The sequence below is a fragment of the Polaribacter litorisediminis genome (assembly GCF_019968605.1).
Classification (GTDB): Bacteria; Bacteroidota; Bacteroidia; order Flavobacteriales; family Flavobacteriaceae; genus Polaribacter; species Polaribacter litorisediminis.
On record NZ_CP082966.1, the window covers coordinates 4,137,648 to 4,195,318 of the forward strand.

Sequence of the window (57,671 nt, forward strand, 5' to 3'; positions counted from 1 at the left end):
TGGTAGATATTAACAATAAAGGGAAAAGCATTTTACAATTACGACCAGAAAGCATAAAACAGATGAATGATGCCTATGCTATAAATTCAATCCCAAGATTTGTGTTATTGGATCAAGAAGGCAAAATAATTAACTCAGACTTTGTAAGGCCTTCAAGCAAAGTTTTTGATGAATTATTAAATACGTATTTACCATAATTTATACTTTTTATTCAAAAGAATACTATTTTTTCAAAAGAGCTTAACCCACAAATTGTACCTACTGCAATGGTACACTAAATTCAAATAATTGATTATTAGTTACATCCTAAGTTTGCATCTTTAAAGAAGTGTTTTTCTAAGACGTTTTGGAAGCTATCTGTTTTTTATGAACGTAATACAAGTAACAAAGAGTTATTCTTATAATTTGTAAGAATAAAATAGCGTTAATTAACAAAATATTAAGGTTTCAGTAAATTTAAATAGTAAGTTTGAATAAAAAATATGATATTTGATTAAAATAATCAAATTCTAAAATTATGAAACAAAAAGACTTAATGAAATTTTTAGTATTTTCCTTCTTGTTTATGGTACCACTAACATTAGCGGCACAAACAATAAAAGGAAAAGTTACAGATTCATCTGGCGAAGCTTTGCCGTATATGAATATAGTAGAAAAAGGAACTTCTAATGGGACGACCTCAAATGACGTGGGTGAATTTTCTCTCGATGTAAAAAGTTTGCCAACAAACATTGTAATTTCTTCTATGGGTTTTGCTACAAAAACCGTAAACGTAAAGGATACCTCTTTTTTAACGATTGTTGTACAGGAAGATAATGCTTTAGAGGAAGTTGTGGTTATTGGTTCTAGAAACCCTAATAGAACAGCGATAGATTCTCCTGTGCCGATAGATATTGTAGATATTAAAGAATTAACAGCAATGGCACCACAAGTAAATTTAAATCAGATTTTAAATTTTGTGGCACCTTCTTTTACTTCTAATACACAAACTATTTCAGACGGTACAGATCACGTAGATCCTGCTTCTTTAAGAGGTTTAGGACCAGACCAAGTGTTAGTATTAATCAACGGAAAAAGAAGACACACTTCTTCTTTAATCAACGTAAATGGTACTTTTGGACGTGGTTCTGTAGGTACAGATTTAAACTCAATTCCAGCTTCTGCTATTAAAAGAATAGAAGTTTTAAGAGATGGTGCAGCAGCACAATATGGCTCTGATGCCATTGCGGGTGTAATTAACATTGTTTTAAATGAAAGCGTAAATGAATTGTCTTTAGTAGTGACTACTGGAGCTCATTTTAGTTCTAATTCAAATGGTCAAACAGGTGGTTCAGATGGTCAAACAACCAACATTAGTGCTAGTTATGGATTGCCAATAGGTGATAAAGGTGGCTTAATAAATTTTTCTGGAGATTTTGATGTTCGTGAAGACTACAATAGAATGAAAGAATGGGAAGGAACTATTTTTAATGGATACAATGCAGTAGAACGTGTGGCAAGTGCCGCTAATTATGATACTTCTAGATTTTTGTCTCTAGCAAATGGTTTAGATCCTGCTTCTGCAGCCTATGCAACCATTTTAAATGATTTAAAAGGATTTGCAAATACTGCAGGTTATAGCTCAACTGCTACCGATGGTTTGTCTGAAATGCAATCAATTTTAGGAGCAGATGCTACTGCATCTGAGCTAGCAGCAAGAGGTCTTGATAGAACAGATGTAAACATGAGAGTGGGTCAATCTAGAGTACGTGGAGGTCGTTTCTTTGCCAACTTTAAATTGCCTTTAGATGATAATGGTACAGAATTGTACTCTTTTGCAGGTTTAAGTTCTAGAGCAGGTAATTCTGCAGGTTTTTATAGATTACCAAACCAAAGTAGAACGTTTACACCTGCTTACAGTAACGGTTTTTTACCAGAAATTAATTCAACAGTTTCCGATCAATCGTTAGCTGTGGGTATTAAAGGTAAAATAGGAGACTGGAATGTAGATTTCTCGAACGCTTATGGTAAGAATGCTTTTGATTATATGATCGGGAATACTTACAATGCATCGCAAGGTGTTGCATCACCAACTGTTTTTGATGCTGGTGGATTTTCTTTCACACAAAATACAACCAATTTAGACGTAAACCGTTTCTTTGAAGATACTTTTGACGGATTTGGAGTAGCATTTGGTGCAGAACACAGACTAGAAAATTACGAAATTATTGCGGGTGAAGAAGCTTCATATACGCAATATCAAGCTGATGGAACAGCGTTTACAGGTGTTAATGGAACCACTCCATTAAAAGACTTTTTTGGAAATTCTAGACCTGGAGGGTCTCAAGTATTTCCTGGGTTTGGTCCACAAAATGAATTGTCAAGGAGCAGAAGCAGTGTAGCTGCGTATGTAGATTTAGATGCAAAGTTTTCTGAAACCTTCTCAACAACTTTTGCTACACGTTACGAAGACTATTCAGATTTTGGTTCTACGTTAAACTTTAAGCTAGCCTCTATTTTAAAAGCTTCTGATAATTTTAGAATTAGAGCTTCATTTAATACTGGTTTTAGAGCACCGTCTTTACATCAATTAAATTTTAATTCTACTTCAACTATTTTCCAAGACGGAATTCCTGTGGAAGTAGGTACGTTTGCCAATGATAGTAAAGCAGCCAAGTTATTAGGAATTCCTGAGTTAAAAGAGGAAACTTCAAATAGTTTTAGTGCTGGTTTTACAGCGAAGTTGCCAGAATCTAATATTACGTTTACAGTAGATGGTTATATGGTCAATATAAATGATAGAGTTGTGTATACAGGTCAGTTTAGAGGGCCAGGAACAGGTACCGAGTTAGATCGTTTGTTAATTCAGGCAAATGCTAGTGCCGCTTCTTTCTTTGCAAATGCTATTGATACAGAATCTAAAGGTGTTGATGTTGTAATTACTCATAAAGCAGATCTTGGTTCAAAGACAAGATTAACAACAGATTTAGCGGGTACTTTTTCTCAAACTAGACAAGTAGGTGGTATCAATTCATCACAAGTTTTAAGGGATGCAGGTTTAGAAAGTACTTATTTTCCAGAAGACAGTAGAATATTTTTAGAAGAAGCTGTACCAAGAACTAAAGTAAACTTAACAAATAGTTTAACTACAGGCAAATTTAATGTTTTCTTAAGAAATGTATATTTTGGTGAAGTATCTGAAGCTACAAATACACTAGCAAATCAACAAGATTTTGCATCTAAAATAGTAACTGATTTATCTTTAGGTTATAAAGCTACGGAGAACTTAACGTTAACCGTTGGGGCTAATAACTTATTAGATGTATTTCCAGACAGAGCTATTGAAGCAAACAGAAGTGGAGGTCGTTTTGACTGGTCTAGAAGATCACAACAATTTGGTATTGGAGGTCGTTTCTTATTTGCAAGAGTAAGTTTTAACTTGAAATAAAATTAACTTTAAATAGATAAAAAAAAGCGGCAATTTGTCGCTTTTTTTTTATTGATTATATTTTAAAATTTTAAAGCTGTCTTCGAACTCACCATAGGTAAAATATTGAATCCAATCGCCAAGATTTAGATACATACTATTTTCTTCAAGTTGCACCTCTAAAGGCAAGTGTCTGTGACCAAACACAAAATAATCATAATGTGCTTGAGATAACTTTCTTCTACAATACTGTACTAGCCACTCTTTCTCTTCGCCTAAATATTTGGCATCGTCATCACCTGAAATCATTTTGTTTTTAACAGACAAATATTGCCCTAATCGAACACCTAAATCTGGATGTAACCATCTAAAAAGCCATTTAAACAAAGGAAAGGTAAACACTTTTTTCATACGTTTATAGCCATTATCTTTAGGACCTAAACCGTCTCCATGGCCAATAAAGAAAATTTTATTGTTAATCTTAAAAACTTGGGGTTTGTGAAAAACAGGAATGTTTAATTCTTTTTTAAAATAATCATGCATCCACATGTCATGATTCCCCACAAAAAAGTAAATAGGAATTCCTGAATCTTTAATTTCAGCTAACTTTCCTAAGGTTCTTACAAATCCTTTAGGAACAACTGTTTTATATTCGAACCAAAAATCAAACAAATCGCCTAATAAAAAAATAGCTTCTGCATCTTCTTTTATTTCATCTAACCAGGCAACAAACTTTTTTTCTCTAGGAAAACTTGCTTCATGAGTAGGCGCTCCTAAATGCTGGTCTGAAGCAAAATAGACTTTTTTATTTTTGGAAGTGGTTATTGAAATCATCGTTGCAAAGAAAAGCTATTCCTTTTTATTTTTACTTTCCAACTCCAATACTTTTTGCAACATTTTGTCATCTTGATGCATAATTCTATAAAAACCTACATCACCAAAAAGCGTGTTGGCAATCGAGGCTTTTAAATATTTTTTTATGCTTTGCTTGGTTTTATAAGATGGTTTCGCCTTGTCTTTTATTTCAGATAAATATGCGTTTAAAACAACTTCGTCAGTGTCAAAATCGGGCACAAAACTGTCTACAGTCCACTTTGATAGTGCTTTTCGGTTGTTATCTACATAATCAAAAGCAAAATTATTAACCGTATTAAAATAAAAATTAGACATATAAGAGGTGGTATCAATACCAACAAAAACATCAGGAATAATACCGCCACCACCATAGACTATTTTACCTTTTGGGGTTTTATATTGCAAAGAATCTATCACTGGAATACTGTCTTTACTTAATAATTCGCCACTCAATATTCTTTTTTGATAATCTTTGTAATAATCATTTTTTTCTCCTTTTGTATACGGTTTTTGAATGGATCTACCTGTTGGCGTGTAGTATTTTGCAGTTGTTAATCGAACAGCAGAACCATCACCTAAATCCATTTCTATTTGCACCAAGCCTTTACCAAAAGAGCGTCTTCCAATAATGGTTCCTTTATCATTATCTTGCAAAGCTCCTGCCACAATTTCTGATGCCGATGCTGAATTTTCATCAATTAAAACATACAAACCACCTTTTTCAAAAGACCCCAGTGAAGTTGCAAAATATTCTTCAATTTTATTCTTGTTATTTTTAGTAAAAACCATGAGTTTATCTTTTTCTAAAAACTCATCGATAATTCTATTGGCAATATCAATAAAACCACCACCATTTCCGCGTAGGTCTAAAACGAGGTCTGTCATGCCCTCATCGATTAAACTTTTCATAGAAGATTTAAATTCTCTGTAGGTATTTCTTGCAAAACGATCTAACTTTATATAGCCTATAGAGTCGTTGATCATGTAGGCTAAATCTACACTTTTAATATTTACATTTCCTCGTTTAATAGCAACTGTAAATAGAGAATCGTTACTTTTTCTGTAAATTTGAAGGGCAACTTCCGTGTTAGGTCTTCCTTTTAGATATTTGGGAATGGCGTTACTTCTAAATTTTTTACCATGCAAGGTGTCTAAACCAGCCATTAAAATTCTATCGCCCGCTTTAATTCCTGCTTTTATACTTGGGCCACCTTTTATAGGTTGAACAACCGTAATGGAGTCTTTTATCATTCTAAATTGAACCCCAATTCCAACAAAATTACCTTGCATATTTTCTATGTTGGCTTGTTGATTTTCTTTCGGAATATAAACAGAATGTGGGTCTAATTTACCGAGCATTTGTGTAATGGCACCGTCTAATAAACTGTCTGTATTTATATCATCTACATAATCTTGTTCAATAAAATTAATTAGTTTTTTTATCTTTTGTTCTTGAGAGGTACTTTTAGAAAAAGAAAGCACTTCATTTGAACTGCCACCAAAGAAAACACCAATTAAGATGCCTAATATAACAGCTAGTGAAAAATATATTGGTAAATTATTTTTATTCATAAGGTAAGTACTTAATTTCTACACCTGCTTTTTTTAAAAAATTTAATCCAGAAGAATCTCGGTAATCTTTTGCATATACAACCCGTTTTATACCTGCCTGATGTATTAGTTTACTGCATTGCGTGCAAGGAGATAGCGTTATATATAAAGTAGCATTTTTTGCTGATTGTGTTGAGGAAGCAACTTTTAAGATTGCATTGGCTTCGGCATGTAAAACTTCCCATTTTGTATTGCCTTCTTCGTCTTCGCAGCAATTATCAAAGTTAGTAGGTGTTCCGTTAAAACCATCAGAAATAATCATTCTATCTTTTACAATTAAGGCACCTACTTGTTTGCGCTTGCAATGAGACAATTTTCCCCATTCTAGCGCCATTGCTAAATAAGCTTTATCATATTTCAATTGCTTTTCTTCTGTCATAAAACGAAAGTAAAAAGATTTGTAGAATAAAGACGTTAATTAATAGACAAAATTTAGAAACCATGCTTCATTTAAACGGCATAAATATGCCAATTTAACAACAGTATGAATATATTTTTAAACAAATAAGAGGATAAAGATCTGTTACCAAAAAACTCTGTCTACCATCATTTGAATGGAAAACCCAATTACGATAGAAGAGCAAACTAAAACCCAATCTCTTCGATCTACCCTAAAAATGCTTTTAAGCAGCATGCCTATAATTAAGATGCCAATAACAACAATAACTTGTGCTAGCTCAATACCTAATGCAAATTCTATTAAAGGAAGTAGTTTGTCTTCTTCTTTGCCAATCATCATTTTAAAATAATTAGAAAAACCCAAACCATGAATTAACCCAAAAAATAGGGCGAAAATTAAATTGATATTCCCTTTTTTTGTGGCTCCTGTTTTAGCATTTGCAATGTTGATAACCCCTGTTATAAAAATAGTTAACGGAATTAAAAATTCAATGATATCAATTCTTATTTTTAGAATTCCGTAGGCAGATAAAGCTAAGGTTAAAGAATGCCCAAGTGTAAATAAAGTAACGAGCCAGATTACTTTTCTCCATTGAAAATGATCGAAAACAACCGCTAAAACAATTAAAAATAAAATATGATCATACGCAGAAAAATCTAACACATGATTTAAACCCATTTTAAAATACAAAAGAAAATCTTCCATTATTGACGATGAAATTTATAAAGTTTCAAAGGTATTAAAAAGTAGATTGAGTAAAAGACATTATCTTATGAATCCTATAGCTTTTTAGAAATATTTAAGAAAACAAAGTGCGTTTGGCTCTAGAATAAAGAGAATTGTATAATACTTATATAAAATCTTTAAAAATTATATTGATCTGTTTCATCTTTATGTTTTAGAAAACAGGTTTTTCAAACAAATCTTCTAATTCTTTTTTGCAAAGAGGCATCTAAATGATATGCATAAAAAACAAATTAACGTACAATTTTGAAACCTTTTTAAATTTATTTCGTTTTTAATAATAGAATCAACCAACAAGCATGTCTAAAGAAATTAATTTTCTCGTTTTAGAAAGTAAAAAAGGCAAACAAAAGGCTCAAATACAACTGTACGATTTGTATTGCAACGCCATGTTTACTATTTCTTGTCGATATTTAAAAAATGAAGAAGAAGCCAAAGATGCTATGCAAGACGGATTCTTAAAAGCTTTTTTAAACTTGAATAATTATGATATGACCACAAATTTTAGCGCTTGGTTAAAGACGATTATTATAAATACTTGTATAGATAAACTTAAAAAGAAAAAATTAGAAACGGTTTCTTTGGAAAAATATCCTCTAGAAATTTCTAATGATGAGGATTGGAATTTCGATCCAAAAATTAGCAAACAACAGATTATTGAGGCAATCGAGAAAATTGATTTAAAATACCAATTAGTGATAAAATTATATTTGATGGAAGGTTATGACCATCAAGAAATAGCATCAATTCTAAAAATTCCAATAAAAACATCAAGAACACATTTAAGAAGAGGAAAATTAGCCTTGAGAAACCTTTTAAAAGTTGAAAAATATGGAACGTGATATAAGAGATTTATTTTCTAAAGATGATTTTGTTCATACCGAAATCCCAAAAAATCATCGAGAAGATTTTATAGAAAAGTTAGGCAAACATCAACCTGAAAAAAATAAAAAAAGGAAGTATAAAACTTTAAAAATTGTTGCTTCTTTTTTGTTGATGATGACTTGTGCTTATTTTTATAAAAACACAATTCCTTCACCTGAAAAATCATCTTTAGAAATTAAAATGGAATCCATTGAAAAGGATTATTTAATTAGTATCGATAAAGAATGGAATCGTTTTATGGAAGTAGCGAAAGATTCTATTTTGATAAAAAAATATGAAGTAAAATTAAAAGAGTCAAATACTGATTATCAAAAAATTACAAAGCAATTCAAAGAGTTTCCAAACAATATAAATGTGCTACAATCTTTAATCGATAATTTGCAAAGACGTTTGCAATTAGTTAAAGATATACAGGAACATATTAACGAGTTAAACCAAAAAAATATAAGTAATGAAACCATATATATTTAGTATTTTATTTCTATTATCAGTCACTATTTCTTCTGCACAGACAGAAGAAGTTATTCTAAAAAAAAGTTTTAAGGTTGATGAAAACACTGTTTTAAATTTAGATTTAGACAATGTTGCGATCGTTTTTGAAGAATCTTTTGATGATAAAATTCATTTTGATTACAACATGACTTTTATAAGATATCCAAAAGAAAAGAAACAAAAAATATTAAAAGGTGTCAACGTAAAAACTTCAAAAAAAGGAAATATTGTTACTTTGGATGTAAAAAATTCCATGTATGTAGGAATGAGTAAAAGTCCACTTCTTTCCATGGATTCTCTTAAAGTGGCAATTACAAGTTATTGGAAATACGATAAAAAAAACAGAGGTGTTTATATAACAAAAGACTCTTTAATGAATGAAATAAAGTATAGTTTGGGGAGTGAATTAGACAGTTATATCTTTAATAATAAAAAGAAATATGCAAATGATGATTTTATTAAAAAGCAAAAAGATATTCATAAAAGTTTTGTTATCCGATTACCAAATTATATGCGAATTGAAATAAAGGCTTTACACGCTAATCTCACTTTTAATTATGATCTTAAAGAAACAATGATGGCGAATACTTTTAAAGGAAAATTAAAATTTAAAAAAATACTGTCTGCAAATAATAAATTTGAGTTGATTAGTGGTTTTTTTCAAGCTGAAGAAATTGCAGGTGGAAATTATAAATTAAAAAATGTGTACCCAGCAAAAATTGGTTTTATTTCTAATGCAAAAATTGATTTAGAAACTTGTAGATTAAAAATTGGCGAAATCGGCAAAAATGTATCAATTACAGATTTTGATAGTAAAATTTACTTGTATAACTTCCATAAAAATTTTACAAAATTTAATTTAAAAGGGGATTATACAGCGCTCAATCTTTATAAAGTTAAAGAAACTAATTTTTCTATGGATGTTTTTGGGTTGAATACAACTTTAAATATGAATGGAACTAAAACTTCATTCGGAGCATCAAAAGAAAAACAACTCACAAAAATTCTTCAGAAAAAAAGAAAAGAAAATAGTCCGTTTTTAGGAAATATTGAAGTGATATTGAAAAACGGAATTTTAAATATTAAATAATATGTAAATACCCAACTGAAAAAGTTGGGTTTTTACATATTATTTAAAGACTAAAAATCTCTTAAAGGTCAAACTTAATACCTTGTGCTAAAGGCAATTCATCAGAATAATTAATGGTATTGGTTTGTCTTCTCATGTACACTTTCCAAGCATCAGAGCCAGATTCACGGCCACCACCAGTTTCTTTTTCACCACCAAAAGCACCACCAATTTCTGCACCAGAAGTTCCGATGTTTACGTTGGCAATTCCACAATCTGAACCTGCATAAGACAAAAATTTCTCTGCCTCTTTCAATTCATTGGTCATAATTGCAGAGGATAATCCTTGTGCAACACCATTTTGTTTTGCAATTGCATTTTCTACATCTCCTGAGTATTTCATTAGATATAAAATAGGAGCAAACGTTTCATGCTGTACAATTTCAAAATGATTTTCAGCTTCAATAATTGCTGGTTTTACGTAGCAACCACTTTCATATCCTTCTCCTTCTAAAACACCACCTTCAACTAATACAGTTCCGCCTTCAGCTTTGGCCTTTTCAATGGCAGCTAAATAGGTATTTACCGAATCATGGTCAATTAATGGTCCCACATGTTTTGTTTCATCTAAAGGATTTCCAATTTTAATTTGACCATAAGCGCCAACAATGGCATCTCTTACTTTATCATAAACAGATTCGTGAATAATCAACCTTCTTGTTGAGGTACAACGTTGTCCACAAGTTCCTACAGCACCAAAAACAGCACCTGGAACCACTACTTTTAAATCTGCAGTTGGGGTAATAATAATAGCATTGTTTCCTCCTAATTCTAATAAAGATTTTCCGAAACGTTGCGCCACAGTTGCACCCACAATTCTTCCCATTCTTGTAGATCCTGTTGCAGAAATTAACGGAATTCTAGTATCATTGGTCATCATTTCACCAACTTTGTAATCTCCGTTAATAATAGAAGAAATACCTTCTGGTAAATTATTTTCTTTTAAAACACCTGCAATAATATTTTGACAAGCCACGGTACATAAAGGTGCTTTTTCAGAACCTTTCCAGACACATACATCTCCACAAATCCAAGCTAAAGCAGTGTTCCAAGCCCAAACAGCAACCGGAAAGTTAAATGCAGAAATAATACCAACAACACCAATTGGGTGCCATTGCTCTCTCATAACATGTCCAGGTCTTTCAGACGGAATTGTTTGGCCGTTTAATTGTCTTGATAAACCAACAGCAAAATCACAGATATCAATCATTTCTTGAACTTCACCATACCCTTCTTGTAAAGATTTACCCATTTCATAAGAAACTAATTTCCCTAAAGGTTCTTTTAAATCTCTTAATTTATTACCAAATTGACGAACAATTTCTCCTCGTTGCGGAGCTGGCATATTTCTAAATGATAAAAAAGCTTTTGTAGCTGATTCCATCACTTTTTCATAATCTTCTTTTGATGTTGCTACTACTTTACCAATCAGTTTTCCATCAACTGGCGAATAAGATTCAATAATTTTTCCGTTAGAAAAGTTATGAGAACCTGTAGAAGTTCCGTTATTTATATCTTTTAAACCTAAATCTAATAATGCTTCTTTAATTCCAAAGTCTGTCATTTTGTAGTTCCGTTTTTGTTGTTTAAATTACAAGACGAAATTACGAATAATTTAAGACATAATTAAATTTAACAGAAACAACTATTATTGTTTAAAATAAAACAAATTTTCATGAAAATTTTTTTACCCATTTTCTTTATTTTATCCATTGTATTTGGATGTAAACCAACTTCAGATAAAAGTAACGACACTGATATAGCTGTAGATATTACTGAAAATCAACAAAAAACAAATGATTTTGCAATTATTATTCACGGTGGAGCAGGAACTATTTTAAAGAAAAATATGTCTGATGAAAAGGAGTCAGAATACAAAGCAAAACTTGAGGAAGCGATTAGAACGGGACATGATATTCTTAAAAACGGCGGAACAAGTCAAGAAGCTGTGATGAAAACTATTCAAATCATGGAGAAATCGCCATTATTTAATGCAGGAAAAGGAGCTGTTTTTACCCATGAAGGTACAAATGAGTTAGATGCCTCTTTTATGGATGGTAAAACTTTAAACGCAGGCGCTGTTGCAGGAGTTACCAATGTAAAAAGTCCGATTGAGTTGGCTATAAAGATTATGACCGATTCAGAACACGTTATGCTTTCTGGAAAAGGAGCATCAATCTTTGCAAAAGAAAAAGGATTAGAAATTGTGGATCCTAGTTATTTTTATACCGAAAATAGGTTTAAATCTTTGCAAAGAATTAAAGATAGAGAAAAATCAGAATTAGACCATGATGCGAAAGCAGCGTTTTATGATCCCATTATAAAAAATAGTAAATACGGAACAGTGGGCTGCGTGGCTTTAGATATAAGTGGAAATATTGCTGCAGGAACATCTACAGGAGGAATGACAAACAAACGATGGGGACGAATTGGTGATGCTCCCATCATTGGTTCTGGTACCTATGCTAATAATAAAACTTGCGGAGTTTCCTCTACCGGCTGGGGAGAATATTTTATAAGAAATCAGGTTGCCTATGACATTTCTGCACAAATGGAATATAAAAATAGCACTTTAAAAGAAGCTACAAAAGATGTTATTCAGAATAAATTAACGGCACTTGGCGGCACTGGAGGCGTTGTTGCTTTAGACAAGAATGGAAATATGTCTTTCGAATTTAATACAGCTGGGATGTACAGAGCTTCTATGGGCCAAAAAGGAAATTTAGTGGTGAAAATCTATAAAGAATAATCTAACCATTCTTCTGGTAAAGGCTTTAATGCTATTACAATTTTTTTAGATTTTTTCTTTTTTTTAAATACTAATGTCGAGATTTTTGAAATTGATAAATTGATGTTGTTTCTTTTATTGATAGCTGCTAAAACAACTTTCATCGGTTTTTTAGCGCATAAAACTAAACTATTCATCATGGCATTAGATTCTATGGATAGATCAAATAAATCTACATAAAATTTAGGTTTTTTATCTTGCATTATAATAAATTGAGTAGGTTTTCTACTAGGAATTTCAATGCATTTCTTGGTGCCGCTGAGTGTTCTATAGGTGGTTTCAATGAGTTCCATCATGTTTTTATTTTCAATTTTAATAAGTTGTTCAATTCGAATAATACTTATATCATTTGAGGGAATAAAATTCATTTTTTACAATTACTTGCAAGCAAACAAATTAATTACTACTTAAAAATTTCACAATACCTATTTACAGGTATTTATCAGGGCATCGCAATTTAAATGTACAATTTTACGTACATACATTGAGCTATTTTTTGATTTATTGAAATTAAAAAGAATTCGTCGAATGCTCATTACTTTACCTGTATTCACTTTTTCACTTTGATTTTATTTTTTTGTTTTAAAGTTTTTTTTAGATCAATTGATGTTTTTATAGTAAAATAAGTTTTAAAAAAATTAGGCTAATCTTATTTAATCAATCTTTATTAGCTTTAATAGTTTCGCTGTTTTATTTTTTAAAGCAAAGGTAAATAAGGTATTAGTGGTGCGGAATGATCTATGTCATTCTAAAATTAAGGTGCATAAAATATTGAGCTATTATTGAGTTTGCAAAAAGCATTATTAGAAAAACCTTTGTGGCAATTAAGTTTTTAGAACTCTTTATCGGTAAAAATGTCTTTTTTTTTATTTTTCATGATATTTTATAAGCTAAATGGACGATACTTTGGAACTAAAATATTCGACAGGCTAGTTATAAAAGCATTACAGTAAATGAACAATAAGCGGTTATATAAAGAATTAGCACAGCCTTCGTTACGATATATTTTTTTTAATAAAAGGAAATGAAAAAGAAACAATTTAATACGGCGATATAGCGATAAAATGATTTATAATTAAATTCAAATTTAAAAACTAAAAGAGAAGTAGGTTCATCTATTTCGATAAGTGGTTAAAATTTATCTTTAAACTATTTTAAGAAGTTGATACCAATGATTATTTTAAATTACTATCATCAAATGCGCCTTTTCCCTTTCTATTTCAGCGAATACCATATAATACCTTCTACAACTTGAATTTATCGTAATAAAACGCCCTTTTTTCCTTTCTTCATCATTTAAAAAATAAACCGTAGCTATGCTTTAGTATTTACTTTTATATAAAAAAAAGCATCATTTTCTTATACAGTAATTTCAAATAATTAGGGGTTTTAGAAAGCATATTTTTAAAATTGATAGGTAAGGCCAGAGTAGATTCCTAGATAAAAAGGTGCAAAATTATTAGCATTTTCGTTAAAAGTATTGAATTGAACTTTTAACATCGGGTTTACATGTAGAGACCAATTTTTATTGAGAAGGTAATTAAAATCAAATCCTAAATTTCCACTAAAATTGAGCGTATTTAAGTTGGATGCTTTTCCTGATGTTGATAGGTTGTCGGCATTTAAACGAATACTATTTTTATTTAAAAGTAATGAACTGAATCCCGTTACGATTTGTGTTTTAAAAATTTCACTATTAGAAAGGTTATATTTTAATTCAATAGGTATTTCTACATACCCATAATTTTGAGTTATATTTCCGTTATAGCTTATTGCATTGGTGATGGAGTTTTCACTAATACCAGCATTTTCATAATTGTTTCTATGAAAAGAAAAAGAAGCTCCACTTATAAATTCAGTACTAGCGCTATTGGTTTGTGAAGAAGAAAAAACAGCGATTTGGTTGTTAGAAAAACTCATTTCTTGTAGATGAATTCCAGATTGAATCGTCCATTTTTTATTGATATTATAAGCAACTTGCACACCATAAGAAAAACTATTTTCTCCTTTTGTAGAGTTGGCTAAATTGGCATCAATAGGAGATGTGTTTGAAAAAGAGTTGGATTTTAGAACGGCGAAAACAGGAGCAATCGCCCAGTGATTTGAAGTTTTTTTATCAACTTTTAAAGAATCTTTTGGCTTTAGAAAAGTAGTAATATCTATTTTTTTCAAGGCTAATCCTGTATGTATATTTTTAGTGATTTCAATGATACTTTTTTCTTGAAGTGAAGCTATGTTCACCTGAATTTTCAAAGGTTTTGGCGCAAGATTTTTAATGAGCCTTTTAGGAATAGGAACTTCTTTTTCTTTTTTTGCGATAACAGCGTTTTCTTTATTTTTTTGATTTTTTAAACGCACATCTTTTTTAGTGATGAGAACTTCTTCTTTTATGTTTTTATTTATGATGATCGCATCAATTTTATCCTCTAAATTTTTTGTTTTTTTGGGAGTTATCGTAATTATTTCATCAGAATTACTTTTTGTATTTTGGTTTTCATCCTTTAAAAAAGGAAAAATAAAAAAAACTAAAACAACTATAGAAGCCACACCCGTTGAAAATAACCAAAAAGGAAACATACGGCGTTTCTTCTTTTTAAGTTTCGTTTCAATATGGCTCCAAACTCTTTTATTTGGTGCAGTTTCTAAATTTTGCAACTGTTTTTGAAACAGTTCATCTATTTTTTTTTGATCCATTAAGTAAACTTTTTTTGATGGATTTCTACTTTCTCTTTTAAAATTTTTTTTGCTCTAGATAAGTTTGATTTTGAAGTTCCTTCAGAAATTTTTAACAAGCTTGCAATTTCTTTATGAGAGTACTCATCAAGCACATATAAATTAAAAATTAATCGATATCTATCGGGTAACTGCTGCACAAAACCAAGTAAAACATCCATGCTAAAAAGGGTTTCTTCTAAATTGAACGCTTCATTTTCAGATTCATTAGCAACTTCTTTTACAATTTGTAAGGGTGTTTTTTCTCTATATTTTTTTAAAGCGGTATGAATGGTAATCCGTTTTAACCAACCTTCAAAAGATCCGTTGTGTTTGTATTGTTTAATTTTATCGAAAATTGTTAAAAAACTATCTTGTAGATTGTCTTCTGCATCTTGGTAATTTCTAGAATATTTTAAAGAAACACCAAAAAGCTTATCAGCATAAAGCTGATAAACTTTAGATTGAGCATCTAAATCTTGCTCACAACATTTTTGTATAAGTGCTTCGAGTTTGATGCTTCTAATTTACGGGAACTACAAATTCTTCGAAAATATTTTCTCCGTTACTATCTGTTCCTTTCCAAAATTTAAAAACATAATCTTCTTCTTGGCTTACATTTACCACAAATTTATATTCTTCTTGAACAATGACTTCTGCACAATAGACATCTAAAGAAACCAAGGCGCGCGCGGCAACAATTCTTGTGGTATCTTGATACTCATAATATAGGTTGTTAAAGGCATAACAACTGTTTGGTAAAGTGTATTTAATAGCAATTGTATCTTGTTCGCCAAACGTAAAACTTGCGGGTACATTAGCTTCGTCAATGGGTAAAAGCTCGTATTTAAAAATAGGTTCATTGTCATTTAAACAGGAGCCAAATAGCACAATGGCCAGACATAAAATGGTAAATTTTTTAAGCATAATTTTTGTTTTTTAATTAGTATATAAGTGTTGGGTAACTATTTACGCAGGCTACAGCTATTGGTTGTGCAGTAACACTACAATCAGAAATAATACCCCATTTGCGATTAAATTCTTTTTCTGATTGGGTATAAATTTCAATTTTCTTTAAAAATTCTTCCGTATTCATATTTTTAGAATACGCCATAAATCCTTGAGGACCGCCACAAGCTTTAGATCCGTAGGCCGTAAATGCCCAATTTGATGCATCAATACAAGAAGTAGCATATGCTAAATTCTGAATTTCATCAAACAAAGCCATTAAATTTCTATGCTCTTTTTCTTGCTCTGTAAATTCTCTTTTTAAGGTCAAAGAGTTTTCAGAGAGATCAATTACAAGATAGTTGTACCTCAAAATAGGTTGGACTCCTATAATTTCCATGTTATATTGATCATATATTTTTAGATAATTTTCAGATAAAACCCAAGTCCCTGATTGCTCAAAAAACGTTAATGGAGGTGTGCCACAAAAGCCAGAAGTTAGTTCTGTAAAAGAACCATCTTTTTTAAAAGTAAAACTTCTAGTATCATTTGACAAAGAATTTGCTCTTTTAAAGATTATTGTTTCTCCGTCATAAAAAGGTTCAATCCAGCTGCCAAGTAGTAAATTATCAGTATCAATGATTATTTCATCACTTTCACAAGAAAAGAATACCGTTGCAATCAATAGTAAAAATAGTGGTTTTAGTTTCATGATTTATCGTTTAAAAATATAGGCGATATCGTCAAAAGCGATACCAAAATCAATTGTTAATTCGTCGTTTATTAATGAAATAGTTCCTTTTCTTTCTCCGACTTCTAAGTATGTTATATTGTTTTCGGTGATTATATTAAAAGAATAAATACCCCCTTGATTATTTGTAAAACTAGGGATGTCTAAGTGATTAAAAATATCAACATTATTTACAATAGTTATTGTTTTTTCATCAAAATCAAAAAACCAAGTAAACTCGCCCTCATTATATTCTTTGGTGGGTGCTAAACCACCGACAATTTGCATAACATTCCAGTTTCCTTGAATAGGATTGTCGATTTCTGTGTTGTTTTCACATGAAAAAAAGCAGAAGATTGTGCAGCAAAAAAGTAGTATTTTTTTCATCTTAGTTATACTTTATTTGATGATGCCAACCTTCTAAATTGAAAATAACTTCAGCAAATTCCTCTTTTAGAATTGTGATATCAAATGTAAATTCTCTCCCAAAAACAGCCAAACAAGCTTCATTATTTTCTAAAGATAATTTTATGTTACGCTGAATAGGATCAGATTCTAAGATTTCATTAGCATCTACCAAAATAGCTTTCCAAGAATTTGCACTACAACCACTGCTGCTTATTTTTATGGTTAATAAATGCTCATCTAATTGAACATCTGTAATTGTATAATTGTTGGTTGCCGTTTCTTGGTACAGGTTGTTGTCAATAAAAACAGCTTCATTTTGTATATTATTCTTGTCATTTTTTTCATCACAAGAAATTAATACAAAAGAGAGGAATAAAAAATAGAGTGTCTTTTTCATAAAATAGAAGTTATAATTTTTTAATTTTTAGTACTATGTTATAGTTGCTACTTTCGGGTTCTTGTATGTCTGTTCTTTTAGGATGCACCGCTATGAACTGAATTAAATAGCCTTCATATTCAAATGAATCGGAATATAGGTTTTGAGAATTACTTTGTGAATTCTCCAGACTTATGGTATGTTTATCAATCGTATTCATACTTATTTCTACGAGCACTCTGCCTTGCCAAACACAATTGATACTTGAGTTTTCAGGACACCTAGAGTCTTCTAAAATTTTAGAAAAAGTGATTGAAATTTTTTCGGAACCAATTATTTTAGTCTCTTGAAACGGAATTATAATATCTTGCGATTGTATTTCTGTTTCACTATTGTTTTTGCTACAACTAGCATAGGTAAATACAAGTATAAAAAAATAGATTATTTTAAAATTTAGCTTCATTAATTGATTCTCTTTCTTATAAGATACAAAAATTGTAAAAAGGTTGCGTCGAATAATGTTATTTTTGTGAATCGATATGGAAGATAAAATATTTAACATACAAAGCCAGAAAGATTTTACAGAAGTAACGTTAGCGATTTTTAAACACCAATTTAAAAATAATAAAGTCTATCGTTCTTTTTGCGATTTGCTATATATACATCCTTCGGATATTTCTAAAATTGAAGAAATTCCGTTTTTACCCATACAGTTTTTTAAGAGCAGAAAAGTTCTTTCTTCTTTAAATGAAATTCAAGAAACTTTTACGAGTTCTGGCACTACAGGAAGCAGTACAAGCAAACATTTTGTAACAGATATTACCCTATATAAAGACAGTTATTTAAAAGGATTTGCGCATTTTTATGGAAACATAGAAGACTATGTTGTTTTAGCGTTGTTGCCAAATTATTTAGAACGAAAAGGCTCTTCTTTGGTTTTTATGGTAGCTGATTTAATAGCAAAATCTAAGAATTTAGAAAGTGGGTTTTACTTAAATAATGTGGATGAATTAATTAAAAAACTTATCAATCTTGATAAAAAAGGACAAAAAGTTTTATTAATAGGGGTTTCTTTTGCTCTGTTAGATTTGATAGAAAAATATCAATTTAACTTAAAAAATACCATCATTATGGAAACGGGTGGTATGAAAGGAAGAAGAAAAGAAATCATTCGCAACGAGTTGCATCACCTTTTACAAGAGGGATTTGGTGTTGATAAAATCCATTCAGAATATGGCATGACAGAGTTATTAAGCCAAGCATACTCAAAAGGTAATGGTATTTTTGAATCCCCTCTTTGGATGAAATTTTTAACGAGAGATACAGAAGATGCCTTAACTATTTTGCCAACAGGCAAAGTAGGCGGAATTAATGTAATTGATTTGGCAAACTATAATTCTTGTTCCTTTATTGCAACACAAGATTTAGGAAAAGTATATCAAAACGGAACTTTTGAAATTATTGGGCGTTTTGATAATTCTGATATTAGAGGTTGTAATTTAATGGTGTTATAAGAAAATAAAATTAAAAAACATGAAATTTAAGTTAATAGAAGAATTTAAAGAGTTTGCCGTAAAAGGAAACATGATTGATATTGCAGTTGGTGTTATTATTGGTGCTGCTTTTAATAAAGTGGTTAATACTTTAGTAAAAGAAATTTTGATGCCACCCTTATCTATGATGACCAATGGAACTATTTGGGAAAATAAAAAATTGGTTTTAAGAGATGCAGTGGACGTAGAGGGCGCGCCAAAAGTAGAAGAAGTAGCTATTGGTTATGGAAAATTAATAGAGGCAGGAGTCGATTTTTTAATTATCGCGTTAACTGTTTTTTTAATTGTTAAAGCAATGAATACAGTGAAGAAAAAAGCAGATGATCCTAAAAATGTAACCGTGGCAACGCCTAAAAACATCGAGTTAATGAACAAGACGAACGAGCTTTTAGAAAAACAAAATGAGTTTTTAAGGAAGGTATTAGAAGAGAGAGGTTAAGTTTATAAATTGAAAAAAAGGACTGAATTCATGCAGCCCTTTTTAAGATTTTTTTTAATGATTAATAATTTAGAAATAATTTTTATCTGGAATAGATTAGGCAACAACCAATAAATAATACGTCTTTTTACCTCTCTGCAATAAAACATATTTGTCGGCAATTAAATCATCGGCAGTAATTATAAAATCTTCTTTTGCTTTTTCTTTATTTACTGAAATTGCATTTTCTTTTAAAGCTCTTCTTGCATCACCATTAGATTTTAAAAAGTTGGTTTTCGCGGCTAAAGCTCCAATCATGTCTAATCCTTCAGAAAAATCAGCAACTGAAATTGTAGCTTGAGGAACGCCCGTAAACACGTCTAAAAAAGTTTGTTCATCTAAAGATTTTAAATCGGTCGCTGTAGATTTTCCGAATAAAATATTAGAAGCTGCAATTGCTTTTTCATAGGCTTCTATACCATGTACTAGAACGGTAACTTCTTCTCCCAAACGTTTTTGCAAAACACGTAAATGAGGCGTTTCTTTATGTTCTTCAATTAAAGAATTTATGGTTTCTTGGTCTAAAAATGTAAAGATTTTAATGTACTTTTCTGCATCATCATCTGAAGTATTAAGCCAATATTGGTAAAATTTATAGGCAGAAGTTCTTTTAGCATCTAACCAAACATTTCCGCCTTCAGACTTCCCGAATTTAGAACCATCGGATTTTGTGATTAAGGGACACGTAATTGCATATCCTTTTCCATTGCCAATTCTTCTAATTAATTCTGTTCCGGTTGTAATATTTCCCCATTGATCAGAACCACCCATCTGAATTGTAGTTGCATTTTCTCTATACAAATGTAAAAAATCATATCCTTGTACCAATTGATAGGTAAATTCTGTAAAAGACATTCCGTCTTTAGAATCAGAATTAATTCTGTTTTTTACAGAATCTTTAGCCATCATATAGTTTACAGTAATATGCTTACCAACATCTCTAATAAATTCGAGGAATGAAATATCTTTCATCCAATCGTAATTATTCACTAGAATTGCGGCATTTTTTGCATCTGAAGTAAAATCTAAAAAATGACTTAATTGTGCTTTTACACATTCTTGGTTATGGCGCAATGTTTTTTCATCTAATAAATTACGTTCGGCAGATTTTCCTGAAGGATCGCCAATCATACCTGTTGCGCCACCCACCAAAGCAATGGGTTTGTGTCCACAACGCTGATAATGTGCTAATAACATAATAGGAACCAAGTTACCAATATGTAAAGAATCTGCCGTAGGATCAAAACCTACATACGCACTTCTCATTTCTTCTAACAAATGTTCTTCTATTCCTGGCATGCTGTCTTGCAACATTCCTCTCCATTGTAATTCTGCAATAAAATTATTCATTATAAATGGTAAATTAATTCAGTTTAAAAATTAAGATGTTTCACTAAGCTTGTCGAAAGCGATGGTTTTTAATAGTTTAAACCATCGCTTTCGACAAGTTCAATTTCACGATGTTCAGCGCGTTTAAATAACTGCTTTTTAACGGGGCAAAGATAAACTTATCAATCAAAAAACCATAAATTAGCGGTATGATTTTAGTTACTGGAGGCACAGGTTTAGTCGGTTCGCATTTGTTGTATCATTTAAGTTTAGAAAATGATAACATTAGAGCCATTTATAGAACGGCATCTTCTTTAGAAAACGTAAAAAAAGTGTTTTCTTTTTATACAGATGATGAAAAATTATTTTCAAAAATTGAGTGGTTTCAAGCGGATATTACGGAAGTTCCTGCAATGATTCCTGCATTCGTAGCGGTAAAACAAGTATATCATTGTGCGGCATTTATTTCTTTTAATCTTAAAGATTATAGAGAAATGCGAAAGGTAAATATTTATGGAACTGCCATTATTGTAAATCTTGCTATCGATGCTAAAATTGATAAACTTTGTTTTGTAAGTTCTATTGCGGCAGTTGGAGATTCTTTAAAAGGAAATATCATTACCGAGAACAACGAATGGAATAAGGAGCTAGATAATAGTGGGTATTCTATAACAAAATTTGGCGCAGAAATGGAAGTTTGGCGGGCAAGTCAAGAAGGGGTGAAGGTAGTAATTGTAAATCCGGGTGTTATTTTAGGAAGTGGGTTTTGGAATGCCGGTTCTGGAAAAATATTTAGTCAAGTTTACAAGGGTTTAAAATATTATACAGAAGGCGTTACAGGTTTTGTATCTGTACAAGACGTAGTAAAACCAATGATTTTATTAATGAATTCGACCATTCATAACGAGCGATTTATTTTAGTTTCAGAAAATAAATCATTTAAAGAAATCTTCTTTCTAATTGCAGATTTTTTTAATAAAAAACGACCGTTTAAAAAAGTAAGACCTTGGCAGACAGCTATTTTTTGGAGACTTACTTGGGGTGTCTCAAAAATAACAGGAGTACCACCTTTACTAAGTAAATATTCAGCTAAATCTGCCCATTCTATATCCGAATATTCATCAGAAAAGATAGAAAAGGCAGTAAATTTTAAATTTGAAAAGCTTGAAAATTCAATCAAAAGAATTTGTGAAGCCTATCCTAAAGCTTAACTTTTAAATCCTTTACATTATTTGGCAACTCTCTTTCTTTCTTTTTATTCAAGGTATCGATAAGAATTGGTTTCTTATTGCTATTTCTAATAGAATCAGTTCTTAAAGAATCTTTTGTTTTTTTAAGATCGTCTAAAATGGCTTTTTTTCTTTCTAAATTGGCTTTTGCATCTTCAAAAATAGCTTGATAATCATCTATTTTAGACATGTAGTAGAGGTTACTCGTCTGAAAACGAATGCTATCAATTTTAAAAAGATCATAAACTAAAGGCATATAATTAATCTTTCTTTCTAGATTTTTATTTTTGATGAATTTAGACGATGAAGCAATCATCATTTCTTGTACCAAAAGACTCATGGTGTCTTTTGGAATAAGGTCTTTTGGTTTTTTAAAAATAGTATTACTTGTACAAGAAGTTAAAAAAGTAAAGATTAATAAATAACTTATTTTCTTCATATTAGCGATTAAAAGTGATTCGTTTTCCTTTAATATCATCATTAAAAACACCATTATTATAGATTAAATTTCCGTTGATAAAAGTGTGGGTAATGGTAGATGAAAACGTAGTACCTTCAAAAGGAGACCAGCCACATTTATACAAAATATTTTCTTTGGTAACGGTTTGAGGTTTATGTGTATCAATTAAAACCAAATCAGCAAAATACCCTTCTTTGATAAAACCACGTTTTTCTATTTGAAATAATTTAGCAGGATTGTGGCTCATTTTTTCTACCAATTTCTCGATTGAAATTACACCTTCTTTTACCTTTTCTAAAAGCGCAATTATGGCATGTTGTACTAATGGTCCGCCACTAGGTGCCGTTAAATAGGTATTCGTTTTCTCTTGTAAAGTATGAGGCGCATGATCGGTTGCCAAAACATCAATTCTATCATCTAACAAAGCTTCCCATAAACCCAATCGATCGGCTTCTGTTTTTACTGCAGGATTCCATTTAATATGCGTTCCTTTTTCATCATAATCTTTGTCATTAAACCATAAATGATGTACACAAACTTCTGCTGTAATTTGTTTTTCTTCTAAAGGAATATCATTTCTAAAAAGATGGGTTTCTTTGGCTGTTGATAAATGAAAAACATGCAATCTTGCTCCTGTTTTTTTTGCAAGTTCAATGGCTTTTGATGACGATAAATAACAAGCCTCTTCGCTTCTAATGATGGGGTGATATTTTATAGGAATGTCTTCTCCATATTTTTCTTTAAATAATGCGGTGTTTTTTTTGATGGTTGCTTCGTCTTCGCAATGTACAGAAATAATCATTTTTGTTGATGAAAAAATCTTCTCTAAAACGGTTTCATTGTCCACCAACATATTCCCGGTAGACGAGCCGAGGAAAAGCTTTATGCCAGCCACTTTTTTTGGATCAGTCTTTAATAATTCTTCTAGATTATCATTCGTTCCACCAAACATAAAAGAGTAGTTTGCGTAAGAATCTTTAGCGGCAATTTCAAATTTATTTTCTAATAATTCTTGCGTAGTGGCTTGCGGTACTGTATTCGGCATTTCTATAAAAGTAGTAATTCCGCCAGCAACAGCAGCTCTACTCTCTGTAGCAATTGTTGCTTTGTGGGTTAAGCCAGGTTCTCTAAAATGTACTTGGTCGTCTATAAAACCAGGAATTAAATACTTTCCTTCGGCATGAATAACTTCTGTATTTTCAGGTGTTTTTATTTCTGAAGAAATCTGCTTTATAATTTCATTTTCAATCAGAACATCACCCAAAAAAGTATTGTTTTCATGAACGATTCTTGCATTTTTTATTAACGTTAATTTTGTCATTTTTATATTTTTTTAAACACTAATTTTTCCAATTCCAATTCAGTTAGATATGTATGTTACTTTGGTAATCCTTGTAGTTTCATTTTTATCACGCCAAACAAAGCTTCAAAAATAATATTTCCTCTTAATTTAGAAGCTCCTACTTTTCTGTCTGTAAAAATAACAGAAACTTCCTTTATTTTAAATTTATGTTTCCATGCTTTAAATTTCATTTCAATTTGAAAAGCATACCCAGCAAATTTAATTTTATCTAGATTAATCGTTTCAAGCACATTTCTAGACCAACAAACAAATCCGGCCGTGGTATCATACAACGGAATTTGAGTAATAATGCGCACATATCTAGAGGCAAAATAAGACAGTAATAATCTTTTTATATCCCAATTAACCACGTTCACTTGATGGTTTACATATCTAGAACCTACAGAAACATCCGCTTTATCTATATAACAAGCATTGTATAAACGAATTAAATCTTTAGGATTATGAGAGAAATCTGCATCCATTTCTATAATGTATTGATATTTTCTTGCCAACGCCCATTTAAAGCCATGAATATAAGCTGATCCTAAACCAATTTTACCTATTCTTTTTTCTAAAAAGAGGATCTCTGGAAATTCATTCATAAGATTGATCACAATTTCTGAAGTTCCGTCTGGAGAATTATCATCTACAACTAAAACATGAAATGATTTTTTTTGATTGAAAGTAGTACGAATAATAGCTTCAATATTTTCTTTTTCGTTATATGTAGGAATTATTACTAAAGTGTCTGACATAAATTAATTTTCAGTACGAAGAAAACAAATATACATTATTTAATTACTAATTTTGTGCTAAATTTTATAAATCAAAGTTAATTGCAAGCACTAGAAAAAATAGCTTATTCAAATAATTGGGTTACCGAAATTTTATTGCTTTTGTTTTTGAGTGTTGTATTGTTAAAATTACTCGATGCCAAAAGACTAAAAGAAAGCTTCTTTGTTTTTTTTAAAGTTAGCGTTATTAAGGAAGAAGATTTGGACAGCAACAAATTTTTAGATGCTTTTGAAATAGTCATATTTTTCTTTCTTGTTACAGTAATATCACTTTTAACGCATAATTTCCTTATATACAAAAGACCGACTGTTTCAGATAGTTTTTCTACATTTTTGAATGTTTTTCTAGTTTTATTGGTGTATTTTTTAGCGAAAAAAATATTAGAATTTGTGCTCTCATTTTTATTTTTGATTAAAGAAAGCATTCAGATTTTTAGTTTTTATAAAACTAGAACCCTATACAGTCTTTCATTTTTCTTATACATAGCTATCATTTTATGCGAATATGCAGGCGTAAATCAACTATATTCCTACTATTTTGCAGGCTTCCTATTTATAGCAAGATTTGTATTGTATTCCGTTAGAAATAAAAACCTGATTTTTAATAAGTTGTTTTATTTTATTTTGTATATTTGCGCCTTTGAAATAGCGCCGCTATTTGTACTTTTTAAATTGATGTTTTAAATATAAAATTTACAGTCTATGAAAGTGAAAACTATATTAGTTTCTCAACCAGCACCAAAGACAGAAACATCTCCTTATTTTGATTTGTCTGACAAACAAAAAGTGAAAATTGATTTCAGATCTTTTATTCATGTAGAAGGAATTTCTGTAAAAGAAGTTAGAGCTGAGAAAATTGATTTAACAGATTTTACTGCAATTATTTTAACTAGCAGAAATGCAGTAGATCATTTTTTTAGAATTGCAGAAGAGATGCGTTTTAAAGTTCCAGATTCTATGAAATATTTCTGTCAGTCAGAGGCTGTAGCGTACTATTTACAGAAGTATGTAGTGTACAGAAAACGTAAAATTTATGTAGGGAACAGATCTTTTGTCGATTTAACAAAATTGATAAAAAAACATAAAACTGAAAACTTTTTATTACCCTCTTCTGATAAACTAAAATCATTAATTCCTGAGGAATTAGATAAGTTAAGTGTAAAGTGGACTCGATTAGATTTATACAGAACAGTTGTTAGTGATTTGTCTGATTTGCAGGATGTTTTTTATGATGTATTAGTTTTCTTTAGTCCTTCTGGAATAGAATCTTTATTTCATAATTTTCCTAATTTTAAACAAAACGAAACAAGAATTGCTGCCTTTGGGAGCTCTACTGTAAACGCTGTAACAGATGCGGGTTTAAAGTGTGATATTGTTGCACCTTCAAAAGAAACACCGTCTATGACCATGGCTTTAGACAAATACATTAAAGAAGCAAATAAGAGATAAAGTTTTAAAAATTCTACACCGAACTTATTAAAATGTGCCATATAAGCTTTATAAAATTGATAAAAAATCGAGTAATTTTACTCGATTTTTGTTTTTTAACATCAATAGTATAAGTTTTATTTTATTCCGTTCGCTACAAGTATTATGGAGTAGCGTATCTTTAATTATGCTGATTATAACTATGCAAATAAAGTGGCAAAAGCTTCTTCAATTTTACCAACTAAAACGAGTTTAATTCCGTGGTTTTTAGAAGAAATCTTATTGTATTTTGAGGCTACAAAAGTTTTATACCCTAATTTTTCTGCTTCTAAAATTCGTTGATCAATTTTTGATACGGGTCTTATTTCTCCTGCCAAACCAACCTCTGCTGCAAAACAAACATTTGGGTTAATGGCAATATCTTGATTGGATGATAAAATAGCGGCAACTACTGCCAAATCAATAGCAGGATCATCAACATTAATGCCTCCAGTAATATTTAAAAAAACATCTTTTGCTCCTAATTTAAAGCCTGCTCTTTTTTCTAAAACTGCCAAAATCATGTTTAAGCGTTTTAGGTTATAACCAGTCGTAGATCTTTGTGGAGTTCCGTAAACAGCTGTTGAAACCAAGGCCTGAATTTCAATCATTAAAGGTCGAATGCCTTCTAAAGTTGATGCAATCGCAGTGCCGCTTAAATCGGCATCTTTTTTAGAAATCAATATTTCAGACGGATTTGAAATTTCTCGCAATCCGTTGGAAAGCATTTCGTAAATACCTAATTCTGACGTAGAGCCAAACCTGTTTTTTTGAGATCGCAAAATTCTGTAGGTATGATTTCTGTCGCCTTCAAATTGCAAAACAACATCAACCATGTGTTCTAAGATTTTAGGACCAGCAATGTTTCCTTCTTTGTTTATATGACCAATTAACAGCACAGGAGTTGCGGTTTCTTTAGCATATTTTATGAGTTCTGCAGCAGTTTCTCTAATTTGAGAAATACTTCCAGGAGAAGCTTCAATAGAACTTGTATGTAAAGTTTGAATAGAATCGATTACTAGAACTTCGGGAGCTGTTTCTTCTATATTTTTGAAAATTTGTTGGGTGTTGGTTTCAGTTAAAATTAAACAATTAGAATTGTTCGCTTCAAGCCTTTCTGCTCTCATTTTTATTTGAGATTGGCTTTCTTCCCCAGAAACATACAATACCTTTTGACGAATATTTAAAGCAACTTGCAGTAATAAAGTCGATTTTCCAATTCCGGGTTCCCCTCCTAAAAGCGTTACAGAGCCTTTTACCAAACCACCACCTAAAACCGTGTCTAATTCCTTGTTATTGGTAATTACCCTTTCTTCTGGGTTCAACTGAATATCTGCAATCTTTAATGGTTTGTTTACAACCTGCTTTGCTGTAGTAGATTGTTTCCAAACGCGTTTTTCTTCTTTCTGTATTACTTCTTCTACAATAGTGTTCCATTCTTTACATGCGCCACATTGACCTACCCATTTTGCATGTTGTGTACCACAATTCTGACAGAAAAAAGTTGTTTTGGTTTTGGCCATTTATTTTAGTTGAAGAGTTTTAAAGTAGTAAAGTTACAAAGTAAAATTTGATTTTTATTTTAAAGTTTTATAGAACTTATTGCAACTAAAATTGAATCAATCTCTTTTGGCTCTGGGTTTATTGCTAAAATTTTTCCTCTGGAACTGATTAAAAATTGAGAACCTCCAGAACGAGAAATATTGTATTTGTCCCAAATCTTAAATTCTTCATCAAGTTCATAGTTTACTGTCCATGGATAGTTATACTTATCTCTATTTGTAATATATGTATCTTTTGAATTGATAGCACCAATAACAGCAAAAACTTCCAAACCTTTTGCTTTAAGATTTTTATATTGTGGTTTTAATTTTTTGCTTTTGGCTATACAAGGTCCACACCATGGAGCCCATAAATCAATTAAAGTTGCTGTATTTTCTTTTACAACTGGAGATACTTTTACGATTTTATCATTTTTTGTTTTTGATGAAAAATCAACATAATCATTACCAATTTTAGCATTTTCGATTCCCTCTAATAAATCCGTTGAACTTACTGTATATGGATGATTTTTAAATTTTGATTGGTATCTATCTAAATTGAGTTTTATAAAACCATAATTGAAATCTTTATTGTATTTATTCGAAAACAATTCATCAACTAACATAGCATAACCCAAAATAGAGCTATCTTTTTCAATAAATTCGTAATTCATTTTTTTAGATTCACTGCTTAAAGAGTCAATTTTATTTTGCCAAAACCTTCCCTCTGTAGTCAAATCTTTTTTCTGTTCTTTAAGAGATCTATATTTTTTTAAAAGGACTGTTTTGTCATCAGAATTGTCATATTCTTTCCAAATTTCTTGAACTTGTTTAGTTTCCCATTTCCCAATTTTTTCTAGTGAATCAACTTTAGTTTTGTAAATCCATCCTATTTTATCCCAAAATTTAACTTTAGATTTATTGGATAGTATTTTCTTTTTCAAGTTTAGTTTACCACCATAAAAAATATTATTATCTGCTTTATCTTTTTTGAATAAGGTTACATATATAGTGTCTTTATCATTAAAAAAATTTAAGTTCCTCCAAGATCCTTGTTCTAATTCATCATTGAAAGCCATCAAATACTCTTCAACAAAATCAGATGTAATTGTGTGTTGAAATTCTCCATTTATAATAGATATTTCAGTTGGATTTACTCTAAAATCTCCATCTTTAGTAATTAAAGATAATTTGTCACTGTGAGGCCTGTTAATAACCTCACCAATTAAAACGGTTGTAGTATTTTTTGTTTTTATTTCTGTTTTGCAATTAATAAAAGTAAAAGTTACAGATATAAATAATAAGAGATAAAGATTTTTCATGGCTTTAACCTAACAATTAAAACCAAAAGTAACGAAATTATTTATTCTTATTGTAGATAGGAAGAAATACAAATGCCAAACCGCCAAAAATGATAATCATGGCTGTCTGTGCAGTCCACATAATCCAACCAAAAGCGGTAGCGGGTTCTGTTGGGATATCGAACAACGCTAATGCCCCAGCCACAGCAACTGGATACAAACCAATGCCACCATTGGTTGCTGCAATAGAAAAAGCACCAGCTATAAAGCCAATTAGAACGCCACCTAAAGGGACTTCTAAACCTTCAATTGCAGGAATTGTTGCCCAAAACATCGCAACATACATAATCCATATAAATACCGTATGAAAAATAAATGCCCATTTATTTTTCATTTTAAAAATGCTGGTAACTCCTTCTACTAAGCCAGAAACAAAGGCTTTTATTTTAAATAAAAATCCTGATTTTGCTTTTTTAACGAGAGACGTAAGTGTATAAAAACCGATAATTAAAACGGTTAAACCAATAATTATTTTAGTTGGATTAAAATTACGGGTTAAAAGGTCATAAATAAAATCGAATTGAACAAAAAGCGTGATAAGAAGGACAATTAGCATCATTACTAAATCAGCAATTCTCTCAGCTACAATGGTTCCAAATCCTTTTTCAAAAGGTATTTCTTCGTAATTGGTTAACACCAAAGCTCTAGAAACTTCCCCGGCTCTGGGTATGGCCAAATTCACTAAATATCCTACTAAAACAGCTAACATACTGTTTGTAAATTTAGGTTTAAACCCCAAAGGGGCGAGCATAAATTTCCATCGATAAGCTCGTGATAAATGACTTAAAATTCCGAAAAATAACCCAAGAAAAATCCAGCTATAATTCGCATCTTTAAAATATCCTATTAAAATATCAATAGAAATTTTTGAAATAGAATACCAAACTAAAAAACCTCCTAGAATAAGAGGTGTAATAATTTTTAAAACTTTTTTAATATTCAAAATTATGTAAGTGTATTATTTTTTTCGTTCGGAAAAACTAAAGAAGGTTTAAAATTTTTAGCCTCTTCTAATTCCATGAAAGCATACACAATTAAAATTAAAACATCTCCCACAGCCACTAATCGAGAAGCCGCTCCATTTAGGGTAATTTCTCCGCTTCCACGTGGACCGGGAATTGCATAGGTTTCTAAACGATTGCCGTTATTGTTGTTCACAATTTGAACACGTTCTCCTTCGATAATACCCGCAGCATCCATTAAATCTTCATCAATGGTAATGCTGCCTATATAATTTAAATCTGCACCTGTAACTTTTACACGGTGGATTTTTGATTTTACTACTTGAACTAACATTTTGCAAAAATAGTATTTTTTTTGGTTATTAACTTTTTAAACGAATATTATCAATTAATCTTATTTCGCCTGCAAATACAGCAATAAAAGCCCGATATTTTTTATCAGATTCTTTTGTTTTTATGGTTTTTAACGTTTTTTCATCAGCAATTGTAAAGTATTCTAAATTTAATAATGGATGTTTTTTAAATTTATTTTCTACCCATTCAATCACAGAATGCACATTTTCTGTATTAAATTTTTTATACGCTTTTTTAAGTGTTTTGTAAATAAATGGTGCCGCAGTTCTTTGCGCTTTAGTTAACCTTACATTTCTTGAACTCATAGCTAAACCGTCTTCTTCTCTGAAAATAGGACATCCTTTAATTTTAACATTTAAACGATATTTTCTCACCATTTTTTTAACGATTTGTAACTGCTGAAAATCTTTTTGACCAAAGTAAGCTTTGTTGGGTTCAATAATTTCAATCAATGTTTTTACAATAGTACCTACGCCATCAAAATGACCAGTTCTAAACTCTCCTTCCATTTCATGTTCTAGTCCGTCAAAATCAAATTTTTCAGAAACGATATTGTTGCTGTAAATTTCCTCTACAGAAGGATTAAAAAGCACATCACAAGAAACACTTTCTAATAATTTAAGATCATTTTGTATTGTTTTTGGGTATTTTAATAAGTCTTCTTTCTTGTCAAACTGAGTAGGATTTACAAAAATACTAACTACAATAAGGTCGTTTTTTTTCTGCGCTTTTTTAATTAAAGACAAATGTCCTCTGTGTAAAGCTCCCATTGTGGGTATAAAACCAATTGTTTTTTTTTGAGCTTTAAAGTTTGATAAATAAGCGATTAAAGCTTTTTTTTCTGTAAAAACGACCATAGTGCATTACTTTATAAAGTCTGCAAACTTACCAATTTAACATCATATTAGCATAAAAATTTGTACTTTTGCGAATCTTATTAAAAGAGTTTGATGTAATGAAAGACAAGAGAATTTTATTTGTATCGTCTGAGGTGGTGCCATATTTACCTGAAACAGAACTGTCTTCTACAGCTTTTATTTCAGCAAAAAACGCACATTCTAAAGGTGTTCAAACCCGTATTTTTATGCCAAGATATGGTGTAATTAATGAAAGAAGACATCAATTACATGAGGTAATTCGCCTTTCAGGAATGAACCTAGTTGTGAATGATATAGATATGCCTTTAATTATTAAAGTAGCCTCTATCCCGAAGGAAAGAATGCAAGTTTATTTTATTGATAATGAAGAGTATTTTAAAAGAAAAGCTGTTTTTTCCGATGAAGATGACGAATTGTTTGAGGATAACGATGAAAGAGCAATTTTCTTTGCAAAAGGAGTTGTGGAAACTGTAAAAAAATTGAATTGGGCACCTGATATAATTCATATTCATGGTTGGCTCGCTTCTTTATTACCGCTTTATTTAAGAGAGTTCTACAAAGAAGAACCTTTGTTTACAGAAAGTAAAATAATTACTTCTTTGTATAATAGAGGTTTTGAAGGCAATTTGAATGAAGATTTGGCTAATAAAGTAAAATTTGATTTGCTTAAATCACCTAAAATAGCAACAATACAAACACCAAGTCATATTAATATTTTAAAGAGTGCAATAGAAAATTCTGATGCAATTATTCATGGTAGCGAAACGATTGCTGAAGAGTTAAATTCTTTTATAGCGGAAAAAGAAATACCAGTTTTAGAATATCAATCAGAGAATTTAAAAGAGTCTTATTTAAATTTTTATGCTGATTTATTGGCAACTAAATAATTATTTTTAAGTGAAAAATTTTTTTAGAAAAAGTGTTTATATAGGTATCGCAATATCTTTATTTACCATTATTTTATCCTGTGAAGAGGAATTCACAGACGTTGAATCTAATGTAATTACGAATACAAAGTTTGATACGGATGCTATTTCAATAGATGTAATAACCGAAAATAGTCCTTTAGAAAGGATTCAATCAGATAATATTTCAAGACAAATTGCTCAATATTTACTAGGTGTTTACGCCAACCCAGATTACGAAAAAATTGAAGCATCGATAGTATCTCAAATCTCAATACCTACTGGTTTAAGTGTTTTAGACGGTGTTGTGTATGGCGCAGATACAACAGTGGTTACAAAAATAGATACGGTGTTTTTAAAATTACCGTACCAAGTAACTTCAAATACTGATGGAAATAAATTTGAAATCGATTCTGTTTTTGGAGATAAAAGCAAGCCGTTTCATCTCAATATTTATAGATCTAATACATATATAAACGTGTATAATCCTGCAGATCCTTCAAAAATTAATAGTTTTTATTCTGATGATGTTTTTGAGAAAATAGGAACTGAACTAAATACTGAAGTAAACTTTCCTTTTATCCCTAATGAAAATGATACCATGTTTGTGGTAAAAAGAAGATTGTATGATGATACAATAGTTGCTAGTGATACCATAAAGCTTTTTAATTCTACTGCAAGTACAATTCCCGTTCCTTTTGCTAGAATCCCTTTAAATGAAGATGCCTTTAAAGAATTATTTTTAGATAAATATGAAACAGGTGAATTTGCATCTCAAGATGCTTTTAATGATTATTTTAGAGGAATTATTATCGAAGCCACAGGCGATGAAGGCTCTTTAACTTCATTTAATTTTAACAACAACAACTCTACGCTTATCCCTTCATTAGAAGTGTATTATACCAATACAGTTTTAAAATCTGGAACGGTAGTTTTAGATACAATTTCTAAAAATAATAGCTTTCCTTTATCTGGTTTTAAAGTAAACACTTTTAAAATGGAGGATAAAGTATATCCTGTAAATAATGAAATAAAAATTCAAGGAACTGCCGGAAGTGAGGGTAGTATAACGTTATTTGATCAAGTTAAAATAGACGAGTTAAAAGCTAATAATTGGTTGATTAATGATGCTACTTTAACTTTTTATATCAATCAATCTGCAGATACGTCTCATGTTCCTGATAGATTGTATTTGTATAAGAGCGACACAAATGTTCTGAGTCCGAGTTTTAGCCAAATAAAAGATGCTACTAGCGAAGGTGCATTTGGCGGTATTGGTGGGTTTTTATCGAGAGATGCTAGTGGTAAAAAAGAAAAATATACATTTAAAATAACGGATTATATTTCTGACATATTAAACGGAAATATTGAGTACGAATCGATCTTAAAACTAAAAGTTTACAATCCTTCAGATGCTCCTACTTCGGGTAATGATATAGTTTTTAGAAACAGTAGTTGGAATCCTAAAGCGGTTACTTTGTTTAATAATTCTGCAGAAAACGGAGTTAAAAAAGCAGCATTGGTAATCTCATATTCAAAAAAAACAGAATAAAGTTAAAAATAAAAATAAAAATTTATGTGTGGAATTTCAGCATATATAGGTCATAGAGAGGCTTATCCAATAGTAATAAACGGATTAAAAAGATTGGAGTACAGAGGTTATGATAGTTCTGGGATAATGATGTATGATGGTAATAAAATGATCATTTCAAAAACTAAAGGTAAAGTTTCTGATTTAGAGCTTATTACTGATGAAGATGAGGTGAGAAAAGTTGGAAATATTGGGATGGGACATACTCGTTGGGCAACGCACGGAGTTCCAAATGATGTAAATTCGCACCCACATTATTCACAGTCGGGTAATTTAGCAATAGTTCATAATGGCATTATTGAAAATTATGATACCATTAAAAAGGAGTTAATTGCTAGAGGTTATTCTTTTAAAAGTGATACCGACACTGAGGTGTTAATAAATTTAATTGAAGAGGTTAAAAAAACCGAAGGCTGTAAATTAGGTAAAGCTGTTCAATTGGCACTAACAAATGTTGTAGGAGCTTATGCTATTACTGTTTTCGATAAAGAAAAACCAGATGAAATTGTGGTTGCGCGTTTAGGAAGCCCTATTGCTATTGGAGTTGGAGTAGAAAATAAAGAGTTCTTTGTAGCTTCTGATGCTTCTCCTTTTTTAGAATACACCCAAAATGTTATTTATTTAGAAGATGAAGAAATGGCGATTATTAAATTAGGGAGAACTGTAAAAGTTCGTAGAATTCACGATGATGCCCTAGTTGATCCTATAATTCAAAAACTTCAAATGAGTTTAGACCAAATTGAAAAAGGAGGTTATGAACATTTTATGCTTAAAGAGATCAATGAGCAACCTAAGGCAATCACAGATACTTTTAGGGGTAGGATGTTGCTAGAAGAAAATATGATTAAGATGTCTAGCATAGAAGATAATCTTGATAAGTTTTTAAATGCAAACAGAATTATAATTATAGCCTGTGGTACTTCTTGGCATGCAGGTCTAGTAGGAGAATATCTTATTGAAGATATGGCAAGAATTCCTGTAGAAGTTGAATATGCCTCTGAATTTAGATATAGAAATCCTATCATTACAGATAAAGATATTGTAATTGCTATTTCACAATCAGGTGAAACAGCAGATACATTGGCCGCAATAAAGTTAGCAAAATCTAAAGGAGCTTTTGTTTATGGAATTTGTAATGTTGTTGGGTCTTCTATTGCAAGAGAAACGCATACAGGGGCCTATACGCATGCAGGTCCAGAAATAGGTGTTGCATCCACAAAAGCGTTTACAACCCAAATTACAGTTTTAACGCTAATCGCATTAAAATTAGGGCAAGCAAACGGATCTTTACCTGATTATACTTTTAAAAAGTATATTCAAAAAATGCAATTAATTCCTAGACAAATAGAACAATTGTTGCAAATTGATGAGCATGTTAAAAGTATTGCAGATGTTTATAAAAATGCTACGAACTGTTTATATTTAGGAAGAGGATTTAATTTTCCAGTAGCTTTAGAGGGAGCTTTAAAATTAAAAGAGATTTCTTACATTCATGCAGAAGGATATCCTGCGGCAGAAATGAAACATGGCCCTATTGCTTTGATTGATGAAAACATGCCAATTTTTGTAATAGCAACAAACAAAGGGCATTATGAAAAAGTAGTAAGTAATATTCAAGAAATAAAATCTAGAGCAGGTAAAATTATTGCCATCGTTACAGAAGGAGATACACAGGTAAGAGAGATTGCAGATCACGTAATTGAAATTCCTGAAACAGAAGAGGCATTAACACCTTTATTAACGACGATTCCTTTTCAATTATTATCGTATCATATTGCGGTAATGTTAGGTAAAAATGTAGATCAACCAAGAAATTTGGCAAAATCAGTTACAGTAGAGTAGTGCTGTTTTTGCCTTAGCGAATAAAAAAAATCCAGCTGTTTAGCTGGATTTTTTTTTATTCTCTAACTTCAAAAGTAATGGGAATACTATAACTAACTCCTACAGGAGTACCTCTTTGTTTGCCAGGAATCATTTGAGGTAAAGAATTAATGATTTGTGTAACCTCTCTCTCTAAAACAGGATGAGGACCTCTAGCTCTTACATTGTCAATCTTTCCATTTTTAGCAATTCTAAAAATAACAAATAACTTTTTTTTGCCAGGAGATAGTCCTAGTTCTTTAGATAATTCAACATCGAACCTTTTCGAAAAATGTTGTGTTACTTTCTGTGTAAAACACTTTTTTAGTTCTTCATTATTTCCTTTACATCCAGGAAAAACCGGTACATCTGAAATTAACATAAAGGGCACATCTTCAATAACTTCTTCAGTTTCTTCAACTTCAACCACATCTTCCATATTTACTACAATGGCTTCTCCTTCATCTGTTTCGGTAGATTCTATAATAGTTTCTTCAATTTTTAATTCATCTTCAACAACTTTAATAGCTTCCATTACTTTAGGAATATTTTTTGGAGGTGGAGTTACTTTTTTAATTTCAATAATAGGAATATCCTCTTTCATTTCTTCTATCACCGTTAAAACTCCTAAATTAGAATAATTTTTTTCGTAACTTTTGTATTCTATTAAAAGGTGAATAATTAATAGGCTTAATACCAAACCTATTTGAAAGAAAATTTTGCTAAAATTACCTAAAGCGAATTCTGGGTTTTTTTTTATCTGTATCATCTTTTAAACCTTTAAATTTTTTTTACCACACAACCTTTGTTGGTATCCTATTTACACGTTTTATAAACTATTTATAAGTCTAATAACGCAGTTTAAAAGTAAGAACTAAATTGGTTTTAAAATATGATTAATATCATGCCTTATCATGAATTTTGGTGTGATTTCCATGATTCCAAAGTGTAAGAATATCGGTTGCTACAGAAGCCCCGCTGCCTGCAGCAATGGCAAATTGACTGCGCACACCAGAAATGGTACCGCAACAATACAGTCCAGTTTTAATAAAATGATCTGTGTTTTTTAACTGAATTCTATCTTTTAAAGGATTCGATTTTTTATGAGGAACTATAAATTCTTCTAAACCTTTAATAGTAAATGGTTTTGCGTAATTTAAGGCAAGTATGACAAGTTTAGAGCTATAAACATGCTTGTTTGTTGTTATTGTAGTAATTTCTTGATTTTTTTGGATAGCTAACACCTTTTCACCTACAATTTGAGATACATGCGGATACAAATCTGCTAATTGCTCCCTTCCTTGTTTCAAAAGGTCTTTTCCTTTTGTTTTTGGTGGTAGACCTAAAACATTATTAAATAAGGCATTTTCTAAATGAGAATTTCTTTGGTGCATAATAATTCCTATATTTTTACGAGCAGCAAAAGCTTTATCTTTTGCAGAACCCAAAACGAAAGCACATTGCATTCCAGAAACACCACCACCAATAATTAAAGCGTCAAAAATCATTTTAGATAAATAACATTTTTATATTTTGAGCAAATAGTTTTACAGAGATTGCCAATAAAATTACTCCAAAAACTTTACGGATTATTTGAATACCACTCGGTCCTATTAAGCGTTCTATTTTAGAAGAAGTTTTTAAAACGATATATAGAAATATTACGTTTAAAACTACAGCAATAATTATATTCTGTACATCGAATTCTGCTCTTAAAGAGAGTAAAGTTGTTAAACTTCCTGGACCAGCAATTAATGGAAAAGCTAACGGAAAAACAGTTGCAGTGATCGGTGCATTATTACCATCGTCTTTATATAAAGTGATGCCTAAAATCATTTCTAAAGCAATAAAAAAGAGAATAAATGCGCCTGCAACTGCAAAAGAGTTTACATCAATACCAATTAGACTTAATAAGCTTTGTCCTAAAAAAAGGAATACAATCATAATAACCCCTGCAATTAGAGATGCTTTTTCAGACTGGATATGCCCTACTTTTTTACGTAAATCTATGATGATAGGAATATTTCCAATAATGTCTATTACTGCAAATAAAACCATAAAAGCAGTCAGTATTTGTTTAAAATCGAAAGTCATTTTTTAAAAATTTATTTTTTTGCAAAATTAGTCAACTAACTTTACGAAATTGGTAAAAATCACAAAAAAATATGCTTATTTTTGTCGTATGTTTCAATTAGGAAAAACGATCGTTTCTGAAGAAATTATAGAAAATGATTTTATCTGTAATTTATCTGCGTGTAAAGGTGCTTGCTGTATAGATGGCGAAGCTGGTGCACCTTTAGAGCAAGAAGAAACCAAGATTTTAGAGGAAATTTATCCGAAAATAAAACCTTTTTTAAGAAAAGAAGGAATCGAAGTTATTGAGAAAGAAGGTACTTGGGTTACCAGTGAATGGGGCGAGCTAGAAACTCCTCTAGTCAACGGAGCACACTGCGCTTATGTTATTTTTGATAAAAAAAATACTGCCTTGTGTGCCATAGAAGAAGCTTATAACCAAGGAGAAATTGATTGGAAAAAACCAGTTTCTTGTCATTTATATCCTATTCGAGTGCAAGATTATAGTGAGTTTTCTGCAGTAAATTATCATAAATGGGAAATTTGCGATGATGCCTGTTCTCTCGGAAAAGAGTTACAAGTTCCTGTTTATAAGTTTGTAAAACAAGCTTTAGTTCGAAAATTTGGGCAAAATTGGTATGATGAATTAGAAAAAGTTGCTGAAAAACTCTTAAAATAAAAATAACTTATATTAATTAGAGTTCTTTCAATCAGTATTTTATCTTTTTTAAGTTTTTTACGGCATGTTCTTTGTTTTAACAAAGTCTTAACATTTAAAAACTTTCTAATGATGAAAAATCTGAAAAAATTACCAAGCAAACAATTAGAGAAATTCTCAACTATTTTTACCCAACTAGGTCTTGTATTAGTGCTCTTTATCGTCTACTTAATTTTAGAGCATCAAACGCCACAAAAATCACTGGCAATTATAGATTTTAATCCACCAGAAGTCATGATGATTTCTTCAGATCAAGATATTGTTTTTGTAAAAGAATCAAAACTAGTACCAAAAATTGAAAGAACAAGTACTGTTTTTGTCGCCGATGAACCTATTAAAAAAGTAGATAATACCATCATTGAAACTGTTTTAGTAGCGCCAAAAGAAGATTTAGTTCCATTAAACATCGATGCTCTTGTAACTGCCGAAGAACCAAAAGATGAACCGGTAGAGACTTTACCTTTTATTCTGATAGAAAATGCACCTGTATTTAAAGGTTGTGAAGGTTTGTCAAAAGAGGAAAATAAAATATGTTTTGATGCAAAAATGAAGAAATTTGTGCAACGTAATTTTGATGCGCAACTAGCAAATGAAATTGGTTTAAATTCAGGAAAATATAGAATTAGTACACAGTTTGTTATTGATGATCAAGGTAATGTTGTTGACATACAAATTAGAGCACCGCACATTAAACTAAAAAAAGAAACGCAAGCGTTAATTGAAAAACTTCCAAAATTTACTCCAGGAAAGCAAAGAGACAAGGCCGTTAAAGTAAAATATACATTGCCAATTTCTTTTAGGGTAGATTAATTTATTTTTAGATTTATAAAAGATTTAACCCAACTGAAAAGTTGGGTTTTTTATTATTTCGTATTTTTGATACTATGAAAATCAACCAATATTTAGATGCCACGTATTTAAAGACTATAAATCAAGCGAATATTTCTGAAGATGAAAATCAACAGAAAGTTATTGATTTAATTCGTGAAGCAATTTTGTATCATTATAAATTGATTATGATTCGTGCAAAACACATTCCCTTAGCAAAAAAAATGCTCTTAGAAGCGAATTCAGACGTTTTAATAGGCACCGTAATCGATTTTCCTGAAGGAAATTCATCTATTAAAAGTAAACTAGAAGAGGCTAAAAAAGCAATTCTTTTAGAAGCAGATGAACTCGATTTTGTAGTGAACTACAAAGCTTTTAAAAAAGGAGAGATTGAGGTGATAAAATCAGAAATTTTAGAGTGCACAAAATTGTGTTTAGAAAATAGTAAAGTTGTAAAATTTATTATAGAAGTTGCAGCATTATCAACCGAAGAAATTATTGCAATATCACAATTGATAAAAGAAGTTGTGCTTACAAATTTTGATGAAACGGCTGCTAAAAGAGTTTTTGTAAAATCTTCTACTGGCTTCTTTAAAACTATAGATAATAAACCGAATGGCGCTACTTTAGAAACTATGAAATTGATTTCAGAAAACGCAAAACCATTGCAAATAAAAGCAGCAGGAGGTGTGAGAGATTACGGAACAGCTTTAAAAATGATTTGTTTAGGAGTTAATAGAATAGGAACGTCATCGGCTAAAGAAATTTGCACAAAACAAGAAAATAATAACTCAGAATATTAATTTTATGGATTATTTTGCACACGAAACGGCGGTTATAGATGATCATTCTTCCATTGGGAAAGGTACTAAAATTTGGCATTTTAGCCATATCATGTCCAATTGTACTATTGGTAATGATTGTAATTTAGGACAAAATGTTGTGATTTCTCCAAACGTTGTTTTAGGAAATAATGTTAAAGTACAAAATAACGTTTCTATTTACACGGGTGTCATTTGTGAAGATGATGTTTTTTTAGGTCCGTCTATGGTTTTTACAAATGTGATGAACCCAAGAAGTGCTATCAACAGAAAAAATGAATATTTAAAAACGCTTGTTAAAAAAGGAGCAACGATTGGTGCAAATGCAACGGTTGTTTGCGGTAATACTATTGGCGAGTTCGCGTTTATTGGTGCAGGAGCAGTGGTTACCAAAGAAGTGTTACCGTATGCTTTGGTTGTTGGGAATCCGTCAAAACAAATTGGTTGGGTTAGTGAATTTGGTCATACCCTAAATTTCAATGCTGATGGTTTAGCAACTTGTAAAGAGAGTGGTGAAGAGTATCAATTGAAGGATAATAGCGTAACTAAAATATAATGCAAATATATGGAAGCCAAAGAAATTGATTTTTTTTTGATAAATTGATGGTAAAATATCAAGTATTATCACAAAAAGAAAAAAAGATTTTAAATGTAAGTATCGAATTATTTTCTGTTCTTTTTATTATTGGGGCATTCTATAATGTTGGCGAAGTTATAGGGAGTTTTTTATATGTTATTAGTCATTAAGTTTTTTCAAAATCTTCATTTTCTCCTTTTAAAATATTGAAATAAATTGAACCAAAATGTTTAGACATCAAGGCAAAAGTAGAACTTTAAAACACAATTTAAGAATTGCTTCTATCTTGTCTTTTGTAGCCGGAATTGTAAATGTTACAGGTTTTTTAGCTTTTAAGCAACTGGCAACTAATGTAACTGGTCATTTTGCATTGTTTATAAATGATGTTGCAGAATTTAAGGTTTGGAAAGGAACCATTTATTTTCTATATATTTTTTCATTTCTCTTTGGTTCTTTCTCATCAAGTTTTTTAATAGAAACATTTAGAGAAAATAAAAAGTTAAACGTTTTTGTAATACCAATTTTAATTGAATCTTTTATATTTATCTCAATTGCAGTTATAAGTGATCTTGTTGTAATAAAATACCCTAATTTAATTATTTGCTTACTTCTTTTTTCAATGGGTATGCAAAACTCTTTTGTAACTAAAATTTCGAACGCAATTGTTAGAACAACGCATTTAACAGGATTATTTACAGATTTAGGAATTGAATTATCTCAATTGTTTTTTCCAGAAACGCATCCTCATCGAGAAAAAATTACAGCCACTATAAAACTGAGACTTTTTATAATTTGTTTCTTTTTTATGGGTGGATTAATCGGCGGATTTATGTATTCTAGACTTGATTTAAAATTAAACACCCTTATTTTTGGAGCAATAATTTTAGTAATAAGTCTGTTTTATGACGATTTTAGATATCAATTTATGAAAACTAGAAGGAAATTTAAACATAGAAAATCCAAAGTAAAATAATTACTTTGGATTTTTTTATGCTATTCGTTGAATATTGAAAAACTACTCAATGTTATGGCGCAGGATTCGGAATTTCCTTATGAACTTCCTCAATCTCTTTTAAAGTTTCTTCGGATAATTCGATATGAATAGAATTGATATTTTCTTTTAATTGACTCAATTTTGTAGCACCAATAATATTACTAGTTACAAACGGTAATTGATTTATAAATGCTAATGACATTTCCGATAATGTAATTCCGTTTTTTTTCGCAATAGCTTCATATCTTTTTACAGCTTCTAAAGAACCGTCTCCCATATAACGGGCAATAAACCGCGGAAATAAAGTTCCTCTTGCACCTTCAGGTAAATTTCCATTTAAATATTTACCAGATAAAACACCTTGTGCTAACGGTGAATATGCCAATAAACCAATATTTTCTCTCATCGAAACTTCAGACAATCCATATTCATAAGCTCTATGAATCAAAGAATATGAATTCTGAATCGTAGATGGTCTCACTAAATGATTTGTATCTGCAGTTTGCAAATATTTCATGGTTCCCCAAGGAGTTTCATTAGATAGGCCAATTGCTTTTATCGTTCCTGCTTTTACAAAATCGTTTAAAGTTTCTAAAATTTCTAAATGCTTTTCTGCTTCTTTGGTGGATGTTTTATAAGGATAATCTCTGACACCAAAACAATTTACACCTCGATCTGGCCAGTGCAATTGATACAAATCAATATAGTCAGTTTGCAAACGTTTTAAGCTTCCTTGTACTGCATCTATAATGTTTTGTTTGTTGAATCCACCAGTTCTAACATGTGCTGTATAATCACCACCGCCAGCAATTTTACTTGCTAAAACAACTTTGCTTCTGTTGCCAGTTTTTTGAAACCAATTACCAATAATTCTTTCAGTTTCTGCATACGTTTCTGGCGTTGCAGGAACAGGATACAATTCTGCTACATCAAAAAAGTTAACACCTTGTTCTAGCGCATAATCCATCTGTTCAAAGGCTTCTTCTTGTGTATTTTGGTTTCCCCAAGTCATGGTTCCTAAACAAATTTTAGAAACTTTAATATCGGTGTTTGGTAAAGTTGTGTATTTCATATATTTTAAAGTGTAATTGTTGATTAGTTTCAGTAGGCCATTATTAAAAAAATGGAATGGGCACAAAATTAAAAGTTTAAACTTTCATAAAATAGCAAACTAGTAATTTTAACAGAGAATTTACAAACGGGATTCTTAACTTTTAAAAGTTTAGGATATAATCAAATTGAATTCGTAAACAAATTCATTTAGCGCTGGTCTTATCGGTACATTGTATAGTTGTTTTTGGGCGTTCGTTTTTATTCTTTTAAGCGTATATATTTTCTTAAATTTGATGTAAGAATATGGTATAATTCGTCTTTATTTTTATAATCAGTTTTTACAAAAACAAAACCGAAAAGGGGATATTTATTGATATCTAATGGTCTCACTAAAACAGGATTTTCAAAATCATTTGCAAGTGCTTTATAATCAAACGCAGCAATCTTATTCGAAATAATTCCTGAATTATTATCTAAAACAATAAGGCTGAATACGTCGTTTTCTTTGCCCTCGTATATATTATCCCAATTAGGATGTTTGTTTTCAAAAAAGTATTTATAAGAATTAAAACCTATGGCAATTCCTGACAAATCAGCGGTTGTGCACCAACCACCAAAACGTAATGGGTTAATTTCAATAGGTATTATGTTGCCATTTTCATCTATTCTTACCTCTGCGTGCGCTGGGAAATTTTTCAAGTTTAATTGATTGCCAATTTTGTTTAAAAAGTTTTCTAATTCAGTTTTATGCTTATAAATAATTTCTTTTGAAGTCGAATACACTCTATCGCTTGTATCTGTTCCTGATGAAAATATGTGATGCAAGATATTTAAAATCACAACCGCTCCCTTATCATTATGATAATAATCTATGGCGAATTCCTCGCCTTGTATAAAATCTTCAATGATAAAATAAGAGGTGTCAAGCACATTTTTCGGGAAAATACTTTTCAGATTTCCTGAATTTATCTCTTTTTTTGCATTTTCCCAATCGTTTTTATCTTCGATGATATAAACACCAATACTTAAAAAACCTACGGACGGTTTGATAACAAATGGAAATGATAATTCTTCTGTTGTGATATTTTGTATGTCTTGTAATTTTATTTTTTGAAACTTAAAATCTGGAAAAATCGTCTTAACATGCTCTCTAAAGGCAACTTTGTCTTTAAAAATATTGATTTGTTTTGATAATTCACTTTCGCCAAAGTTATTTTCTATCCAACTTAAAGCATTTTCTGAATTAGAATATATTGGTTTATGTAGATTCTCTTTGATATAGGAAACAGCGTCTTTTTCGCTAATCCAATTTAGAGAAGCATCCGTTACTAATTCTTTGGCCTCTTTTGTTGCAACAATAGGATACTTATTTTCCTTGATTGTAGTGACAAGAAAATCTGAAATATAGGGTTTATCTATTAAGTACATTTAACAATTTATTATATTTATTAGGCGGTTTTTTGTTCGTTGTTTTGTAATCAAATTATCACCAATGTAATTGTGGAGTGCCTGCCTTTTATGTAACGATTTTTTAGAATCCATACATGTGTATACATTAAACCATTGATAACATCCATATTTGATGTAAAGTTACAACTAGAATTCTATTGTTTTTAAGGATTTTCATAAGGAATAAAAAAGGTATACAATTCTGCATACCTTTTAAATTTTGTCCATGTTCTATTACAAAAATTCGTAAATTATAGCTTTATAAATGTCATATTATAGGAGCTTAAAGATCTTTTACCAATTTAATTTTTTAACGCATTTCAATTAAAAATAATCATCATCTTCGTTGCTATACTTTTTTTGATAAAAAGTAAGCAGAAAAGAATCCATGATAGAATTAAATTGATGTTAAAAGCTTATTTTAAGATGGCTTCAATTCCTGGTAAAGATTTCCCTTCCAACATTTCTAACATAGCACCACCACCAGTAGAAACATAACTTACTTTATCCGCAAAACCAAATTGTTTTACAGCCGCAACAGAATCACCACCACCAACTAGAGAAAATGCACCATTTTTAGTTGCTTTATCAATAGAATGACCCAAAGCAATTGTACCTGCAGCAAACGATTCCATTTCAAAAACCCCTAAAGGACCGTTCCAAAGAATCGTTTTACATTGATTTACAATTCCATCAAAAATTTCTCTTGATTTTGGTCCAGCATCAACACCTTCCCAGCCATCAGGAATTGAATCAATGTCACAAATTTGGGTATTTGCATCATTGCTGAAATTATCGGCAGCAACAACATCCACAGGAATATGAATTTGAACATTTTTAGCTTTCGCTTGTTTTAGAATGTCAAGTGCTAATTCCATTTTATCATCCTCACAAATAGAGTTTCCAATTTTTCCGCCCTCTGCTTTTATAAAAGTAAAACTCATTCCGCCACCAATAATTAAATGATCTACTTTATCTAAAATATTTTCAATTACTGTAATTTTAGAAGATACTTTTGCACCACCTAGAATTGCTAAAACGGGTTTTTCAGAATTGTTTAAAACTTTATCGATGCTTTCAATTTCTCTTGCCAATAAGTTTCCAAAACATTTACGGTCTTCGAAAAATTGTGCAATAATGGTAGTAGATGCGTGCGCTCTGTGAGCAGTGCCAAAAGCATCATTTACATAAATATCACCTAACTTAGATAATTTCTCAGCAAAAGCAACATCACCTTTTTCTTCTTCCGGATGAAAACGAAGATTTTCTAGTAATAAAATTTCACCATCTTCTAAATTTGCAACTGCCTCCTCTGCTTTTTCACCTACACAGTTTTCTACAAATTTTACTTGAACACCCATAATTTCTTTAACCTTGGCAACAATATGTTTTAAAGAAAATGCATCATTAACAACACCTTTTGGTCTTCCTAAATGCGACATTAAAACGCAACTTCCGCCATCTTCTAAAACCTTAATAATAGTAGATTTTGCAGCCTCAATTCTCGTGGCATCTGTTACTTCAAATTGATCATTTAAAGGCACATTAAAATCTACGCGAATGATTGCTTTTTTATTTTTGAAATTAAAATTGTTTAGTGTTTTCATTTTTAGATGTATTTTTAACAAAAATACTTTTTTATTTACGTTTATTGAAACGGATAACTTAAAATTTAAGTTAACGTTTGCGTAAATTAAGAACTTTATAAGGCGCAAAGAGTTTCCCAGTCTAAAAGTTCTTTTATTTTGATTTTTTAAATTATGAATTGCGAATTAATGGCGAACTAATTTTTTATATTTGTCCATGCTTTTCAACCAGATTATAGGTCAAGAACATATTAAAAAACATTTGCAGACTTCTGCTGAAAATGGCAGAATTCCGCATGCCCAATTATTTGTTGGTAAAGAAGGTTGCGGTACGTTGCCCATGGCAATAGCGTATGCACAATTTTTATTGTGTAATTTTTCTGACAATAAAGAGGCTTGTACTATAAAGTGTGGTAAATTACAGCATCCAGATTTGCATTTTGCCTTTCCTGTTACAACAAATGATGCTGTGAAAAAAAATGCAGTAAGTAATTTGTTTATAGAAGATTGGCGCTCGTTTATTGCCTCCCAACCTTACGGAAGTTTATTTAATTGGTTGCAACATATTGGCGTAGAAAATAAACAAGGTTTAATTGGTGTTGATGAAGCGGAAGCCGTTGTAAAAAAGTTAAAATTAAAAAGTTACGAAGGTGGTTTTAAGGTGATGATTATTTGGATGGCAGAAAAAATGAACATTTCTGCGGCTAATAAATTATTAAAACTCATAGAAGAGCCTCCGCAAAAAACGGTTTTCTTGCTGATTACAGAAAATGAAGAGCAGATTATAAACACCATTACATCGAGATGTCAAGCGTTACATTTTCCTGTTTTAAGTGAGCAAGATATTGCTAATTCTTTAAGTGTAAACTATCAGGTTGCAGATAATGAAGCGGCGAAAATTGCGCATCAAGCAGAAGGAAATTTTAACAAAGCCCTTCATTTATTGCAAAATGACGGAAATGATTTGGTTTTTGAAAAATGGTTTGTTGATTGGATTAGAACTGCGTTTAGAGCCAAAGGAAACCCTGCAGTAGTGCAACAATTAATTTCTTGGTCTGATACGATTGCAAAAACAGGAAGAGAAACACAAAAACAATTTTTAGAATATTGCTTACAATTTTTTAGACAAGCACTTTTGTTAAACTATAAGTCTGATCAGTTGGTTTTTATGAATTCAAAATCGGGTTTTGATTTATCAAAATTCGCTCCATTTGTACATTCAGGAAATATTTTAGATATCGAAAAAGAACTCAATGAGGCAATGTATCATATTGAAAGAAATGGAAATTCAAAAATTATTTTGTTAGATCTTTCTATGAAATTAACTCGATTTTTACACAAAAAAGAAGAGAAGGTTTAGTTATTGTAAGCTGTTAATCTAGCAACATATTTTCCAATTACATCAAACTCTAAATTTACAACATCATTAATTTGTAAGGTTTTAAAAGTGGTATGTTGCCAAGTATAGGGAATAATTGCAACACTAAATTCGTCCTTTTTAGAATTCACAACCGTTAAACTAACACCATTTACTGTAATAGAACCTTTTTCTATGGTGATGTTGTTTTGGTTAGAAATATATTTAAAAGTGCACAATGTACTTCCGTTTTCATCTTTTATGCCTATACAAACCCCCGTTTCATCTACGTGGCCTTGCACTATATGTCCGTCTAATCGGTCTCCTAATTTCATGGCGCGTTCTAGATTCACGATGTGATCTAGTTTCAGTTTTCCAATATTGCTTTTATCCAAAGTTTCTTTAATAGCCGTTACGGTATATTCATCATTTTTAATATCAACAACCGTTAAACATACACCGTTATGTGCAACACTCTGATCTATTTTTAATGCATTTGTAATATCACTTTTTATTGTTAAATGAACATTTTCTTGCTCTTTTACAATATTTTTTACTGATCCAAGTGTTTCTATAATTCCTGTAAACATATCTCTAAAATTTGGTTACTTTTGTACCTATCAAAAATAGTAATATTACAAGACATCTATGGATAAATCTGAGAAAATAATTGTAGGAATTTCAATAGGAGATTTAAACGGAATTGGTATTGAAGTAATTTTAAAAACTTTTGAAGATAAAAGAATGTTAGAGTTTTGTACTCCAGTGTTGTTTGGAACAACAAAAACCATTTCTTATCATAAAAAAGCATTGGGAATAGAAATTCCTGTGCACGGAATTACATCCATAACGCAAATAAATCACTCAAAAATTAATATTTTAAATATTTGGAAAGAAGAGGTTGCTATAGAATTAGGAAAAGCGACTAAAATTTCTGGAGACTATGCCGCAAAATCGTTAGCTTCTGCAGTAAAGCATTTAAAGGAAGATGCCATTGATGTTTTAATTACTGCGCCTATCAACAAAGAAAATATACAATCGGATACTTTTAATTTTCCGGGCCATACAGAATATTTAGAAGCCAATTTAGAAGGTAAAAGTTTAATGATTTTAATGACAGATCAATTAAGAATTGGTTTAATTACGGGTCATATTCCTATTGCCAAGGTTGCCGAATCGATTACTCCAGAAGTTATTAAGAGTAAAGTTGAAACGATGTATACCTCTTTAAAACAAGATTTCGGAATCGATAAACCAAAAATTGCGGTCTTGTCTTTAAATCCGCATTGCGGAGATAAAGGAGTTATTGGAGAGGAAGATGATAAAATAATACGACCAACTATTGAAGAAATTAAGGAGACTGGCAAGCTGGTTTTTGGTCCTTATGCAGCCGATGGCTTTTTTGGTTCTGAAACTTACAAGCAATTTGATGGTGTTTTAGCAAGCTATCACGATCAAGGTTTAGCGCCTTTTAAAGCGTTGTCTTTTGGTAAAGGAGTAAATTTTACGGCAGGTTTAGATCATATTAGAACTTCACCAGATCATGGTACAGGCTATGATATTGCTGGTAAAAATCTAGCAAATCCCTCTTCATTTAAAGAGGCTTTATTCACGGCATTAAAGATTTTTAACACGAGAAATGAATATAAAGAATTGACAAAAAACCCGTTGGTTGTAAAATAAAAAGAAAGAATATTCTTTTTTTTATATAATATATTGCAGAAATACATTTTTTTGTATCTTTGCCCGCTCAATTGATGTTTGATAATGAAAGACTTGAAACAATTCAACATACCGTTTGTAGGATTAAAAGAAGGAAGTCATGTATTTAGTTATACTATTGAGAATACGTTCTTTGAAGCTTTTAATTTTGATGAATTTACCAGTTCATCAATAAAAGTTTTATTAACATTTGTAAAAAAAAGCACATTATTTGAGCTAGTTTTTACGGCAGAGGGTTCGGTTGAAGTTCCTTGTGATGTAACAAATGAGTTATATCACCAAGAAATAATATCTGAATTGCCTTTAGTTGTAAAGTTTGGTCCAGAATATAATGATGATAATGAAGAAATTTTAATACTTCCTCATGAAGCTTATGAAATGAATGTTGCACAGTTTATTTATGAAATGATAATTTTAGCAGTTCCTAACAAAAGAGTACATCCTAAAGTTTTAGATGGTACAATGAAATCTGAAGCATTAAATAAATTGAGAGAATTAGAGATAAAGAAAGTAAAAACTGTAGAAACTACAGACCCAAGATGGGATAAATTAAAGAATTTAATAACAGAAAAAAAGACATAAAATGGCGCATCCTAAAAGAAAAATATCCAAAACAAGAAGAGATAAAAGGAGAACACATTATAAAGCATCGTATCAACAGATTGCTACAGACCCAACAACTGGTGAATCTCACTTATACCACAGAGCTCACTGGCACGAAGGAAAATTATATTACAGAGGTCAAATTGTTTTAGAATCTGCATCAGCAGAAGCTTAACAGACACCTATAAAGAAACCCAAAAACCCTCAACTTTGAGGGTTTTTTTACGTTTTTAAGATAAATTACCATTCTTTAGAGGTAAAATAGGGTAAAACGTGAAATAATTTTCACTACTTTTGAATATTCTAAACTTAAGAAAACAAACCTTAATTATGACAAAAATCTCTGCAGCAATTACGGCAGTAGGAAAATATGTTCCTGATTACATCTTAACGAATAAGGAATTAGAATCCTATGTAGATACAAATGATGAATGGATTACTACTAGAACAGGGATTAAGGAGCGAAGAATTCTTAAAGGAGAAGGTTTAGGTACTTCTTTTATGGCTATAAAAGCAGCCGAAGATTTATTAGAAAGATCAAACTCAAAATCAGAAGATATAGATTTGGTAATTGTTGCTACGGCAACTCCAGATTTACCAGTTGCATCAACAGCAGCTTATGTAGCTTCACAAATTGGTGCTGTCAATGCATTTTCTTATGATTTGCAAGCAGCGTGTTCTAGTTTTTTATTCGGAATGTCTACAGCAGCTAGTTATATAGAGTCTGGTAGATACAAAAAAGTACTTTTAATTGGCGCCGATAAGATGTCTTCTATTATAGATTATAAAGACAGAGCAACTTGTATTATTTTTGGTGATGGTGCAGGAGCTGCATTATTTGAGCCAAACAATGAAGGTTTGGGGCTGCAAGATGAGTATTTAAGAAGTGATGGTATAGGAAGAGATTTTTTGAGAATTGAAGCAGGTGGTTCTATAATGCCACCGACAATAGAAACTGTGCAACAGAAAAAACATTTCGTATATCAAGAAGGAAAAACGGTTTTTAAATATGCAGTATCTAATATGGCAGATGTTTCAGAAAAAATGTTAACAAGAAATAATCTTACTGAAGTAGATATTCAATGGTTAGTGCCACATCAAGCAAATAAAAGAATTATTGAAGCAACAGCAAAAAGAGTTGGGGTTAACGATGATAAAGTAATGATGAATATTCAAAAATATGGAAATACAACATCTGCCACGTTACCACTTTTATTATCCGATTATGAAAATCAACTTAAAAAAGGAGATAACTTAATTTTTGCAGCATTTGGTGGAGGTTTTACTTGGGGCGCTATTTATTTAAAATGGGCATATAATTCAAAAAAATAATAATTAAATAATAATAAGAATGGATATTAAGGAGATTCAAAATCTTATAAAATTTGTAGCTAAATCTGGCGCTAGCGAGGTAAAGTTAGAAATGGAAGATATAAAGATTACAATTAAAACAGGTTCAGGAAAAACTGAAACAACAATTGTACAAGCTGCACCTATGAGCAATATGCCACAATCGGCTCCAGCTCCTGTTGTGCAGCAGGTTGCCGAAACACCAGCTCCTGCAAAAGCAGCAGAAAGCGAGGACTCCAAATACATTACAGTTAAATCGCCCATAATTGGTACTTTTTATAGAAAACCAGCTCCAGACAAACCTAATTTTGTGGAAGTTGGTACAGATATTAGTATTGGAGATACGGTTTGTGTTATCGAAGCAATGAAATTATTCAATGAAATTGAATCTGAAGTTTCGGGTAAAATTGTAAAAGTTTTAGTAGACGATTCTTCTCCGGTAGAGTTCGATCAGCCTTTATTTTTAGTAGATCCATCTTAATAGAAAGGGTTTAGATTTTGTAGTTTAGATAGTAGATTTTCTAACTCATAACTCAAAACTCATAACTCAAAACTCTTATCTTATGTTTAAAAAAATATTAATTGCCAATAGAGGTGAAATTGCACTGCGTGTCATAAGAACTTGCAAGGAAATGGGCATAAAAACTGTAGCAGTCTATTCTACGGCGGATGCAGAAAGTTTACATGTTAGATTTGCCGATGAAGCTGTTTGTATTGGACCACCGTCAAGCGCGGAATCTTACCTTAAAATGTCTAATATTATATCTGCGGCAGAAATTACAAATGCAGATGCCATACATCCCGGATATGGTTTTTTATCAGAAAACGCAAAATTTTCGAATTTGTGCGAAGAGCATAACATTAAATTTATTGGGGCTACAGGTAGTATGATTGATCAAATGGGAGACAAAGCAAATGCTAAATCAACCATGAAAAAAGCAGGTGTACCTTGTGTACCTGGTTCTGAAGGGGTTATTACTGATTTTCAAGAGTGTGAAAAACTAGCAAAAGAAACGGGTTACCCTGTTATGTTAAAAGCTTCTGCTGGAGGTGGCGGTAAAGGAATGCGCGCAGTTTGGAAAGCTGAAGATTTAAAAGATGCTTGGGATTCTGCAAGACAAGAAAGTAAAGCTGCTTTTGGGAACAATGATATGTATATGGAAAAACTCATTGAAGAGCCAAGACATATCGAAATTCAGATTGTAGGAGATTCTTATGGAAAAGCCTGCCATTTATCAGAAAGAGACTGTTCTGTGCAAAGACGTCATCAAAAGTTAACAGAAGAAACTCCTTCTCCTTTTATGACGGATGAATTGAGAGAAAATATGGGTAATGCAGCAGTAAAAGCCGCTGAATTTATAAAATATGAAGGTGCAGGAACGGTAGAGTTTTTGGTTGATAAACATAGAAATTTCTACTTTATGGAGATGAATACTCGTATTCAAGTAGAGCACCCTATTACGGAAGAAGTTGTAAATTATGATTTAATCCGCGAGCAAATTTTAGTAGCAGCTGGGGTACCTATTTCTGGAAAAAACTACTATCCGCAACTACATTCTATAGAATGTAGAATTAATGCAGAAGATCCTCATAACAATTTTAGACCAGCACCAGGAAGAATAACCACCTTTCATGCTCCTGGAGGTCATGGAGTTAGAATGGATACACACGTGTATGCAGGATATATGATTCCGCCAAATTATGATTCTATGATTGCAAAATTAATTGTTACTGCTCAGACTAGAGAAGAAGCAATTAATAAAATGAAAAGAGCTTTAGATGAGTTTGTTATCGAAGGGGTTAAAACGACCATACCTTTTCACAGACAATTAATGGAACATCCAGACTATGTGGCCGGAAACTATACCACTAAATTTATGGAAGATTTTGAAATGAAAGCATAAGTAACGTTTAGATTTAAAATAAGATTAAAATAGAGAATACATGTTTGTATTCTCTATTTTTTTATCTTTAGGCTAAAATAATATACCTATGAAAATTGACGGAATTGATAAAATTATTATTAAAAGATTAGTAAAAGATGCAAGAACACCTGTATTAAGTATTGCTAGAGAGGTTGGTATTTCTGGCGCAGCTATACATCAAAGATTAAGAAAATTAGAAAAATCTGAACTTATTGATGGGTATAGAATGGTGTTAAACCCAAAGTCTTTAGGGTATACAACGACAGCTTTTGTAGGGGTTTTTTTAGATTCATCGAGTTTGTATTCATCTGCGGTTAAAAGACTAAAAGAAATTCCAGAAGTTGTAGAAAGTCATTATACAACAGGAAATTATGCTATTTTTATAAAGATATTGTGTAAAAACAATGAAGATTTAATGCATCTTTTAAACAAAGATATTCAAAATATAAAAGGAGTCTCTAGAACTGAAACCTTTATCTCTTTAGATCAACAGATTGATAGACAGATTAGTATTTAGATTTTAGAAAGCATATCCTAAAAAATAGCTAGAGAAGAAAGTATAAAGGCAACCTATTTCATAAATAGTATTCAGTGGAATTTTGTTAATACTATTTGTAAATGATGATACAATTAAAAGATTAAAATTTAAAAAAGGATGCCAAAAAATTTATTTTCCTGCTCATAATGATAAATCCATTAGGTGGTGAAAAGGCCCATAAATATTTAAATAGTAAAGTTTTGTGTAATCTAATGATTTCTTATGTGAACATGCCTAGAATGAACAGAGTTAGATTTTTATCAGTTTTAAGAAACTATCTAATTATGCCTATTTCTTTTTTGAAAAACGAGTTGCAAAAGTTTTTGGTTTTTGGTATTTCTCCTTATTTTACAAAGTATTTAAAATCTATAGACAACATAAATACAGTTACTTTTTTATAGCTGATTCGCACAAAAACCAGTTTATCTTGGTAAAAAATGAGACAAAAGTAATTTTATTTAATAGTTGAATTTTTATAAAAATCTCTAATTTTAGGTCTTATGGAGCAGCCCAACTTATCTTTTATAAAAGAATTATCAGGAGATGATGCTGATTTTGAAAAAAGTATGCTAGACATCATTAAAATAGAATTTCCTGAAGAGGTTCAGCTTTTCAAACATAATTTTCAATTAAAAAACTATGTTGAGGCTTCTTATAATGTGCATAAAATAAAACATAAAATTGGTTTATTAGGAATGCAGGAAGGGGCAGCAACAGCTTCTGAATTTGAACTTGCTTTAAAAATGGGAAACACTAAATTACATGCTGTTTTTTTAAAAGTTATTGATAAAATTCATGTATATTTATTTAAGTAATTTTTAATTGGATTCGTAAAATGAATTGTATTATTGTAGACGATGATGCTACTGCCAGGTTAATTATCAAGCAACTTTGCTCAAAATCAGAACAAGTGCAGGTGTTAGAAGAATTTTCTTCTGCCATAGAAGCTATAAAATATCTAAATACTACCGAAGTAGATTTGGTCTATTTAGATATTCATATGCCAACCTTTTCGGGCTTTGATTTTATTAAAACCTTAAAAAAATTACCGAAAATTATTTTAACGACTTCGGATAAAAATTTAGCCTTAAAAGCATTTGAATATAAAGGAGTGGTAGATTATTTAGTAAAACCGATATCCAAAAACCGATTTCAGCAATCGTTAGAAAAATTAGCTGCTCTCTCACCCCAAACAGCACTGAGTTCCGAAGAAAAAATGAGCTCTGAATTCTTATTTGTAAATGTTGATAAAAGGCTTGTAAAAATCATAATATCAGATATTTATATTATTGAGGCAAAAGGTGATTACATAAATATAAAAACTGAACATAAAAACTACCTTGTACATTCTAGTTTAAAAAAAATTAATGATAAATTACCATCAACGTTATTTTTTAAGGTGCATAGATCTTTTATTATCAATACCGCAAAAATTATAGATATAGAAGATAATACAGTTTTAATTAAGAAAGAAGTAATCCCAGTAAGTAGATCAAATAAAGGTGAACTAATGAAAAAATTGAACTTACTGTAAATAATAAATTTTACAAGTAATCGATACTTTTCTGCTATTCATCGTTAATAATCATTCAATTATCGATATAGCACTATGATGGATTGAAAAAATAGTTAATTTTAAAAAGTATTGTAAAACATTATTATAAGTTGGGGGATTTATAAATTTAAACAATACAGGGCTGATTTTTATCAGCCCTTTTTTATGCCATGTTTTATTTCATGTTTTGCAGTGTAAAATCTAAAAGTTTAGATTATCTTAAATCAACGCAGATCTTTGAAAGGTAATAAGTTTTAAATTTCAATTTCAACATTTTAATTTCATAGGGAGATCAAGTTTTTCTAAATTATTTTTTGATTTATTTTCATTAAAAAAGAATTAGCTTAACGTTCATTACGGTCATTTTTTTAATAAAAAGTACACGAAAAAGAAACGATTTATTGCAGTGTTATCGTCTACAATGATATTAAATGGCTGAATAGAAAGTTCTTTTAAAATTTTTATTGAATTCATTGGTTTTAGATATTGTTTGCAATACATATGCCTACTTTCAATAGCTGGGATACACGATTATTTTTAACCAAATAAGTACTCATTTTATATTTTATAATGAACTTAAAGGATAGATTGTAGGTTATATCAACAGCCTTTGAAATTAAATATATATTCTCATGAAAAACAATAGATTTAAAATTATTTTAGTCATTACAGTGCTGATATTATTCATTCCGTTAATTGCCATGCAAGTTACTGACGAAGTAAATTGGAAAGTATTTGACTTTTTAATTGTTGGATTATTACTCGTCGGAACTGGGGTACTATTAGATTTTTCTTGGCGAAAAATAGGGAAATTAAAATATAGAATTTTCGCAATTATTACTATTGCAATTGTTTTTCTACTCATTTGGGCAGAGCTTGCGGTGGGCATTTTTGGTACGCCTTTTGCTGGAAATTAGAAAATATCAGTAAAACAAAAGTAAAGCAATCGCTATGACTGATATTTTTTTTAGAAAAAAATATACGAAGGTGTTCAGACAATCTACCTATTTACCAAAATTAATTTTTCACTAAAATATGAACTAATTTTTATGTGAATTTCTACTTACTTTTTATCAAAAAAAATACCCTTATCAAAAAAGGTTTTATAGCTTGTTTTTAATTTCAATAAATCAAAAATAATGGAATCTATTCATGTCATATTATAAATTTAAATTGACGTAAAGTGCTAAAGTTATACCATGCGATTGTTCTTATAAGTTAAACTTGATACAAGAATCTTAGTTTTATTTTTAGCAAACATAAATTATTAGTTGATAAAAAAATACTAAAAGGATATATATAATTAACGTGGAGTTAACTTTGAAAAAATAAAATATCTGTAAATTTGTCATGTGTAAATTATGAACTAAATAATAATTGTATGAAATAAAAGTAAAAGTTAAAGAATTTGAATTAATTATTTAAAATCTCAATTTGTTTTGAGGTTTTTTTTTGCACTAAAAAATGATTAAAAACAATAGTTAAACTATCGTTAAAAAATAGGATATATTTCTTTATTAATAGTAATACTTTTATATTTGATCTCGGAGACATAGAATGTGATTTTTTTATCATAACTGCATGTTTTTTTCATTAAAGTTAGTTTGGTTGATTAATTTAGTTGGCATCAAAAAATGTTTTTGGTGTCAACTTTCTTTTTACCTTTGTATTGTATGATAGAACAAAAAGAAGCCACTTCAGAAAAGACTGTTTTAATAGGTGTTATTACGCAACAGCAAGATGAAACTCAATCTGAAGAATATTTAGATGAACTCGAGTTTTTAACCGAAACGGCGGGAGGCGTTGTTGTAAAACGTTTTGTACAAAAAATGGAAAAACCGCACCCTAAAACTTTTTTAGGTACTGGTAAATTAGAAGATGTAAAAGCATACATAGATTCTCATGATATAGGAACTGCAATTTTTGATGACGAATTATCACCGGCGCAACTTCGAAACATAGAAAAGATTTTAGATTGTAAAATTTTAGACAGAACTAATTTAATACTAGATATTTTTGCACAAAGAGCCCAAACAAGTTCAGCCAAAACGCAGGTAGAATTAGCGCAACATCAATATTTATTGCCACGTTTAACGAGACTCTGGACTCACCTAGATAAACAAAAGGGAGGTATTGGAATGCGAGGGCCTGGGGAGACAGAAATAGAGACCGATAGGCGTATTATTAATGATCGAATTGTACTTTTAAAAAATAAATTAAAAACAATTGATAAGCAAATGGCCGTTCAGCGAAAAAATCGCGGTAGAATGGTACGTGTTGCTTTGGTAGGATATACAAACGTTGGTAAATCTACCTTGATGAATGTCATTAGTAAGAGTGATGTTTTTGCCGAAAACAAGCTTTTTGCAACTTTAGACACTACGGTTAGAAAAGTTGTTATTAAGAACATTCCATTTTTAATGACAGACACCGTTGGGTTTATTAGAAAATTACCTACACAACTGGTAGAATCTTTTAAATCTACTTTAGATGAGTTGCTTGAAGCAGACTTATTGTTGCATGTTGTAGATATTTCACATCCTAATTTTGAAGATCATATAGCATCTGTCAATACTATTTTAAATGATATTAAATGTGGGGATAAACCAACAATAATGGTTTTTAATAAGATTGATGCCTACAAGCATGAAACTATTGAAGAGGATGATCTAGTTACTGAAAAAGGAAAAGAACACTACACTCTGCAAGATTGGGAAAAAACTTGGATGAATGATTATGATGTGGACTCGATTTTTATTTCTGCTTTAAACAAAGAAAATTTAGAAGATTTTAAAGAAAAAACATATCAAGAGGTAAAGAAAATTCATATTCAACGTTTTCCATATAATGATTTTTTATACCATGAATATAAGGAAGAGGATCAGTAAAATTATCTCTCAAGCCGTTTTTGACGTCTCAAACCCTTAGCCA

Annotated in this window: 60 protein-coding genes (1 of these 60 only partly in view); 31 read left to right on the forward strand and 29 right to left on the reverse strand. The window is 30.7% G+C overall.

Annotated features, from left to right (window positions below; all coding sequences use genetic code 11):
• Together K8354_RS17665 and K8354_RS17670 are read left to right on the forward strand one after the other, a co-directional pair.
• Positions 1–197: the 3' end of an ABC transporter permease gene (locus K8354_RS17665; protein WP_223443955.1), read on the forward strand. It extends 2,014 nt beyond the left edge of the window; only the last 197 of its 2,211 coding nucleotides appear in the window; the start codon falls outside the window, past its left edge; it ends in the stop codon at positions 195–197.
• A gap of 320 nt (positions 198–517) precedes the next feature.
• Complete coding sequence (locus tag K8354_RS17670; protein ID WP_223443957.1) at positions 518–3,427, forward strand: TonB-dependent receptor; 2,910 nt, start codon at positions 518–520, stop codon at positions 3,425–3,427.
• 48 nt (positions 3,428–3,475) lie between these two features.
• Here K8354_RS17670 and K8354_RS17675 read toward each other — a convergent pair whose 3' ends face one another.
• From K8354_RS17675 to K8354_RS17690, 4 genes are all read right to left on the reverse strand, one after another.
• Positions 3,476–4,240 (reverse strand): UDP-2,3-diacylglucosamine diphosphatase, encoded by a 765-nt coding sequence (locus K8354_RS17675; protein WP_223443959.1) that lies wholly within the window; start codon positions 4,238–4,240, stop codon positions 3,476–3,478.
• Positions 4,241–4,255: 15 nt separating this feature from the next.
• Positions 4,256–5,833, reverse strand: coding sequence for a S41 family peptidase (locus K8354_RS17680; RefSeq protein WP_223443962.1), 1,578 nt, complete (start codon positions 5,831–5,833; stop codon positions 4,256–4,258).
• On the reverse strand, positions 5,826–6,251 hold the full coding sequence (locus K8354_RS17685) for a deoxycytidylate deaminase (RefSeq protein ID WP_223443964.1): 426 nt from the start codon (positions 6,249–6,251) through the stop codon (positions 5,826–5,828). Before K8354_RS17685 ends, K8354_RS17680 begins: the two co-directional genes overlap by 8 nt.
• Before the next feature lie 144 nt (positions 6,252–6,395).
• Entirely contained in the window at positions 6,396–6,977 is a 582-nt protein-coding gene (locus K8354_RS17690) for a HupE/UreJ family protein (protein ID WP_223443966.1), read from the reverse strand.
• Between the two features lie 338 nt (positions 6,978–7,315).
• On the opposite strand from K8354_RS17690, the gene K8354_RS17695 reads away from it, so the two are divergent.
• Genes K8354_RS17695 through K8354_RS17705 form a run of 3 tightly spaced genes read left to right on the forward strand, consistent with a single transcriptional unit; the run spans position 7,316 to position 9,483 of the window.
• Positions 7,316–7,858: an RNA polymerase sigma factor gene (locus K8354_RS17695; RefSeq protein WP_223443968.1), complete on the forward strand. Its 543-nt coding sequence runs from the start codon at positions 7,316–7,318 to the stop codon at positions 7,856–7,858.
• Positions 7,848–8,372, forward strand: coding sequence for a hypothetical protein (locus K8354_RS17700; protein ID WP_223443970.1), 525 nt, complete (start codon positions 7,848–7,850; stop codon positions 8,370–8,372). The genes K8354_RS17695 and K8354_RS17700 overlap by 11 nt, the downstream gene beginning before the upstream one ends.
• Positions 8,353–9,483: a hypothetical protein gene (locus tag K8354_RS17705; RefSeq protein ID WP_223443972.1), complete on the forward strand. Its 1,131-nt coding sequence runs from the start codon at positions 8,353–8,355 to the stop codon at positions 9,481–9,483. The genes K8354_RS17700 and K8354_RS17705 overlap by 20 nt, the downstream gene beginning before the upstream one ends.
• Before the next feature lie 61 nt (positions 9,484–9,544).
• Here K8354_RS17705 and amaB read toward each other — a convergent pair whose 3' ends face one another.
• Positions 9,545–11,086, reverse strand: coding sequence for an L-piperidine-6-carboxylate dehydrogenase (gene amaB, locus K8354_RS17710; protein ID WP_223443973.1), 1,542 nt, complete (start codon positions 11,084–11,086; stop codon positions 9,545–9,547).
• Positions 11,087–11,197: 111 nt separating this feature from the next.
• Between amaB and K8354_RS17715 the strand changes: the two genes are divergently transcribed.
• Positions 11,198–12,271, forward strand: coding sequence for an isoaspartyl peptidase/L-asparaginase family protein (locus K8354_RS17715; protein ID WP_223443974.1), 1,074 nt, complete (start codon positions 11,198–11,200; stop codon positions 12,269–12,271).
• Here K8354_RS17715 and K8354_RS17720 read toward each other — a convergent pair.
• The 8 genes from K8354_RS17720 to K8354_RS17755 all read right to left on the reverse strand — a co-directional run bounded on the left by K8354_RS17720 (position 12,259) and on the right by K8354_RS17755 (position 17,947).
• Entirely contained in the window at positions 12,259–12,678 is a 420-nt protein-coding gene (locus tag K8354_RS17720; RefSeq protein ID WP_223443975.1) for a hypothetical protein, read from the reverse strand. The two genes, K8354_RS17715 and K8354_RS17720, sit on opposite strands and share 13 nt — an antisense overlap.
• A gap of 1,036 nt (positions 12,679–13,714) precedes the next feature.
• A complete protein-coding gene (locus K8354_RS17725; RefSeq protein ID WP_223443976.1) occupies positions 13,715–15,004 on the reverse strand; it encodes a porin family protein in 1,290 nt (429 codons plus the stop codon).
• Positions 15,004–15,540 carry an RNA polymerase sigma factor gene (locus tag K8354_RS17730; protein ID WP_223447724.1) on the reverse strand — a complete coding sequence of 179 codons (537 nt, stop codon included), beginning with the start codon at positions 15,538–15,540 and terminating at the stop codon, positions 15,004–15,006. Before K8354_RS17730 ends, K8354_RS17725 begins: the two co-directional genes overlap by 1 nt.
• Positions 15,541–15,544: 4 nt before the next feature.
• Positions 15,545–15,949 carry a hypothetical protein gene (locus K8354_RS17735; RefSeq protein ID WP_223443977.1) on the reverse strand — a complete coding sequence of 135 codons (405 nt, stop codon included), beginning with the start codon at positions 15,947–15,949 and terminating at the stop codon, positions 15,545–15,547.
• A gap of 16 nt (positions 15,950–15,965) precedes the next feature.
• Entirely contained in the window at positions 15,966–16,682 is a 717-nt protein-coding gene (locus K8354_RS17740) for a hypothetical protein (RefSeq protein ID WP_223443978.1), read from the reverse strand.
• A gap of 3 nt (positions 16,683–16,685) precedes the next feature.
• A complete protein-coding gene (locus tag K8354_RS17745; RefSeq protein WP_223443979.1) occupies positions 16,686–17,087 on the reverse strand; it encodes a hypothetical protein in 402 nt (133 codons plus the stop codon).
• Position 17,088: 1 nt separating this feature from the next.
• The gene (locus K8354_RS17750) at positions 17,089–17,505 is read right to left on the reverse strand and encodes a hypothetical protein (RefSeq protein WP_223443981.1); all 417 of its coding nucleotides are present in this window, start codon (positions 17,503–17,505) and stop codon (positions 17,089–17,091) included.
• A 10-nt stretch (positions 17,506–17,515) separates the two neighbouring features.
• Positions 17,516–17,947: a hypothetical protein gene (locus K8354_RS17755; protein ID WP_223443982.1), complete on the reverse strand. Its 432-nt coding sequence runs from the start codon at positions 17,945–17,947 to the stop codon at positions 17,516–17,518.
• 76 nt (positions 17,948–18,023) lie between these two features.
• Here K8354_RS17755 and K8354_RS17760 point away from each other — a divergent pair, with 76 nt between their 5' ends.
• The gene (locus tag K8354_RS17760) at positions 18,024–18,998 is read left to right on the forward strand and encodes a LuxE/PaaK family acyltransferase (protein ID WP_223443983.1); all 975 of its coding nucleotides are present in this window, start codon (positions 18,024–18,026) and stop codon (positions 18,996–18,998) included.
• Between the two features lie 19 nt (positions 18,999–19,017).
• The gene (gene mscL, locus K8354_RS17765) at positions 19,018–19,476 is read left to right on the forward strand and encodes a large conductance mechanosensitive channel protein MscL (RefSeq protein WP_223443984.1); all 459 of its coding nucleotides are present in this window, start codon (positions 19,018–19,020) and stop codon (positions 19,474–19,476) included.
• Between the two features lie 96 nt (positions 19,477–19,572).
• Here mscL and tyrS read toward each other — a convergent pair whose 3' ends face one another.
• A complete protein-coding gene (gene tyrS, locus K8354_RS17770; protein ID WP_223443985.1) occupies positions 19,573–20,865 on the reverse strand; it encodes a tyrosine--tRNA ligase in 1,293 nt (430 codons plus the stop codon).
• Positions 20,866–21,053: 188 nt separating this feature from the next.
• Between tyrS and K8354_RS17775 the strand changes: the two genes are divergently transcribed.
• Entirely contained in the window at positions 21,054–22,055 is a 1,002-nt protein-coding gene (locus K8354_RS17775; protein ID WP_223443991.1) for an NAD-dependent epimerase/dehydratase family protein, read from the forward strand.
• Here K8354_RS17775 and K8354_RS17780 read toward each other — a convergent pair.
• The 3 genes from K8354_RS17780 to K8354_RS17790 are packed head-to-tail and all read right to left on the reverse strand — an operon-like array spanning position 22,045 to position 24,633.
• Positions 22,045–22,512, reverse strand: a complete 468-nt coding sequence (locus K8354_RS17780; RefSeq protein WP_223443993.1) for a DUF4296 domain-containing protein — start codon at positions 22,510–22,512, stop codon at positions 22,045–22,047. The two genes, K8354_RS17775 and K8354_RS17780, sit on opposite strands and share 11 nt — an antisense overlap.
• 1 nt (position 22,513) lies before the next feature.
• The gene (locus tag K8354_RS17785) at positions 22,514–23,854 is read right to left on the reverse strand and encodes a dihydroorotase (protein WP_223443995.1); all 1,341 of its coding nucleotides are present in this window, start codon (positions 23,852–23,854) and stop codon (positions 22,514–22,516) included.
• Between the two features lie 56 nt (positions 23,855–23,910).
• A complete protein-coding gene (locus tag K8354_RS17790) occupies positions 23,911–24,633 on the reverse strand; it encodes a polyprenol monophosphomannose synthase (RefSeq protein WP_223444003.1) in 723 nt (240 codons plus the stop codon).
• 135 nt (positions 24,634–24,768) lie between these two features.
• Between K8354_RS17790 and K8354_RS17795 the strand changes: the two genes are divergently transcribed.
• The gene (locus K8354_RS17795) at positions 24,769–25,356 is read left to right on the forward strand and encodes a DUF4271 domain-containing protein (protein ID WP_223447726.1); all 588 of its coding nucleotides are present in this window, start codon (positions 24,769–24,771) and stop codon (positions 25,354–25,356) included.
• A gap of 18 nt (positions 25,357–25,374) precedes the next feature.
• The gene (locus K8354_RS17800; protein ID WP_223444005.1) at positions 25,375–26,121 is read left to right on the forward strand and encodes a uroporphyrinogen-III synthase; all 747 of its coding nucleotides are present in this window, start codon (positions 25,375–25,377) and stop codon (positions 26,119–26,121) included.
• A 179-nt stretch (positions 26,122–26,300) separates the two neighbouring features.
• Here K8354_RS17800 and radA read toward each other — a convergent pair whose 3' ends face one another.
• The 5 genes from radA to panC are packed head-to-tail and all read right to left on the reverse strand — an operon-like array spanning position 26,301 to position 31,214.
• On the reverse strand, positions 26,301–27,662 hold the full coding sequence (gene radA / locus K8354_RS17805; RefSeq protein WP_223444010.1) for a DNA repair protein RadA: 1,362 nt from the start codon (positions 27,660–27,662) through the stop codon (positions 26,301–26,303).
• Positions 27,663–27,721: 59 nt separating this feature from the next.
• A complete protein-coding gene (locus K8354_RS17810; RefSeq protein ID WP_223444011.1) occupies positions 27,722–29,002 on the reverse strand; it encodes a peroxiredoxin family protein in 1,281 nt (426 codons plus the stop codon).
• 37 nt (positions 29,003–29,039) lie between these two features.
• Positions 29,040–29,984 (reverse strand): lysylphosphatidylglycerol synthase transmembrane domain-containing protein, encoded by a 945-nt coding sequence (locus K8354_RS17815; protein ID WP_223444012.1) that lies wholly within the window; start codon positions 29,982–29,984, stop codon positions 29,040–29,042.
• Between the two features lie 2 nt (positions 29,985–29,986).
• The gene (gene panD, locus K8354_RS17820; protein ID WP_223444019.1) at positions 29,987–30,337 is read right to left on the reverse strand and encodes an aspartate 1-decarboxylase; all 351 of its coding nucleotides are present in this window, start codon (positions 30,335–30,337) and stop codon (positions 29,987–29,989) included.
• Between the two features lie 28 nt (positions 30,338–30,365).
• Complete coding sequence (panC, locus tag K8354_RS17825) at positions 30,366–31,214, reverse strand: pantoate--beta-alanine ligase (protein WP_223444020.1); 849 nt, start codon at positions 31,212–31,214, stop codon at positions 30,366–30,368.
• A gap of 98 nt (positions 31,215–31,312) precedes the next feature.
• On the opposite strand from panC, the gene K8354_RS17830 reads away from it, so the two are divergent.
• Genes K8354_RS17830 through glmS form a run of 3 tightly spaced genes read left to right on the forward strand, consistent with a single transcriptional unit; the run spans position 31,313 to position 35,573 of the window.
• Positions 31,313–32,122 carry a glycogen/starch synthase gene (locus K8354_RS17830; RefSeq protein ID WP_223444022.1) on the forward strand — a complete coding sequence of 270 codons (810 nt, stop codon included), beginning with the start codon at positions 31,313–31,315 and terminating at the stop codon, positions 32,120–32,122.
• A gap of 10 nt (positions 32,123–32,132) precedes the next feature.
• The gene (locus tag K8354_RS17835) at positions 32,133–33,692 is read left to right on the forward strand and encodes a DUF4270 domain-containing protein (RefSeq protein ID WP_223444024.1); all 1,560 of its coding nucleotides are present in this window, start codon (positions 32,133–32,135) and stop codon (positions 33,690–33,692) included.
• Positions 33,693–33,716: 24 nt separating this feature from the next.
• Complete coding sequence (gene glmS, locus K8354_RS17840; protein WP_223444025.1) at positions 33,717–35,573, forward strand: glutamine--fructose-6-phosphate transaminase (isomerizing); 1,857 nt, start codon at positions 33,717–33,719, stop codon at positions 35,571–35,573.
• A 55-nt stretch (positions 35,574–35,628) separates the two neighbouring features.
• Here glmS and K8354_RS17845 read toward each other — a convergent pair whose 3' ends face one another.
• The 3 genes from K8354_RS17845 to K8354_RS17855 all read right to left on the reverse strand — a co-directional run bounded on the left by K8354_RS17845 (position 35,629) and on the right by K8354_RS17855 (position 37,685).
• Positions 35,629–36,360, reverse strand: coding sequence for an energy transducer TonB (locus K8354_RS17845; protein ID WP_367890408.1), 732 nt, complete (start codon positions 36,358–36,360; stop codon positions 35,629–35,631).
• A gap of 133 nt (positions 36,361–36,493) precedes the next feature.
• On the reverse strand, positions 36,494–37,099 hold the full coding sequence (locus K8354_RS17850) for an NAD(P)/FAD-dependent oxidoreductase (protein WP_223444026.1): 606 nt from the start codon (positions 37,097–37,099) through the stop codon (positions 36,494–36,496).
• A 1-nt stretch (position 37,100) separates the two neighbouring features.
• On the reverse strand, positions 37,101–37,685 hold the full coding sequence (locus K8354_RS17855) for a MarC family protein (RefSeq protein WP_223444027.1): 585 nt from the start codon (positions 37,683–37,685) through the stop codon (positions 37,101–37,103).
• A gap of 88 nt (positions 37,686–37,773) precedes the next feature.
• Here K8354_RS17855 and K8354_RS17860 point away from each other — a divergent pair, with 88 nt between their 5' ends.
• The 5 genes from K8354_RS17860 to K8354_RS17880 all read left to right on the forward strand — a co-directional run bounded on the left by K8354_RS17860 (position 37,774) and on the right by K8354_RS17880 (position 41,581).
• Positions 37,774–38,343 carry a DUF3109 family protein gene (locus K8354_RS17860; protein WP_223444028.1) on the forward strand — a complete coding sequence of 190 codons (570 nt, stop codon included), beginning with the start codon at positions 37,774–37,776 and terminating at the stop codon, positions 38,341–38,343.
• A 108-nt stretch (positions 38,344–38,451) separates the two neighbouring features.
• Positions 38,452–39,192 (forward strand): energy transducer TonB, encoded by a 741-nt coding sequence (locus tag K8354_RS17865; protein WP_223444029.1) that lies wholly within the window; start codon positions 38,452–38,454, stop codon positions 39,190–39,192.
• Positions 39,193–39,266: 74 nt separating this feature from the next.
• Entirely contained in the window at positions 39,267–40,013 is a 747-nt protein-coding gene (deoC, locus tag K8354_RS17870) for a deoxyribose-phosphate aldolase (RefSeq protein ID WP_223444030.1), read from the forward strand.
• Positions 40,014–40,017: 4 nt separating this feature from the next.
• On the forward strand, positions 40,018–40,587 hold the full coding sequence (locus K8354_RS17875) for an acyltransferase (protein ID WP_223444038.1): 570 nt from the start codon (positions 40,018–40,020) through the stop codon (positions 40,585–40,587).
• 247 nt (positions 40,588–40,834) lie between these two features.
• Positions 40,835–41,581 carry a YoaK family protein gene (locus tag K8354_RS17880; RefSeq protein ID WP_223444040.1) on the forward strand — a complete coding sequence of 249 codons (747 nt, stop codon included), beginning with the start codon at positions 40,835–40,837 and terminating at the stop codon, positions 41,579–41,581.
• Positions 41,582–41,633: 52 nt separating this feature from the next.
• Here K8354_RS17880 and K8354_RS17885 read toward each other — a convergent pair whose 3' ends face one another.
• The 3 genes from K8354_RS17885 to K8354_RS17895 form a co-directional block, all read right to left on the reverse strand.
• Positions 41,634–42,674 (reverse strand): aldo/keto reductase, encoded by a 1,041-nt coding sequence (locus K8354_RS17885; protein ID WP_223444042.1) that lies wholly within the window; start codon positions 42,672–42,674, stop codon positions 41,634–41,636.
• A 239-nt stretch (positions 42,675–42,913) separates the two neighbouring features.
• Positions 42,914–44,083 (reverse strand): ATP-grasp domain-containing protein, encoded by a 1,170-nt coding sequence (locus tag K8354_RS17890; protein WP_223444044.1) that lies wholly within the window; start codon positions 44,081–44,083, stop codon positions 42,914–42,916.
• Between the two features lie 437 nt (positions 44,084–44,520).
• A complete protein-coding gene (locus K8354_RS17895; RefSeq protein WP_223444046.1) occupies positions 44,521–45,711 on the reverse strand; it encodes a phosphoglycerate kinase in 1,191 nt (396 codons plus the stop codon).
• Between the two features lie 196 nt (positions 45,712–45,907).
• Between K8354_RS17895 and K8354_RS17900 the strand changes: the two genes are divergently transcribed.
• Positions 45,908–47,050: a DNA polymerase III subunit gene (locus tag K8354_RS17900; protein ID WP_223444048.1), complete on the forward strand. Its 1,143-nt coding sequence runs from the start codon at positions 45,908–45,910 to the stop codon at positions 47,048–47,050.
• Here K8354_RS17900 and K8354_RS17905 read toward each other — a convergent pair.
• Entirely contained in the window at positions 47,047–47,637 is a 591-nt protein-coding gene (locus K8354_RS17905; RefSeq protein ID WP_223444050.1) for a riboflavin synthase, read from the reverse strand. The two genes, K8354_RS17900 and K8354_RS17905, sit on opposite strands and share 4 nt — an antisense overlap.
• A gap of 58 nt (positions 47,638–47,695) precedes the next feature.
• Between K8354_RS17905 and pdxA the strand changes: the two genes are divergently transcribed.
• The 11 genes from pdxA (at position 47,696) to hflX (ending at position 57,628) form a co-directional block, all read left to right on the forward strand.
• On the forward strand, positions 47,696–48,730 hold the full coding sequence (gene pdxA, locus K8354_RS17910; protein ID WP_223444052.1) for a 4-hydroxythreonine-4-phosphate dehydrogenase PdxA: 1,035 nt from the start codon (positions 47,696–47,698) through the stop codon (positions 48,728–48,730).
• Between the two features lie 84 nt (positions 48,731–48,814).
• Entirely contained in the window at positions 48,815–49,351 is a 537-nt protein-coding gene (locus K8354_RS17915; protein WP_223444055.1) for a YceD family protein, read from the forward strand.
• Position 49,352: 1 nt separating this feature from the next.
• Complete coding sequence (rpmF, locus tag K8354_RS17920; RefSeq protein WP_223444057.1) at positions 49,353–49,547, forward strand: 50S ribosomal protein L32; 195 nt, start codon at positions 49,353–49,355, stop codon at positions 49,545–49,547.
• Positions 49,548–49,702: 155 nt separating this feature from the next.
• Entirely contained in the window at positions 49,703–50,704 is a 1,002-nt protein-coding gene (locus K8354_RS17925) for a beta-ketoacyl-ACP synthase III (RefSeq protein ID WP_223444060.1), read from the forward strand.
• Between the two features lie 19 nt (positions 50,705–50,723).
• The gene (accB, locus tag K8354_RS17930) at positions 50,724–51,203 is read left to right on the forward strand and encodes an acetyl-CoA carboxylase biotin carboxyl carrier protein (protein WP_223444063.1); all 480 of its coding nucleotides are present in this window, start codon (positions 50,724–50,726) and stop codon (positions 51,201–51,203) included.
• Positions 51,204–51,285: 82 nt separating this feature from the next.
• The gene (accC, locus tag K8354_RS17935) at positions 51,286–52,626 is read left to right on the forward strand and encodes an acetyl-CoA carboxylase biotin carboxylase subunit (protein ID WP_223444065.1); all 1,341 of its coding nucleotides are present in this window, start codon (positions 51,286–51,288) and stop codon (positions 52,624–52,626) included.
• Between the two features lie 88 nt (positions 52,627–52,714).
• Entirely contained in the window at positions 52,715–53,164 is a 450-nt protein-coding gene (locus tag K8354_RS17940) for an Lrp/AsnC ligand binding domain-containing protein (protein WP_223444069.1), read from the forward strand.
• A 521-nt stretch (positions 53,165–53,685) separates the two neighbouring features.
• A complete protein-coding gene (locus K8354_RS17945; protein WP_223444070.1) occupies positions 53,686–54,000 on the forward strand; it encodes an Hpt domain-containing protein in 315 nt (104 codons plus the stop codon).
• A 20-nt stretch (positions 54,001–54,020) separates the two neighbouring features.
• Positions 54,021–54,719 carry a LytR/AlgR family response regulator transcription factor gene (locus K8354_RS17950; RefSeq protein WP_223444071.1) on the forward strand — a complete coding sequence of 233 codons (699 nt, stop codon included), beginning with the start codon at positions 54,021–54,023 and terminating at the stop codon, positions 54,717–54,719.
• A 653-nt stretch (positions 54,720–55,372) separates the two neighbouring features.
• Complete coding sequence (locus tag K8354_RS17955; RefSeq protein ID WP_223444073.1) at positions 55,373–55,657, forward strand: hypothetical protein; 285 nt, start codon at positions 55,373–55,375, stop codon at positions 55,655–55,657.
• Between the two features lie 756 nt (positions 55,658–56,413).
• Entirely contained in the window at positions 56,414–57,628 is a 1,215-nt protein-coding gene (gene hflX / locus K8354_RS17960) for a GTPase HflX (protein WP_223444081.1), read from the forward strand.
• Positions 57,629–57,671 lie beyond the last annotated feature (43 nt).

Coding starts and splice junctions, on each gene's coding strand:
- K8354_RS17670 (WP_223443957.1), top strand. CDS start 518: ATGAAACAAAAAGACTTAATGAAATTTTTAGTATTTTCCTTCTTGTTT.
- K8354_RS17675 (WP_223443959.1), bottom strand. CDS start 4,240: ATGATTTCAATAACCACTTCCAAAAATAAAAAAGTCTATTTTGCTTCA.
- K8354_RS17680 (WP_223443962.1), bottom strand. CDS start 5,833: ATGAATAAAAATAATTTACCAATATATTTTTCACTAGCTGTTATATTA.
- K8354_RS17685 (WP_223443964.1), bottom strand. CDS start 6,251: ATGACAGAAGAAAAGCAATTGAAATATGATAAAGCTTATTTAGCAATG.
- K8354_RS17690 (WP_223443966.1), bottom strand. CDS start 6,977: ATGGAAGATTTTCTTTTGTATTTTAAAATGGGTTTAAATCATGTGTTA.
- K8354_RS17695 (WP_223443968.1), top strand. CDS start 7,316: ATGTCTAAAGAAATTAATTTTCTCGTTTTAGAAAGTAAAAAAGGCAAA.
- K8354_RS17700 (WP_223443970.1), top strand. CDS start 7,848: ATGGAACGTGATATAAGAGATTTATTTTCTAAAGATGATTTTGTTCAT.
- K8354_RS17705 (WP_223443972.1), top strand. CDS start 8,353: ATGAAACCATATATATTTAGTATTTTATTTCTATTATCAGTCACTATT.
- amaB (WP_223443973.1), bottom strand. CDS start 11,086: ATGACAGACTTTGGAATTAAAGAAGCATTATTAGATTTAGGTTTAAAA.
- K8354_RS17715 (WP_223443974.1), top strand. CDS start 11,198: ATGAAAATTTTTTTACCCATTTTCTTTATTTTATCCATTGTATTTGGA.
- K8354_RS17720 (WP_223443975.1), bottom strand. CDS start 12,678: ATGAATTTTATTCCCTCAAATGATATAAGTATTATTCGAATTGAACAA.
- K8354_RS17725 (WP_223443976.1), bottom strand. CDS start 15,004: ATGGATCAAAAAAAAATAGATGAACTGTTTCAAAAACAGTTGCAAAAT.
- K8354_RS17735 (WP_223443977.1), bottom strand. CDS start 15,949: ATGCTTAAAAAATTTACCATTTTATGTCTGGCCATTGTGCTATTTGGC.
- K8354_RS17740 (WP_223443978.1), bottom strand. CDS start 16,682: ATGAAACTAAAACCACTATTTTTACTATTGATTGCAACGGTATTCTTT.
- K8354_RS17745 (WP_223443979.1), bottom strand. CDS start 17,087: ATGAAAAAAATACTACTTTTTTGCTGCACAATCTTCTGCTTTTTTTCA.
- K8354_RS17750 (WP_223443981.1), bottom strand. CDS start 17,505: ATGAAAAAGACACTCTATTTTTTATTCCTCTCTTTTGTATTAATTTCT.
- K8354_RS17755 (WP_223443982.1), bottom strand. CDS start 17,947: ATGAAGCTAAATTTTAAAATAATCTATTTTTTTATACTTGTATTTACC.
- K8354_RS17760 (WP_223443983.1), top strand. CDS start 18,024: ATGGAAGATAAAATATTTAACATACAAAGCCAGAAAGATTTTACAGAA.
- mscL (WP_223443984.1), top strand. CDS start 19,018: ATGAAATTTAAGTTAATAGAAGAATTTAAAGAGTTTGCCGTAAAAGGA.
- tyrS (WP_223443985.1), bottom strand. CDS start 20,865: ATGAATAATTTTATTGCAGAATTACAATGGAGAGGAATGTTGCAAGAC.
- K8354_RS17775 (WP_223443991.1), top strand. CDS start 21,054: ATGATTTTAGTTACTGGAGGCACAGGTTTAGTCGGTTCGCATTTGTTG.
- K8354_RS17780 (WP_223443993.1), bottom strand. CDS start 22,512: ATGAAGAAAATAAGTTATTTATTAATCTTTACTTTTTTAACTTCTTGT.
- K8354_RS17785 (WP_223443995.1), bottom strand. CDS start 23,854: ATGACAAAATTAACGTTAATAAAAAATGCAAGAATCGTTCATGAAAAC.
- K8354_RS17790 (WP_223444003.1), bottom strand. CDS start 24,633: ATGTCAGACACTTTAGTAATAATTCCTACATATAACGAAAAAGAAAAT.
- K8354_RS17800 (WP_223444005.1), top strand. CDS start 25,375: ATGAAAGTGAAAACTATATTAGTTTCTCAACCAGCACCAAAGACAGAA.
- radA (WP_223444010.1), bottom strand. CDS start 27,662: ATGGCCAAAACCAAAACAACTTTTTTCTGTCAGAATTGTGGTACACAA.
- K8354_RS17810 (WP_223444011.1), bottom strand. CDS start 29,002: ATGAAAAATCTTTATCTCTTATTATTTATATCTGTAACTTTTACTTTT.
- panD (WP_223444019.1), bottom strand. CDS start 30,337: ATGTTAGTTCAAGTAGTAAAATCAAAAATCCACCGTGTAAAAGTTACA.
- panC (WP_223444020.1), bottom strand. CDS start 31,214: ATGGTCGTTTTTACAGAAAAAAAAGCTTTAATCGCTTATTTATCAAAC.
- K8354_RS17830 (WP_223444022.1), top strand. CDS start 31,313: ATGAAAGACAAGAGAATTTTATTTGTATCGTCTGAGGTGGTGCCATAT.
- glmS (WP_223444025.1), top strand. CDS start 33,717: ATGTGTGGAATTTCAGCATATATAGGTCATAGAGAGGCTTATCCAATA.
- K8354_RS17845 (WP_367890408.1), bottom strand. CDS start 36,360: ATGATACAGATAAAAAAAAACCCAGAATTCGCTTTAGGTAATTTTAGC.
- K8354_RS17850 (WP_223444026.1), bottom strand. CDS start 37,099: ATGATTTTTGACGCTTTAATTATTGGTGGTGGTGTTTCTGGAATGCAA.
- K8354_RS17855 (WP_223444027.1), bottom strand. CDS start 37,685: ATGACTTTCGATTTTAAACAAATACTGACTGCTTTTATGGTTTTATTT.
- K8354_RS17860 (WP_223444028.1), top strand. CDS start 37,774: ATGTTTCAATTAGGAAAAACGATCGTTTCTGAAGAAATTATAGAAAAT.
- K8354_RS17865 (WP_223444029.1), top strand. CDS start 38,452: ATGATGAAAAATCTGAAAAAATTACCAAGCAAACAATTAGAGAAATTC.
- deoC (WP_223444030.1), top strand. CDS start 39,267: ATGAAAATCAACCAATATTTAGATGCCACGTATTTAAAGACTATAAAT.
- K8354_RS17875 (WP_223444038.1), top strand. CDS start 40,018: ATGGATTATTTTGCACACGAAACGGCGGTTATAGATGATCATTCTTCC.
- K8354_RS17880 (WP_223444040.1), top strand. CDS start 40,835: ATGTTTAGACATCAAGGCAAAAGTAGAACTTTAAAACACAATTTAAGA.
- K8354_RS17885 (WP_223444042.1), bottom strand. CDS start 42,674: ATGAAATACACAACTTTACCAAACACCGATATTAAAGTTTCTAAAATT.
- K8354_RS17890 (WP_223444044.1), bottom strand. CDS start 44,083: ATGTACTTAATAGATAAACCCTATATTTCAGATTTTCTTGTCACTACA.
- K8354_RS17895 (WP_223444046.1), bottom strand. CDS start 45,711: ATGAAAACACTAAACAATTTTAATTTCAAAAATAAAAAAGCAATCATT.
- K8354_RS17900 (WP_223444048.1), top strand. CDS start 45,908: ATGCTTTTCAACCAGATTATAGGTCAAGAACATATTAAAAAACATTTG.
- K8354_RS17905 (WP_223444050.1), bottom strand. CDS start 47,637: ATGTTTACAGGAATTATAGAAACACTTGGATCAGTAAAAAATATTGTA.
- pdxA (WP_223444052.1), top strand. CDS start 47,696: ATGGATAAATCTGAGAAAATAATTGTAGGAATTTCAATAGGAGATTTA.
- K8354_RS17915 (WP_223444055.1), top strand. CDS start 48,815: ATGAAAGACTTGAAACAATTCAACATACCGTTTGTAGGATTAAAAGAA.
- rpmF (WP_223444057.1), top strand. CDS start 49,353: ATGGCGCATCCTAAAAGAAAAATATCCAAAACAAGAAGAGATAAAAGG.
- K8354_RS17925 (WP_223444060.1), top strand. CDS start 49,703: ATGACAAAAATCTCTGCAGCAATTACGGCAGTAGGAAAATATGTTCCT.
- accB (WP_223444063.1), top strand. CDS start 50,724: ATGGATATTAAGGAGATTCAAAATCTTATAAAATTTGTAGCTAAATCT.
- accC (WP_223444065.1), top strand. CDS start 51,286: ATGTTTAAAAAAATATTAATTGCCAATAGAGGTGAAATTGCACTGCGT.
- K8354_RS17940 (WP_223444069.1), top strand. CDS start 52,715: ATGAAAATTGACGGAATTGATAAAATTATTATTAAAAGATTAGTAAAA.
- K8354_RS17945 (WP_223444070.1), top strand. CDS start 53,686: ATGGAGCAGCCCAACTTATCTTTTATAAAAGAATTATCAGGAGATGAT.
- K8354_RS17950 (WP_223444071.1), top strand. CDS start 54,021: ATGAATTGTATTATTGTAGACGATGATGCTACTGCCAGGTTAATTATC.
- K8354_RS17955 (WP_223444073.1), top strand. CDS start 55,373: ATGAAAAACAATAGATTTAAAATTATTTTAGTCATTACAGTGCTGATA.
- hflX (WP_223444081.1), top strand. CDS start 56,414: ATGATAGAACAAAAAGAAGCCACTTCAGAAAAGACTGTTTTAATAGGT.